The sequence below is a fragment of the Jatrophihabitans sp. genome (assembly GCA_036399055.1).
Taxonomy (GTDB): Bacteria; Actinomycetota; Actinomycetes; order Mycobacteriales; family Jatrophihabitantaceae; genus Jatrophihabitans_A.
In genome coordinates this window covers 57,672-113,334 of the sequence record DASWNX010000002.1, presented here as the reverse complement: position 1 = coordinate 113,334, position 55,663 = coordinate 57,672, and the positions used below count along the sequence as shown (strand labels likewise).

General features: G+C 70.6%; 56 protein-coding genes (1 of these 56 running past the window's edge). 27 read left to right on the top strand and 29 right to left on the bottom strand.

Annotated elements, in window-relative coordinates; all coding sequences use genetic code 11:
• Positions 1-239: 239 nt before the first annotated feature.
• Genes VGB75_00575 through VGB75_00530 form a run of 10 tightly spaced genes read left to right on the top strand, consistent with a single transcriptional unit; the run spans position 240 to position 11,208 of the window.
• Positions 240-1,175 carry an alpha/beta hydrolase gene (locus tag VGB75_00575; protein HEY0165509.1) on the top strand — a complete coding sequence of 312 codons (936 nt, stop codon included), beginning with the start codon at positions 240-242 and terminating at the stop codon, positions 1,173-1,175.
• Positions 1,172-2,431, top strand: a complete 1,260-nt coding sequence (locus tag VGB75_00570; GenBank protein ID HEY0165508.1) for an enolase C-terminal domain-like protein — start codon at positions 1,172-1,174, stop codon at positions 2,429-2,431. Before VGB75_00575 ends, VGB75_00570 begins: the two co-directional genes overlap by 4 nt.
• A complete protein-coding gene (locus VGB75_00565) occupies positions 2,428-3,174 on the top strand; it encodes an SDR family oxidoreductase (protein ID HEY0165507.1) in 747 nt (248 codons plus the stop codon). The genes VGB75_00570 and VGB75_00565 overlap by 4 nt, the downstream gene beginning before the upstream one ends.
• Before the next feature lie 40 nt (positions 3,175-3,214).
• Positions 3,215-3,520, top strand: coding sequence for a YciI family protein (locus tag VGB75_00560; protein ID HEY0165506.1), 306 nt, complete (start codon positions 3,215-3,217; stop codon positions 3,518-3,520).
• Positions 3,463-4,896 (top strand): PLP-dependent aminotransferase family protein, encoded by a 1,434-nt coding sequence (locus VGB75_00555; protein ID HEY0165505.1) that lies wholly within the window; start codon positions 3,463-3,465, stop codon positions 4,894-4,896. The genes VGB75_00560 and VGB75_00555 overlap by 58 nt, the downstream gene beginning before the upstream one ends.
• A gap of 43 nt (positions 4,897-4,939) precedes the next feature.
• Positions 4,940-6,199: an ATP-grasp domain-containing protein gene (locus VGB75_00550; protein ID HEY0165504.1), complete on the top strand. Its 1,260-nt coding sequence runs from the start codon at positions 4,940-4,942 to the stop codon at positions 6,197-6,199.
• 47 nt (positions 6,200-6,246) lie between these two features.
• Entirely contained in the window at positions 6,247-7,362 is a 1,116-nt protein-coding gene (locus VGB75_00545; GenBank protein HEY0165503.1) for an LLM class flavin-dependent oxidoreductase, read from the top strand.
• Between the two features lie 57 nt (positions 7,363-7,419).
• On the top strand, positions 7,420-8,280 hold the full coding sequence (locus tag VGB75_00540; GenBank protein HEY0165502.1) for a fumarylacetoacetate hydrolase family protein: 861 nt from the start codon (positions 7,420-7,422) through the stop codon (positions 8,278-8,280).
• Positions 8,280-9,482 (top strand): MFS transporter, encoded by a 1,203-nt coding sequence (locus VGB75_00535; protein ID HEY0165501.1) that lies wholly within the window; start codon positions 8,280-8,282, stop codon positions 9,480-9,482. The genes VGB75_00540 and VGB75_00535 overlap by 1 nt, the downstream gene beginning before the upstream one ends.
• Before the next feature lies 1 nt (position 9,483).
• Complete coding sequence (locus tag VGB75_00530) at positions 9,484-11,208, top strand: GH3 auxin-responsive promoter family protein (protein HEY0165500.1); 1,725 nt, start codon at positions 9,484-9,486, stop codon at positions 11,206-11,208.
• On the opposite strand, the gene VGB75_00525 is transcribed toward VGB75_00530, so the two are convergent.
• The 3 genes from VGB75_00525 to VGB75_00515 all read right to left on the bottom strand — a co-directional run bounded on the left by VGB75_00525 (position 11,205) and on the right by VGB75_00515 (position 12,761).
• The gene (locus VGB75_00525) at positions 11,205-11,429 is read right to left on the bottom strand and encodes a hypothetical protein (GenBank protein ID HEY0165499.1); all 225 of its coding nucleotides are present in this window, start codon (positions 11,427-11,429) and stop codon (positions 11,205-11,207) included. The genes VGB75_00530 and VGB75_00525 overlap by 4 nt on opposite strands.
• A gap of 67 nt (positions 11,430-11,496) precedes the next feature.
• The gene (locus VGB75_00520) at positions 11,497-12,063 is read right to left on the bottom strand and encodes a VOC family protein (GenBank protein HEY0165498.1); all 567 of its coding nucleotides are present in this window, start codon (positions 12,061-12,063) and stop codon (positions 11,497-11,499) included.
• Entirely contained in the window at positions 12,060-12,761 is a 702-nt protein-coding gene (locus tag VGB75_00515; GenBank protein ID HEY0165497.1) for a dienelactone hydrolase family protein, read from the bottom strand. The genes VGB75_00520 and VGB75_00515 overlap by 4 nt, the downstream gene beginning before the upstream one ends.
• A 170-nt stretch (positions 12,762-12,931) precedes the next feature.
• Here VGB75_00515 and VGB75_00510 point away from each other — a divergent pair, with 170 nt between their 5' ends.
• The 3 genes from VGB75_00510 (at position 12,932) to VGB75_00500 (ending at position 14,742) form a co-directional block, all read left to right on the top strand.
• Positions 12,932-13,222: a DUF427 domain-containing protein gene (locus VGB75_00510; protein HEY0165496.1), complete on the top strand. Its 291-nt coding sequence runs from the start codon at positions 12,932-12,934 to the stop codon at positions 13,220-13,222.
• 187 nt (positions 13,223-13,409) lie between these two features.
• Positions 13,410-14,192, top strand: a complete 783-nt coding sequence (locus VGB75_00505; protein ID HEY0165495.1) for a VOC family protein — start codon at positions 13,410-13,412, stop codon at positions 14,190-14,192.
• The gene (locus VGB75_00500) at positions 14,182-14,742 is read left to right on the top strand and encodes a YbaK/EbsC family protein (GenBank protein ID HEY0165494.1); all 561 of its coding nucleotides are present in this window, start codon (positions 14,182-14,184) and stop codon (positions 14,740-14,742) included. Before VGB75_00505 ends, VGB75_00500 begins: the two co-directional genes overlap by 11 nt.
• A gap of 62 nt (positions 14,743-14,804) precedes the next feature.
• Here the strand turns inward: VGB75_00500 and hisN are convergent, their stop codons facing one another.
• The 3 genes from hisN to VGB75_00485 are packed head-to-tail and all read right to left on the bottom strand — an operon-like array spanning position 14,805 to position 20,737.
• Positions 14,805-15,629 carry a histidinol-phosphatase gene (gene hisN, locus VGB75_00495; GenBank protein ID HEY0165493.1) on the bottom strand — a complete coding sequence of 275 codons (825 nt, stop codon included), beginning with the start codon at positions 15,627-15,629 and terminating at the stop codon, positions 14,805-14,807.
• 57 nt (positions 15,630-15,686) lie between these two features.
• Positions 15,687-19,334, bottom strand: a complete 3,648-nt coding sequence (locus VGB75_00490) for an amino acid adenylation domain-containing protein (GenBank protein HEY0165492.1) — start codon at positions 19,332-19,334, stop codon at positions 15,687-15,689.
• Positions 19,331-20,737, bottom strand: a complete 1,407-nt coding sequence (locus VGB75_00485; protein HEY0165491.1) for a serine hydroxymethyltransferase — start codon at positions 20,735-20,737, stop codon at positions 19,331-19,333. Before VGB75_00485 ends, VGB75_00490 begins: the two co-directional genes overlap by 4 nt.
• A gap of 316 nt (positions 20,738-21,053) precedes the next feature.
• Here VGB75_00485 and VGB75_00480 point away from each other — a divergent pair, with 316 nt between their 5' ends.
• Both VGB75_00480 and VGB75_00475 read left to right on the top strand, forming a co-directional pair.
• Positions 21,054-21,389, top strand: a complete 336-nt coding sequence (locus VGB75_00480; GenBank protein HEY0165490.1) for a DUF2087 domain-containing protein — start codon at positions 21,054-21,056, stop codon at positions 21,387-21,389.
• Positions 21,386-22,549: an aminotransferase class I/II-fold pyridoxal phosphate-dependent enzyme gene (locus VGB75_00475; protein HEY0165489.1), complete on the top strand. Its 1,164-nt coding sequence runs from the start codon at positions 21,386-21,388 to the stop codon at positions 22,547-22,549. The genes VGB75_00480 and VGB75_00475 overlap by 4 nt, the downstream gene beginning before the upstream one ends.
• A 958-nt stretch (positions 22,550-23,507) precedes the next feature.
• Here VGB75_00475 and rsgA read toward each other — a convergent pair.
• The 4 genes from rsgA to VGB75_00455 all read right to left on the bottom strand — a co-directional run bounded on the left by rsgA (position 23,508) and on the right by VGB75_00455 (position 27,061).
• Positions 23,508-24,539: a ribosome small subunit-dependent GTPase A gene (gene rsgA / locus VGB75_00470; protein HEY0165488.1), complete on the bottom strand. Its 1,032-nt coding sequence runs from the start codon at positions 24,537-24,539 to the stop codon at positions 23,508-23,510.
• A 9-nt stretch (positions 24,540-24,548) separates the two neighbouring features.
• A complete protein-coding gene (gene aroA / locus VGB75_00465; protein ID HEY0165487.1) occupies positions 24,549-25,871 on the bottom strand; it encodes a 3-phosphoshikimate 1-carboxyvinyltransferase in 1,323 nt (440 codons plus the stop codon).
• 40 nt (positions 25,872-25,911) lie between these two features.
• Positions 25,912-26,157, bottom strand: coding sequence for a DUF6158 family protein (locus tag VGB75_00460; GenBank protein HEY0165486.1), 246 nt, complete (start codon positions 26,155-26,157; stop codon positions 25,912-25,914).
• Between the two features lie 151 nt (positions 26,158-26,308).
• Positions 26,309-27,061, bottom strand: coding sequence for an SOS response-associated peptidase (locus VGB75_00455; protein ID HEY0165485.1), 753 nt, complete (start codon positions 27,059-27,061; stop codon positions 26,309-26,311).
• Between the two features lie 241 nt (positions 27,062-27,302).
• On the opposite strand from VGB75_00455, the gene VGB75_00450 reads away from it, so the two are divergent.
• A complete protein-coding gene (locus VGB75_00450; GenBank protein HEY0165484.1) occupies positions 27,303-27,917 on the top strand; it encodes an alpha/beta family hydrolase in 615 nt (204 codons plus the stop codon).
• A gap of 65 nt (positions 27,918-27,982) precedes the next feature.
• Positions 27,983-29,749 (top strand): AMP-binding protein, encoded by a 1,767-nt coding sequence (locus tag VGB75_00445; GenBank protein ID HEY0165483.1) that lies wholly within the window; start codon positions 27,983-27,985, stop codon positions 29,747-29,749.
• Here the strand turns inward: VGB75_00445 and ybaK are convergent.
• Complete coding sequence (gene ybaK, locus VGB75_00440) at positions 29,739-30,215, bottom strand: Cys-tRNA(Pro) deacylase (GenBank protein ID HEY0165482.1); 477 nt, start codon at positions 30,213-30,215, stop codon at positions 29,739-29,741. The genes VGB75_00445 and ybaK overlap by 11 nt on opposite strands.
• Positions 30,216-30,297: 82 nt before the next feature.
• Here ybaK and VGB75_00435 point away from each other — a divergent pair, with 82 nt between their 5' ends.
• From VGB75_00435 to rsrA, 4 genes are all read left to right on the top strand, one after another.
• Complete coding sequence (locus VGB75_00435; GenBank protein ID HEY0165481.1) at positions 30,298-30,513, top strand: RNA-binding S4 domain-containing protein; 216 nt, start codon at positions 30,298-30,300, stop codon at positions 30,511-30,513.
• Between the two features lie 115 nt (positions 30,514-30,628).
• On the top strand, positions 30,629-31,168 hold the full coding sequence (locus VGB75_00430) for a hypothetical protein (GenBank protein HEY0165480.1): 540 nt from the start codon (positions 30,629-30,631) through the stop codon (positions 31,166-31,168).
• A gap of 227 nt (positions 31,169-31,395) precedes the next feature.
• Positions 31,396-32,010 (top strand): sigma-70 family RNA polymerase sigma factor, encoded by a 615-nt coding sequence (locus VGB75_00425; GenBank protein ID HEY0165479.1) that lies wholly within the window; start codon positions 31,396-31,398, stop codon positions 32,008-32,010.
• Positions 32,007-32,291, top strand: a complete 285-nt coding sequence (gene rsrA / locus VGB75_00420; GenBank protein ID HEY0165478.1) for a mycothiol system anti-sigma-R factor — start codon at positions 32,007-32,009, stop codon at positions 32,289-32,291. The genes VGB75_00425 and rsrA overlap by 4 nt, the downstream gene beginning before the upstream one ends.
• Before the next feature lie 306 nt (positions 32,292-32,597).
• Here the strand turns inward: rsrA and VGB75_00415 are convergent, their stop codons facing one another.
• Positions 32,598-34,295 carry a sodium:solute symporter gene (locus VGB75_00415; GenBank protein ID HEY0165477.1) on the bottom strand — a complete coding sequence of 566 codons (1,698 nt, stop codon included), beginning with the start codon at positions 34,293-34,295 and terminating at the stop codon, positions 32,598-32,600.
• Positions 34,296-34,684: 389 nt separating this feature from the next.
• On the opposite strand from VGB75_00415, the gene VGB75_00410 reads away from it, so the two are divergent.
• A complete protein-coding gene (locus VGB75_00410; protein HEY0165476.1) occupies positions 34,685-36,184 on the top strand; it encodes a PAS domain-containing sensor histidine kinase in 1,500 nt (499 codons plus the stop codon).
• A gap of 14 nt (positions 36,185-36,198) precedes the next feature.
• Here the strand turns inward: VGB75_00410 and VGB75_00405 are convergent, their stop codons facing one another.
• Positions 36,199-36,450, bottom strand: coding sequence for a WhiB family transcriptional regulator (locus VGB75_00405; protein ID HEY0165475.1), 252 nt, complete (start codon positions 36,448-36,450; stop codon positions 36,199-36,201).
• A 653-nt stretch (positions 36,451-37,103) separates the two neighbouring features.
• Positions 37,104-38,024, bottom strand: coding sequence for a diacylglycerol kinase family protein (locus VGB75_00400; protein HEY0165474.1), 921 nt, complete (start codon positions 38,022-38,024; stop codon positions 37,104-37,106).
• Positions 38,025-38,137: 113 nt separating this feature from the next.
• Here VGB75_00400 and VGB75_00395 point away from each other — a divergent pair, with 113 nt between their 5' ends.
• Positions 38,138-38,569 carry a hypothetical protein gene (locus tag VGB75_00395; protein ID HEY0165473.1) on the top strand — a complete coding sequence of 144 codons (432 nt, stop codon included), beginning with the start codon at positions 38,138-38,140 and terminating at the stop codon, positions 38,567-38,569.
• Here the strand turns inward: VGB75_00395 and VGB75_00390 are convergent, their stop codons facing one another.
• The 4 genes from VGB75_00390 to sodN are packed head-to-tail and all read right to left on the bottom strand — an operon-like array spanning position 38,570 to position 40,849.
• Entirely contained in the window at positions 38,570-39,343 is a 774-nt protein-coding gene (locus VGB75_00390; GenBank protein ID HEY0165472.1) for a SigB/SigF/SigG family RNA polymerase sigma factor, read from the bottom strand.
• On the bottom strand, positions 39,340-39,747 hold the full coding sequence (locus tag VGB75_00385; GenBank protein ID HEY0165471.1) for an ATP-binding protein: 408 nt from the start codon (positions 39,745-39,747) through the stop codon (positions 39,340-39,342). Before VGB75_00385 ends, VGB75_00390 begins: the two co-directional genes overlap by 4 nt.
• Entirely contained in the window at positions 39,744-40,463 is a 720-nt protein-coding gene (locus tag VGB75_00380; protein ID HEY0165470.1) for a histidine phosphatase family protein, read from the bottom strand. Before VGB75_00380 ends, VGB75_00385 begins: the two co-directional genes overlap by 4 nt.
• On the bottom strand, positions 40,460-40,849 hold the full coding sequence (sodN, locus tag VGB75_00375; protein HEY0165469.1) for a superoxide dismutase, Ni: 390 nt from the start codon (positions 40,847-40,849) through the stop codon (positions 40,460-40,462). Before sodN ends, VGB75_00380 begins: the two co-directional genes overlap by 4 nt.
• Positions 40,850-40,958: 109 nt before the next feature.
• Here sodN and VGB75_00370 point away from each other — a divergent pair, with 109 nt between their 5' ends.
• Both VGB75_00370 and VGB75_00365 read left to right on the top strand, forming a co-directional pair.
• Entirely contained in the window at positions 40,959-41,339 is a 381-nt protein-coding gene (locus VGB75_00370) for a S24 family peptidase (GenBank protein HEY0165468.1), read from the top strand.
• A 192-nt stretch (positions 41,340-41,531) separates the two neighbouring features.
• The gene (locus VGB75_00365) at positions 41,532-42,239 is read left to right on the top strand and encodes a hypothetical protein (protein HEY0165467.1); all 708 of its coding nucleotides are present in this window, start codon (positions 41,532-41,534) and stop codon (positions 42,237-42,239) included.
• A gap of 9 nt (positions 42,240-42,248) precedes the next feature.
• Here VGB75_00365 and VGB75_00360 read toward each other — a convergent pair whose 3' ends face one another.
• The 7 genes from VGB75_00360 to VGB75_00330 form a co-directional block, all read right to left on the bottom strand.
• On the bottom strand, positions 42,249-42,425 hold the full coding sequence (locus VGB75_00360; protein ID HEY0165466.1) for a DUF6104 family protein: 177 nt from the start codon (positions 42,423-42,425) through the stop codon (positions 42,249-42,251).
• Between the two features lie 69 nt (positions 42,426-42,494).
• Positions 42,495-43,499, bottom strand: a complete 1,005-nt coding sequence (locus VGB75_00355) for a Gfo/Idh/MocA family oxidoreductase (GenBank protein HEY0165465.1) — start codon at positions 43,497-43,499, stop codon at positions 42,495-42,497.
• Positions 43,500-43,609: 110 nt separating this feature from the next.
• Positions 43,610-47,548, bottom strand: a complete 3,939-nt coding sequence (locus VGB75_00350) for a multifunctional oxoglutarate decarboxylase/oxoglutarate dehydrogenase thiamine pyrophosphate-binding subunit/dihydrolipoyllysine-residue succinyltransferase subunit (protein ID HEY0165464.1) — start codon at positions 47,546-47,548, stop codon at positions 43,610-43,612.
• Positions 47,549-47,733: 185 nt separating this feature from the next.
• Positions 47,734-48,495, bottom strand: a complete 762-nt coding sequence (locus VGB75_00345) for a hypothetical protein (protein HEY0165463.1) — start codon at positions 48,493-48,495, stop codon at positions 47,734-47,736.
• Positions 48,492-49,493 carry an ABC transporter ATP-binding protein gene (locus tag VGB75_00340; GenBank protein HEY0165462.1) on the bottom strand — a complete coding sequence of 334 codons (1,002 nt, stop codon included), beginning with the start codon at positions 49,491-49,493 and terminating at the stop codon, positions 48,492-48,494. Before VGB75_00340 ends, VGB75_00345 begins: the two co-directional genes overlap by 4 nt.
• Before the next feature lie 35 nt (positions 49,494-49,528).
• A complete protein-coding gene (gene otsB, locus VGB75_00335) occupies positions 49,529-50,329 on the bottom strand; it encodes a trehalose-phosphatase (GenBank protein ID HEY0165461.1) in 801 nt (266 codons plus the stop codon).
• A gap of 126 nt (positions 50,330-50,455) precedes the next feature.
• Complete coding sequence (locus VGB75_00330) at positions 50,456-50,650, bottom strand: hypothetical protein (GenBank protein ID HEY0165460.1); 195 nt, start codon at positions 50,648-50,650, stop codon at positions 50,456-50,458.
• Between the two features lie 93 nt (positions 50,651-50,743).
• Here VGB75_00330 and VGB75_00325 point away from each other — a divergent pair, with 93 nt between their 5' ends.
• Positions 50,744-51,169: a TIGR03618 family F420-dependent PPOX class oxidoreductase gene (locus tag VGB75_00325; protein ID HEY0165459.1), complete on the top strand. Its 426-nt coding sequence runs from the start codon at positions 50,744-50,746 to the stop codon at positions 51,167-51,169.
• Positions 51,170-51,304: 135 nt separating this feature from the next.
• Here the strand turns inward: VGB75_00325 and VGB75_00320 are convergent, their stop codons facing one another.
• From VGB75_00320 to VGB75_00310, 3 genes are read right to left on the bottom strand one after another with little or no spacing between them, the layout of a single operon-like run.
• The gene (locus tag VGB75_00320; protein ID HEY0165458.1) at positions 51,305-52,498 is read right to left on the bottom strand and encodes a winged helix DNA-binding domain-containing protein; all 1,194 of its coding nucleotides are present in this window, start codon (positions 52,496-52,498) and stop codon (positions 51,305-51,307) included.
• 30 nt (positions 52,499-52,528) lie between these two features.
• Entirely contained in the window at positions 52,529-52,873 is a 345-nt protein-coding gene (locus VGB75_00315) for a rhodanese-like domain-containing protein (GenBank protein ID HEY0165457.1), read from the bottom strand.
• A gap of 27 nt (positions 52,874-52,900) precedes the next feature.
• On the bottom strand, positions 52,901-53,971 hold the full coding sequence (locus tag VGB75_00310; GenBank protein ID HEY0165456.1) for a cobalt-precorrin-5B (C(1))-methyltransferase: 1,071 nt from the start codon (positions 53,969-53,971) through the stop codon (positions 52,901-52,903).
• A gap of 137 nt (positions 53,972-54,108) precedes the next feature.
• Here VGB75_00310 and VGB75_00305 point away from each other — a divergent pair, with 137 nt between their 5' ends.
• Positions 54,109-54,966, top strand: coding sequence for a cobalt-precorrin-6A reductase (locus VGB75_00305; protein HEY0165455.1), 858 nt, complete (start codon positions 54,109-54,111; stop codon positions 54,964-54,966).
• A 48-nt stretch (positions 54,967-55,014) separates the two neighbouring features.
• Here VGB75_00305 and VGB75_00300 read toward each other — a convergent pair whose 3' ends face one another.
• Positions 55,015-55,663 carry the 3' portion of a precorrin-2 C(20)-methyltransferase gene (locus VGB75_00300; GenBank protein HEY0165454.1) on the bottom strand. Its footprint extends 923 nt past the window's final position, so only the last 649 of its 1,572 coding nucleotides appear in the window; the start codon falls outside the window, past its right edge; the stop codon is at positions 55,015-55,017.

Genomic DNA, 55,663 nt, shown 5'->3' with positions numbered 1-55,663 from the left:
CGAGGTCAGCCGGCCGTGCATGCCGAACCTGCGGGAGCGCCTAACGCAGACAGAGGCGCGCCGACGGTTAGCGCTGCCCGAAGGGCCACCGGTAACCACGTTGACACTGCACAAACTGACGCCTAGTGTCGTACAAGGCACGATCACTAAGGAACGGTTCGTAAAGGATCTTCCGGACAAGCGTCCAGAGTCGTCGCCTGCCGGACACCGCGCCGCCGATGCCGTGAGGACTCACCGGGTTGACCAGAGACACGCGCACGCCGGACCGGCCCGCCGCGCCGGGGGCCTCCTCGGCGCCCCGGATCCGGCTCCCACTCCCGCTCCCGCTCCCCGCGGCCGAGCACCGCGTCGCCGCGGTCGCCGGCGCCGACGGCACCCCGCTGGCCCTGCACAGCTGGCGGCCGGCCGAGCCGACCGAGGCGGCCGAGGTGACGACGCTGCTCTTCTACGTGCACGGCATCCAGAGCCACGCCGGCTGGCTGTTCGAGACCGGGCCGGAGCTGACCCAGCACGGGACGGTGACGTACGCGGCCGACCGGCGCGGATCCGGCCGCAGCGGCGGCATGCGCGGCGACCTGCCCGCGGCGGGCGTGGTGCTGGAGGACTACCGGACCGCCCTGGCCCAGGCCCGGCGGGACTGGCCGGGGCTGCCGGTGGTGGCGCTGGGCCAGAGCTTCGGCGGCAGCATCCTGGCCGCCCTGGTCGCCCAGGGCCTGGAGGTCGACCGGCTCGTCTACTGCGCCCCCGCGCTGGGCCAGCAACGGGCCCGGCACGGGACCGAGCGGCTGGCCGAGCTGGCCGCGCTGACCGGCACCGAGCACTCGGCCATCGCGCTGGCCGACGAGGACTACACCGACCTCGCCCGCTACCTGGAGTTCATGGCCAACGACCGGCTCATGCTGCGCCAGGTGACCGCCCGGAGCCGGGCCACGATGGTCGAGCTGGAGCGGATCTACCTGGAGCGCCGGGCCGACACCGCGGCCCCGGTGCACCTGGTCCGGGCCGAGCACGACCCGATCATCGCGCTCGCCGAGAGCGAACGAGTCCTCACCACCCTGCACGGGAAGGTTGACGTGGCCACCTTCCGGGGCCGCCACCACTACGTCGAGTTCTCCCGGGCCCGCCGCGAGTACTGGCACTGGCTGGCGGCGACCGTGGCCGGGCGGGACTGGTGACGGCCCGGCTGGAGGTGCGGCCGGTCCGCATCCCGATGGAGCGGCCGTTCGTGCACGCCGGCCACGCCCGGTCCCAGGCCGCGTCGGTGCTGGTGGCGGTGGACCTCGACGGGGTCCGCGGCTGGGGCGAGGCCGCACCCCGGTCGTACGTGACCGGCGAGACGGTCGACACCGCGGTCGACGCGCTGAACCGGGTCCGGCCCGAGGAGCTGCTCGACCTGGCCGACCCGGCCGGCGCCCTGGACCGGCTGGCCCGGTTCGACCTGGCCGGACTGCTCGGCCGGCTGGCCGGCGCGCTGGCCCCGATGCCGGCGGCCGCGGCCGGGCTGGAGATCGCCCTGTTCGACGCCATCTGCAGGCGGCACGGCCAGACCGGCCTGGACGGGCTGCGCGGCGTCCCGGCCGCGGCGGCGCTGCTGCGCCCGCGGGCCGCCCCGGCCGCTGTCTCGGTGGTGCTGGACCTGGCCGACGACCCGGCCCGGCGGCTGGGCGGGCTGGACCCGTCCGCGGTCTGGCACGTCAAGGTCAAGGCGGGCACGGACGTCGAGGGCTGCGTCCGGCGGGTCGCCGCCGTCCGGGACGTGCTGGGCGCCGGCCCGACGCTGTCGGTGGACGTCAACGGCGCCTGGGACCGGGACCTGGCCGTCGCCGGGGCCGCCCGGCTGCGCCCGCTCGGCGTGGACTGGCTGGAGGAGCCGGTCGGCCCGCGGGACTGGGCGGCGATGCGGGCGGTCCGCGAGGCCACCGGGATGGCCGTGATGCTGGACGAGTCCTGCACCGGCCCGGCCGACCTGGACGCCGCGGCGGCCGGCGCGGCCGACTCGGTCAACGCCCGGGTCGGCAAGTGCGGCGGCCTGTTCCCGACCCTGGCCCTGGTCGCCGCGGCCCGGGAGCGCGGCCTCGGCGTCCAGCTCGGGGTGCACGTCGGCGAGGTCGGGCCGCTGTGGGCGGCCGGCCGGCTGCTGGCCTGCTCGCTGACCGACCTGCTGGCGGTGGAGGGCGGCCGGCAGGACGAGTGGTTCCCCGAGCCGCTGACCGACCCGCCGTACGCGGTGGACCGGGTCCGCTGGCAGGTCGCCCCGCTGACCGGCCCCGGCATCGGGCTGGTGCCGACCCGCGCCCTGCTCGACCGCTGCCCGCCCACCTCGGCCCCGTCCCTCTCGGCCCCGTCCCTCTCGGCCCCGTCCCCCTCAGCCCCGCCCGCATCGCCGGCCGCCCCGCCGCCCGTCTCGACGACCGCGAGGAGTTCCTCATGACCGCACGCACCGCCCTGCTCGTCGGCGCCGCCGGCGGCATCCTCCGGGAGGTGGCCGCCGGGCTCGCCGAGCAGGGCGCCCCGCTGGTGCTGCTGGACCGCGACGAGGCCGCGGTGTCCGCGCTCGCCGACCGGCTGGCCGACCTGACCAAGGTCGACGTGGTCGTCGGAGACGTCACCGACGTGGCCGCCGCGGAGCGGCAGCTGGCCGAGGTCGCGGACCGGTACCAGCCCGCGGTCCTGGTGAACGGGGTCGGCGGCGACACCCGGGTGATCGGCTACGCCGACCTGGAGGTCGCCCACTTCGAGCAGACCTACCTGGAGAACGTGATCGGCACCTTCCTGGCCATCAAGGCCTGCGCGCCGGGGATGGCCCGGGCCGGCTACGGCCGGATCGTCAACTTCGCCTCGGCCGGCGGCCGGACATACAGCCACTTCAACAACGCCGCCTACGTCGGGGCCAAGGCCGCGGTGATCGGCATGACCAAGCAGATGGCCTACGAGCTGGCGCCGTCCGGCGTGGTGGTGAACGTGGTGGCGCACGGGCCGATCGCCACCGAGCGGGTCGCCGGTGCGTGGGAGCGCCGGGACCCGGCGCAGAAGGAGCAGGTGCTGTCCCGGCTGCCGATGGGCCGGATGGGCACCGTGGCCGAGGCGGTGGGCAGCGTGCTGCACCTGTGCTCGGAGGGCGCCGGCTACACCACCGGCGCGGTGATTGACATCAACGGCGGGCTCTACATGTGAGCCCGCCCCGTCCGACCCCCCGCTTCCAGAAAGGACGATCGTGACGACCTACGTCGTTGAGTTCCGCTACCGCGTGGACCGGGCCGGCCGGGAGCCGTTCCACCCCGCGCACGCGGCCTACCTGCACGCGCTGACCGAGCGCGGGGTGCTGCTGCTCGGCGGGCCGCTGACCGGGGACAACGCCGGTCTACTGGTCTACCGGACCGCCGACCGGGCCGAGCTGGACCGGGTGCTGGCCGAGGAGCCGTACGTGACCGGGGGCGTGGTCGCCGACACGGTGGTCCGGGAGTGGCAGCCGGGCAAGGGGAGCCTGGCCGCGACGCCGGTGGCCGGGGGCCGGTCGTGACCGGCGGGCGGCTGCTGGACGGCCCGGCCCCGGCGCCCGACCCGGACGCGGCGCTGTCCTTCGAGCTGGGCGCGCTGCACGCGGCCATCGGCGACCCGCAGATGGACTCCATGCGCATGCTCAGCGAGACCGCGATGCGCTTCCCGGCCGCGCTGTCCTTCTCCTCCGGCGCCCCGTACGACGGCACCCACGACCCGGCCACCCTCCCGGTCTACCTCGACCGCTACCTGCGGCACCTGCGCGAGGGCGGGGTGCCCGAGCAGCGGATCCGCAAGCTGCTGTTCCAGTACGGCCCGGTCAACGGGTTCATCCGGGAGGAGGTCGCGCGCAACCTGCGCCAGGACGAGGGCATCGACGTGCCGGCCGACGCCGTGATGATCACCTCCGGCTGCCAGGAGGCGATGCTGGTCGCCCTGCGCGGCCTGATCACCGGACCGCAGGACGTGCTGCTCACCGTCTCCCCCGCGTACGTGGGGATCCTGGGCGCGGCCCGGATGCTGGACGTCCCGCTGGTCGGGGTGCCCGAGGGCCCGGACGGGCTGGACCCGGACACGCTGGCCGCCGCGGTCGCCGACGTGCGGGCCTCGGGGCGGCGGCCGGTCGCGGTCTACCTGATCCCGGACTTCTCCAACCCGTCCGGGACGGTGGTGCCGCTGGCCGCGCGGCACCGGCTGCTGGAGCTGGCCCGGCGGGAGCGGCTGGTCGTGCTGGAGGACAACCCGTACGGGCTGTTCGCCCGGGACGGCGAGCAGCTGCCGACGATGAAGTCGCTGGACCGGCACGGCTCGGTGCTCTACCTCGGCTCGTTCGCCAAGACCGCGTTCCCGGGCGCCCGGCTCGGGTACCTGGTGGCCGACCAGCCGGTGTCCGGTCCGGGCGGGTCGGTGCGGACGCTGGCCGAGGAGTTGTCCCGGGCCAAGAGCATGTTCACCGTCGGCACCTCGTCGCTGTCCCAGGCGGTGGTGGGCGGGATGCTGGTCGAGCACGACTACGACCTGCGCACCGCCACCCGTGCGACGGCCGCGGTGTACGCGGAGCGGCTGGACACCACGCTGGCCGCGCTGGCCGCGCACTTCCCGCCCGAGCGGCACGCCGAGCACGGGGTCAGCTGGAACACCCCGCGCGGCGGCTTCTTCCTCACCGTCGAGGTGCCCTTCGTCGCCGATCTGGCGGCGATGGAGCGCTGCGCCAGCGATTTCGGCGTGAGCTGGGCGCCGATGTCGATGTTCCACGTCGGCGGGGGCGGCGACCGGGCGATGCGGCTGGGGTTCAGCAACCTGGCCCCGGACGACATCCGGGAGGGGGTGGCCCGGCTGGCCCGCTTCATCTCCGACACCACCCCCGGCCGCTACGGTCACGATGTACCACGCGAGTGACCATTCCGGCCCGGTCCCGGACCGCAGCTCCCAAGAGGTGACGATGACCAGAAGCGACGCTAGGCAGGTCGCGGTGGTGGTGGACAGCTACTCCGCCGGCAACTTCTTCCCGGCCGCGTTCGCCCCGTACGACGTCCGGCTGGTGCACGTGCAGAGCACCCCGGAGCTGATCCCGACGATGAGCCCGCCGAACCTGAGCGCCTACGACGAGAACATCGTCATGGACGGGGAGGCGGCGCTGGTCGAGCGGCTGCGCGGCTACGACCCGGTCTGCCTGGTCCCCGGGCAGGAGTCCGCGGTCGAGCTGGCCGACCGGCTCAGCACGGCGCTGGGGCTGCCGTCCAACGGCACCGCGCTGTCCCGGGCCCGCCGGGACAAGTTCGAGATGATCGAGGCGCTGCGCCGGGCCGGCGTGCGCTGCGCGCGCCAGCTGCGGACGGCCGAACCGGCCGCCGCGGTGGCGTGGGCCGCGGGTGAGGACGGCCGGCCGGTGGTGGTGAAGCCGATCAGCTCCGCCGCCACCGACGGGGTGTTCATCTGCACCACCCCGGAGCAGGTGCGCGCGGCGGCCGAGCACGTGCTGGGCACCAGCGACATCTTCGGGTTCCGCAACACCGAGGTGCTGGTCCAGTCCTACCTGCGCGGCGCCGAGTACATCGTGGACACGGTCAGCTCCGACGGCCGGCGCTACGTCTGCGGCGTCTGGCGCTACGAGAAGACCCTGCTGCCCGACGGCCGCAACATCTACGACCGGGACATCCTCCTCGACCCCGGGTCCCCGGTGGTCGCCGAGCTGGTCCCGTACGTCGACGAGGTGCTGGACGCGCTCGGCCTGCGCTGGGGCGCGGCCCACCACGAGGTCATCGTCACCGAGGACGGCCCGGTGCTGGTGGAGGTGGGGGCCCGGGTCAACGGCAACCTCGACCCCGGCTTCCACGACGTCTGCACCGGCGGCAACCAGGCCGCGCTGGACGTGCGGGCGTACGTGCGGCCGGCCGAGTTCCAGAAGGAGTACGGCGACCGGACGTACCCGAAGCTGCGCTCGGGCGTCGTCTACAACGCCCCGACCGAGCTGGAGGGCGTCGTCACCGCGGTGGACGAGGACGTGGTGGCCCGGATCACCGCGATGCCGACGGTCCACAAGGTGCTGGTGAAGATCAAGCCGGGCGGCCGGGTCCGGCGCACCGTCGACCTGCTGACCAGCCCGCTGCGGGTCTTCTTCGTCGCCGACGACGACGCGGCGCTGGCCGCGGACTACGCCGAGGTGCGCGCCCTGAAGGACCGCGTCTACCGATTCGACTGACCGCCGCACCCGGCGTCGGCAGCCCATCCGTCCCAGGAGGATTTGCTATGCACAGTCGCATCGGCGTGTTCCTGTCGCCCGTCCATGAGACCGGCCAGGACCCGCATCTCGCCATCCGGCGGAACCTCGATCTCGTCGAGCAGTTGGACGACCTCAACTTCGACGAGGCGTGGTTCGGGGAGCACCACTCCCTGGGCTGGGGGCTGGTCGGTGCTCCGGAGACGATGATCGCCGCCGCGTCCCAGCGCACCCGGCAGATCAAGCTGGCCAACGGGGTGGTGCCGCTGTCTGGCCACCACCCCTTCCACGTCGCCAGCCGGGCCGTCCACCTGGACCACCTCAGCCGCGGCCGCTACATCCTCGGGGTCGGGCCGGGCGTGCCGTTCGACGCGGGCATGTTCGGCCTGGAGCCGCCGGTGCAGCGCACCCGGCTGGCCGAGGCGCTGCCGACGGTGCTGGAGCTGGTCAACGGCACCGAGCGGGTCACCGACAAGACCGACTGGTACGAGCTGCACGACGCCAAGCTCCAGCTGCCCCGGTTCAGCCCGGCCGGCATCGAGGTGGCCATGGCCACCAGCGGCACCTCGACCGCCAGCCCCCGGCTGGCCGGGCAGTACGGGCTGAGCATGTGCTCCTTCGCGCTGCCGTTCGCGCTGATGACCCCGGGCGCCCCGCAGCACATCGACCTGGGCCGGCAGTGGGAGCACGCCGTGGCCGCGGCGCAGGAGCACGGCAACACGATGGACCGCTCGGCCTGGCGGATCGCGCTGCCGGTGCACGTGGCCGAGACCCGCGAGCAGGCGTACGCCGACGTGCGGGAGGGCTACGACCGCTGGCTGTTCGACTACTTCGGCCGGGCCGCCGGCCGGGAGGTGCTCAGCCCGGGGGTGCCCCGGGAGAGCATGCTGGAGGCGCGGGTCGAGGCGGGCGGCGCCCTGGTCGGATCGCCCGACGACGTGGTGGCCGGGCTGCAGGCCATGCAGGAGCGCACCGGCGGCTTCGGCACCCTGCTGGTCTACGTGGCCGACTGGACCAGCTGGGAGAAGACCGACCGCAGCATGCAGCTGCTGGCCCGCTACGTGGCCCCGCGCTTCACCGGGACCACGGCGCGGCCGGTGGAGGCGGTCGACTGGGCCATCACGGCCCGCGGCGGCCGTCCGTGACCGACACCGAGCCGCTGGTGTTCCACGCCGGCCCGCACACCGGGCTGGCGGGCTGACATGCGGATGGCCAACCTGGCCGGCCGGGCCCACCTGGTGGCGGGCGACCGGTCGGTGGACGTCGCCCGGGCCAGCGGGGGCCGGTTCCCGGCCGACCCGATGGCGGTGCTCGACCGGTGGGCGGAGGTCGTGGCCTGGTCCCGGGACGTGGACGTGGCGGCGGGCGCGCCCTGGGACCCGGCCGAGCTCGGCGCGCCGTCGCCGCGGCCGCGCCAGGTCTTCGCGGTGGCCAGCAACTACCGCGACCGCCCGCTGGTGCTGCCCACACCGGCGGACCTGCCGGTCACCTTCACCAAGTTCCCGGCCTGCGTGGTCGGTCCGTACGCGGACGTCCCGCTGCCGACGGACACGGTGGACTGGGAGGTCGAGCTGGTCGTGGTGATCGGCCGGGCCGCCCACCGGGTGCCGGCTGCGGCGGCCTGGGACGTCGTGGCCGGGGTCACCGCCGGCCAGGACTTCTCCGAGCGGACCCTGCAGCTGGGCGGACCGGCCAAGCAGTTCTCGCTGGGGAAGTCGTTCCCGGCCTTCGGCCCGACCGGGCCGGTGCTGGTCACCCCGGACGAGCTGGCCGACCGCGACGACCTGGGGCTGTCGTGCCGGGTCAACGGCGAGACCGTGCAGGACGCCCGGACCCGGCAGCTGATCTTCCCGGTGGCCGAGCTGGTGGCCCGGCTGTCCGGGGTGTGCGCGCTGCTGCCCGGCGACCTCATCTTCACCGGCACCCCGGGCGGGATGGGGATGACCATGACGCCCCCGCGCTACCTGCGGGTCGGGGACGAGGTGGTCAGCCACATCGAGGGGATCGGCGGGCTCCGCAACCGCTGCACGGCGCCGGACGGGGTCACCGGGAAGCTCTCGTGATGACCCTGCCACGTCCGTTCTGGTTGCTCTGGCTCGGGCAGACCCTCTACCGGGTCGGCCTGCTGGCGCCCGCCTTCCTGGTGCTCTACCTCCAGGAGGACGGCCTGGCCGACGACCGGACGATCGCGGTCATCGTGGGCCTGTTCGGGGCCGGGGTGCTGGTCGGCGGCCTGCTGGGCGGTGTGGTCGCGGACCTGGTCGGGGCGCGGCGGACCATCCTGTGGTCGCAGCCGGTCGCGCTGGTCACGGCGATGCTGTTCCTGATCTCCACCGACATCCGGGTGATCGGTGTGCTGTCGCTGCTGGCCGGGGTGCTGTCCTCGGTCGACCGCCCGGCCGCGGCCGGGCTCATCGCCACGCTGGTCCCGCACGAGCAGTTCGCCAAGGCGTACAGCATCCTGCTGATCGGCTTCAACGTCGGCATGTCGCTCGGGCCGGTGCTGGCCGGCGTCCTGCTCACGGTGGCCCCGGCCGGGTTGTTCGTGCTGTGGGCGGCGTCGAGCCTGGCGTACGCGTCCCTGGTCTGGTGGCTGCCGGTGGACGAGCGGGCGGCGGCTGCCGAGCAGGAGGGCTCGACCCTGCTGCGCCGCACGGTGCTGGGCCTGGTCGAGCCGTTCCGGTCCCGGGTGCTGCTGGTGTTCCTCGGCCTGACCGCCCTGCTGGCCGCGATCTACCTGCAACTGAACTCCACCCTGCCGCTGCACATGCGGTCCGAGGGCCTGACCGCGGCCGAGATCGGGCTGATCATCGCGGTCAACGCCGTGCTGTCGGTGCTGCTGCTGCCGCTGGTGCCGCGGCTGGTCCGGGGCATGCGCGACGAGGTCCCGCTGGCCCTGGCCGCCCTGCTGGTGGCGATCGGCTTCGGGATGAACGCGTTCGCCAGCGGCATCCCGACGTTCGTCGCCGCCGTCGTGGTCTGGACGGCCGGCGAGGTGCTGTGGGCGCCGATGTCGGCGACCTTCCTGGCCAAGCGGGCCCCGGCCGGGCGTACGAGCAGCTACCAGGGGGCGTTCTTCTTCGCTTGGAACGCGGCCTTCGTGGTCGGCGGACCGGTCGGGATCACCGTCGCGAACGCCTGGGGTTACGAGCTGCTCTGGTTCTGCACGTTCGTGGTCGGGGCCGTCGCGGCCCTGGGCCTGCTGCTGATGGCCAGGATTCCGGGCTTCGCCCCGGTGGCCGCGGAGTCGAAGGTCGAGAGATGACATGACGACTGTCCGAACGTCCCCCGCCGACCCGGGTCCGGGCGCCCCCGCCCTGTCCCCCTGGACGCACGTCAACCAGTCCTCGGTGCCCCCGGCGTTCCTCACCGGGACCCGCCGGGCGCTGGCCCGGCAGCGCGCCGCCTGCCACGACGCCCACGCCCCGAGCGCCGCGGTGTTCCGGGACATCCTCGACCAGGCCGAGGGGACCTACTTCGGCAAGCGGCACGGGCTGGCGGCCGTGCGCACCCTGCGGGACTGGAAGCGCGCGGTCCCGGTGCACAGCTACTCCGACCTCCGGCCGTACGTGGACAAGCTGCTGGACGGCGACGCCAACGTGCTGACCCGCAGCGAGCCGTACGCGCTGCTGCGCACCTCCGGCTCCAGCGGGCAGCCGAAGCTGATCCCGACCACCCGGCACTGGCGCAACGCCTACCGGGGCCGGGCGCTCTACGCCCAGTGGGGGCTCTACTTCGAGTCCGTCGGCATGGTGCCGGGCGCGACCGTCCTGGACCTGTCCTGGGAGCGGTCCAGCACCTCCACCAGCGTCGGCGACTACCCCAGCTACGGCATCTCCCAGCGGCCGGCCGCGGTGAGCAGCGTCGACTGGCTGCCGCCCTGGTACGACGAGAGCTGGTTCCAGGGCGTCGAGGGCGAGAGCTACCGCAACGGCCTCTACCGCAAGCTGCGGTTGCTGGCCGGGGCGGACGTGCGGCTGGTCGTCGCGCTGAACGCCTCCAAGATCGTCGGGGTGGCCGAGGTGCTGGCCGAGCGGGCCGACGACCTGGTCTCTGACCTGCGCAACGGCACGCTAGAGGGGCGGCCGTGCCACGGCGGGGCCGACCCCGACCTGGCCTCCCGGCTGGCCGGCATCCGCCGGGCCAACCGGGGCATGCTGCGGCTGACCGACCTGTGGCCCGGGCTCGCGCTGGTGGTCGCCTGGAACTCGGCCTCGGCCGCGCTCTACCGGCCCTGGCTGGACGAGGTCACCCCAGGGGTGCCCAAGCTGCCCTTCAGCGCGACCGGCACCGAGGGGATCATCACGATCCCGGTGGACGGGCACCGGTCGGCCGGGCCGCTCGCCGTCGACCTCGGCCTGTACGAGTTCGTCCCGGCCGAGGACCGCGACGAGGAGGTCCCGCTGGAGCCGGACGTGGAGACGCTCGACTTCCACGAGGTCGAGGTCGGCCGGACGTACGAGGTGGTGATGACCCAGGCCAACGGTCTCTACCGGTACGCCCTGGGCGACCTCTACACCGTGGTCGGCCGGATCGGGCAGGTCCCGCGGCTGGACTTCGTCGGCCGGTCCGGCTTCGGCAGCTCCTTCACCGGCGAGAAGCTGACCGAGAAGGACGTCTACCTGGCCGTGCGGGCCGCGCTGGGCGACCAGTGGCGCAGCCTGCCGCTGTTCAGCTGCGTGCCGGTCTGGGCCGCGCCCCCCGGCTACACCCTGATGATCGAGTGGGCCGACGACCTGCCGCTGTCCCCCGACCGGTTCGCCGAGGACGTTGAGACCGCCCTGCAGCAGCTCAACATCGAGTACGCGGACAAGCGGGCCGCCGACCGGCTCACCCCGCTCGCGCTGCTGCGGGTGCCGCCGGGCACGTTCGCCCGGGTGGAGGACCGGCGCCGGCGCGAGGGCGCCTCACCCGCGCAGCTCAAGCACCACTGGATCCAGCGGGACGGCTCGCTGCTCACCCACGCCGCGGCGGCCCTGGCCGAGGTCTAGAAGGAGACCTTCCCGGCCGGGCACACCTCGGCGCTCATGTTCAGGCCCATCATCGGCCGGGCCGCGTCGGCGAGGTCGCGGTGGATGTGCGCGAGGGTGTGACGGTCGGTCTTGCCCGGAGCGGACAGGTACGAGCCGCTGGCGCCGGTGAGCCGGTACAGGTCGTCGTACTGGAACACCTGGGTGGTCGGCCCGCCGTCCCGGGACGGCGGCGGAACCACCACGTCGTTGGTGCCCGTAGCGCCGGCCGCGCCGTAGGTGTAGGTGACGTTGTTGGCCGGGAAGTCCTCACCTGCCGTCCAGCCACTGGCCGCCGAAGTACATCAGCTCGTCGCTGAGCAGCTCGATTCCGATGCCGTCAGGATCGCGGAAGTACAGCGACTCCTCGATGCCCTTGTCCGGGCCGCCGTAGGCGATCCCCTCGGCGTCGAGCCGGGCCCGCAGCTCGGCATGGCGACCGGGCTCCACCGAGATCGCGATGTGCTGCACTCCTCCGAGGGCTTCCTTGCCGGGCTCGAGGCCGAGGCCGGGAAAGTCGAAGAAGCCCAGCAGCGTCGAGTTGCCGAGGTCGAAGAAGAAGTGCGACGAGCCGGGGTAGTCGCGGTTCTCGACCAGCTCGATCAGGGGGAAGCCCAGCAGGTCCTGATAGAACCGGATGGTGGCCTCAGGGTCGCTGCAGATCAGCGCCGCGTGATGGATCCCGCGGGCGTTGGAGGCCGGCCGGCGTTCGGGGGGGACCAGGTACCGCTGGCGCAACTCGGCCCGGCGCTCGGCCAGTCGAGCCTGTTCGGCTTGGTCGGGCTGTTTGGGCTCGCCGGGCTGATCCGGCCGGTCGGGCTGGTCGGCCGCGGTCATCCGTCCAGCCGTTCGTTGAGGAACCGCACGGTGCGCTCCCATGCGAGCTTGGCGCAGGCCGGGTCATAGGTGCCCAGCAGATCGCCCTCGTTGTGGAAGGCGTGCCCGGCGGGGTAGTAGAAGAACTCGACGTCGGCGCCGGACTCCTCGCGGATCTGACGCTCCAGCTCGCGCGCCTGGGACACCGGGTACATCTGGTCCTGCTCTCCGTAGTGGCCCTGCACCGCCGCTGTCAGACCGGCGTACTGCGACGGCACTGCCTCACCCACCCCGTAGAACGGAACGGCGGCGCCGATCTTGCCCCCTTGCTGAGCGGCCAGCATCAGCACGAAGCCGCCACCCATGCAGAAGCCGACAGCGCCGACCTTGGTGGAGCTGACCGCCTCGTTGGCGAGTAGGAAGTCCACGGCTCCGGCGAGGTCCTGCGCCGCCTTGTCCACCGGCAGCTCCGACATCAGCCGGCCTGCCTCGTCGGAGTCATGGGCGGTCCTGCCGCCGAACAGGTCAGGAGCCAGCGCGGTGAAACCCTCGGCCGCCAGCCGGTCAGCCACGTCGACGATGTGATCGGTCAGGCCCCACCACTCCTGGATCACGATCACGCCGGGACCGCTGCCGCTGGCCGGCAGCGCCAGATAGCCGTGCGCCTGGCCGCCGTTGCTGGCGAAGGTGGTGTTCTGGGCTGGGCTGTCCTCGCTCACGCGGGACCTCGCTCTCGTGATCGGCACTTGCAGGCGCGCAACGGTGTGAACCTGTCGAAACTAGGTCCTGGGCTGGTTTCCCGGCAACTTGCCGCCCGGCCATGCCGGTCGAGCGGTCTCGCGACCGGTGGAGGGTGACGATCACCGCGATCTCGTGGCATCGTGTCAGCATGAGCATGCAGGCGATCTGGAATGGCGAGGTCATCGCCGAGAGCGATGACACCGTCGTCGTGGAGAACAATCACTACTTTCCGCTGGACTCCGTCCGGCAGGACGTGCTGCGCCCCTCGCAGTACGAGACGGTCTGCCCGTGGAAGGGCACCGCGTCCTACTACTCCCTGGAAGTCGACGGAAAGCTGAACCAGGACGCTGCCTGGTACTACGCCGAGCCCAAGGAGGCCGCGGCCGAGATCCGGGACCGGGTCGCCTTCTGGCGCGGGGTCGAGGTCCGCGCCGGCTGACCTGCGCCGCCGCGAGCGCGGCCGACCCGCGCCGCCGCAGCGAGCGCGGCCGACCGCCGCCGCGAGCGCGGCCGACCTGCGCCGCCGCCGCGAGCGCGGCGTCGATTTCTGGCGGGTCGCTGGTTCCCACAATGTTTCGGTGGCAGGGTGAGGTTGTCCGACTCGCACTGCTCATGAAAGGCACGCCATGCCAATCCATGATGGTCCGTGGCTCGATGGCACGCCCTGCTGGGTCGACCTGTCCGTTGAGGACATCGGCGCCGCCCGGTTGTTCTACCAGAGCCTGTTGGGCTGGGACATCCAGGACAGCCCGCCGGAGTACGGCGGCTACCTCAACTGCGTGAAGAACGGCCGCCTGACTGCGGGCATCGGCCCGAAGATGATGCCGGAGGAGCCGGCCGGGTGGCTGACGCACTTCGCCACCTCCGACGTCGAGGCGTCGGCCGAGCGGGTCAGCGCGCACGGCGGCCAGGTGATGATGGGACCGTTGGATGTGATGGAACTGGGCCGGATGGCCATCTGCGCCGATCCCAGCGGCGCGAGGTTCGGCCTGTGGCAAGCGGGCAGCCATGCCGGTCTGGGTGTCGTGAACGAGCCGGGCGCGGTGATCTGGACCGAGCAGATGAGCCGCACCTTCGAGCCGGACCTCGCCTTCTACAGCGGGGTGTTCGGCTGGGAGTTCCACGAGATGGAAGCCGAGGGGTTTCGGTACGCCAGCTTCGTCAGCCAGGATCGCGACATCGGCGCGGTGGGCGAGTACGGCGCCGAGGATCTGGAGTTGCCGGCCCAGTGGTGGGTGTACCTCGCAGTCGATGACACCGACGCCGCTGTCGACCAGGTCGTCAAGCTCGGCGGTGGCGTGCTCCGCCCGCCCGCGGACTCGCCCTACGGCCGGCTGGCCACCGTGACCGACAACCAGGGCGCCAGCTTCCGGCTGCTGGCGGCGCCGCCTGAGGGTTATGGTGACTGACGCCGAGCCGGACGCCTCGTCTTCCAGCCTGAACTGGCTGAGCACGGCTGACGGCGGGCAGCTGCTCGCGCCGCCGGTCAGCGCGTTCCTGGCCGGCTGGCCCAGCAGCCGGCTGGTGTCGGTCGCCGAGATCGACCCTGAGCTGGCCGACACGGCCGCCTTCTGTGAGCACTACGGGGTTCGCCCGGCCGAATCGGCGAACTGCGTGGTGGTGAGCGGCAAGCGCGCTGGCGAAGTGAAGTTCGCGGCCTGCGTGGTGCTGGCGACCGACCGGGCCGACGTCAACGGCGCCGTGCGGCGGTTGCTGGACGTGCGCAAGGCCTCGTTCGCTCCGATGGCAGAGGCGGTGGAGCTGACCGGCATGGAGTACGGCGGCATCACGCCGATCGGGCTGCCCGCCGGGTGGCCGGTGCTGGTGGCGGCCGAGGTGGCCGCGGCCGGGCCGGTCGTGATCGGCAGCGGACTGCGGCGTTCGAAGCTGCGGCTGGACGGCGCCCTGCTGGGCGTCCTGCCTGGCGCTGAGGTGGTGCCCGAGCTGTCGCAGCGTTGAGGTCAGCCTGTCGCAGCGTGTGATGCCAGTCGCAGCGTGTGATGCCAGTCGCAGCGTTGAGGTCAGCGCCGGTCGCCCAGCGCGCTGAGCAGCGCGGCGTGCAGCAGGCCGTTGGACGCGGCGGCGTTGCCATGCTGCACGCCGTCGACCCCGTTCAGGCCGGTGAACCGGCCTCCGGCCTCGGTGACGATGGGCGCGAGGGCCGCCATGTCCCACAGCGACAGCTCGGGTTCGGCAGCCAGGTCCACCGCGCCCTCGGCCACCAGCATGTAGGACCAGAAGTCACCATAGGCCCGTGAGCGCCAGACCTGATCGGTCAGCTCCACGAGGGCCTGCTGACGGCCCAGCGCGGCCCATCCCGACAGCGAGGCGTAGGACAGGCTGGCGTCAGCGAGCCGGCTGACGTCGGAGACCCGCAGCCGACGAGGCGGCTGGCCGAAGGAGCTGCCGAACGCGCCGTGGCCGCGCGCGGCCCACCAGCGCTGTCCCAGCGCCGGGGCGCTGACCACGCCGAGCACTGGTTCACCGTGCGCCAGCAAGGCGATCAGCGTTGCCCAGACCGGCACTCCGCGGACGAAGTTCTTGGTGCCGTCGATCGGGTCGAGCACCCAGCGGCGGGGTCCGCTGCCGGTCGTTCCCGACTCCTCGCCGCAGAAGGCGTCGTGCGGCCGGTCGGTGGACAGTCGTTGCCGGATCAGCTGCTCGACGGCCTGGTCGGCGTCGCTCACCGGTGTCAGGTCGGGCTTGCTGCGCACCAGCAGGTCGGCGCTGCGAAAGCGCGCGGTGGTGACGGTGTCGGCCAGCTCGGCCAGTCCCAAGGCCAGCTCGAGATCGGCTGCCCATTCGGCGTCCTGGCCGGCGGGCGGGTGTCGCGGCGTGCTGGTCACGGCCAGCAGGTTATCGCCGTCCGGCGTCACCGGGCCAGACCGGCGCCTCCCAGCTGCCTAGGCGTGTCCTGGCCGCGCGGCGGGCGCCGCTAACGGCAGCGCGAGATCGGTTCGGTAGGCGCCCGCAGTCAACTGGGCGGCCACCTCCCGGAATCGCTCGGCGATGGCCACCACACCCTCAGCGTCATGGCACCGCGCGTCGTACTGGACGATGAGCCGTTCCATCTCGACGAGCAGCGTCAACGGGTAGTTCCCTATCCCGGACGTGTGGATCTTCCCGAGGCCGAGGGCGTCGTTGCCCGGGCCGGCCGCGGGGAAGGACTGGCACACCACCAGGGTGTCGAACAGGCGAGTGGCGTCGACGGCCTGGTGAATGTCGATCAGGCCCAGGTGCTCGTGCGCCAGCATGCTGACCTGGGCGCTCGCCAGCTGCGTGAACAGGTCGGCGATGGACTGCTCGGGGTTCAGGCGAACCCGCATGGGAATCGTGTTGATGAGCATGCCCACCATGGACTCGACCCCTGCCAGCTCGCCGGGGCGTCCGGAGACCGTGACCCCGAAGACGACGTCGGCCCTGCCGGTGAGTTCGCCCAGCACGATCGCCCAGGCGGCTTGAGCGATCGCGCTCCGCGTGGCCAGTAGTCGGTGATCGGGAACCAGCTCGTGGCGCCCGATCGCGATGATCTCCTCACGCATGTCTGTCGGCTCGGTCAGGTCCAGTCCGGGCGCGAGCAGCGTCGGCCCGTCAAGGCCGCTCAGCCGGTCCTGCCAGGCCTGGATGCTCGCGGTGGGATCCTGTTGTCCCAACCAGTGCAGGTAGTCGCGGAAGTCGCCGGGCGGCGGGAGCTCGACCCCGGCGTACAGCTCCGCCAGCTCCCTGGCCATCACTCCCTCAGACCAACCGTCGTAGAGCAGGTGGTACGCGGTGAGCACCAGCAGCGCTCGGTCGGCCTCCAGCGAGATCAGCGCGAAGCGGAGCAGGGGCGGGGAATCCGGGTCGGGCAGCAGGCCACGTTCCTCATCCAGCAGCTGGCCGAGCGCGCGGTCGCGGTCAGCGACGTCGAGGTGCGTGAGGTCCACATGCCGCCATGGCGGCTCAAGAGCGCTCAACACGACCTGGGCCGGTTCATCGGCCACGTCGGAGACGAAGGCCGTCCGCAGGCTGGCGTGTCTGGCGACGAGCCGGGCGCAGGCGTCGCGGACCCGGTCGGGAGCCGGCGCGCCGGTCAGCTCGATCTTCGTCTGCAGCCGGTAGGAGCCACCGTTGTCGTCGTCTTCAAGCAGCAACTCGAACAGGATGCCCGTCTGCAGGGGTGTCAGCGGCCAGATCTCCACCAGGTCCGGATAGCGGTCAGACAGCTCGTCGCGGTCGGCTTCTTCCACCTGGTCGAAGACGGCCGCCGCACGCTCGGGCGATGGGCTGGGCTGCGTGGTCACGGCTGCCGCCGCCAGGGCCGCGACCGTGCGCAGCTCGAGCACCTGCGCGGCGGTGATGACGACACCGCGCGCCTTGGCCCGGCTGACGAGCTGGATGGCTCGGACGCTGTCGCCGCCGAGGAACAGGAAGTCGTCGTCGACGCCGATGGGCTGCCCGTCCAGAAGCTCGCTCACGATGTCTGCCAAAACCCGCTCGACCGGGGTGCGCGCGGCCTGCCAGGGCGACCGGTCGAGGTCGGGAGCGGGCAGCGCGGCCCGGTCCACCTTGCCGTTGGGGCTCAGCGGCAGGCGGTCCATCACGACCACGTGCGCCGGGACCATGTAGCCCGGCAGGCGTTCGGCGGCCAGGTCGATCAACTGCTCGGGCGCGACCGCGCAGGAGAGGACCACGTACGCGACCAGCTGGTTGTTCCTGGTCGCCAGCGCGACTTGCTGCACCTCGGGGTGGCTGGAGAGCACCGACTCGATCTCGCCCAGCTCGATCCGATGGCCGTTGATCTTGACCTGGAGGTCGATACGCCCGAGCAGCTCGATCAACCCGTCCCGGCCGTAGCGAGCCAGGTCCCCGGTCCGGTAGAGCCGCTCGCCGCGAATCTCGCCGAATGACCAGTCGAGGAATCGCTCCGCGGTGAGCTCTGGTTGATCGAGGTAGCCCCGGGCCAGCCCCGTCCCGGCAAGGTAGAGCTCTCCGGCCACACCTGGCGGCACGGGCTGGGCGGCCTCGTCGAGGATGTAGGTGCGCTGATTGGCCATCGGGCGGCCGTAGGGGATGGATGTCCAGGCGGGGTCGATGTCCTCGACCTCGAAGATGGTGGAGTGGATCGACGCCTCTGTCGCACCCCCCATCACGGTGACTCTCATGCCCGGGCTGGCGTGGCGGGCCCGGTCGGGAAGCGTGAGCGGCACCCAGTCACCGCCGAGCAGGGCCAGCCGCAGCGACGGCAACGAGGCCGGAGAGCTCACCTGTTCGGCGTGATCGGTCAGCAGGCCCAGCAGCGCCGGGGCGGAATTCCATATCGTGACCCGCTCGTCAGCGATGAGCTGCGCCCAGTGCGCCGGATCCCGGGTCCGATCCGGGTCCGGGATCACGACGGTCCCGCCGGCGGCGGTCAACCCGAGGAACTCGAAGATCGACATGTCGAAGCTGGGTGAGGACAGCGCGAGCACCGAGTCTGCCGCTCCGATGCCGTAGCGCGTGATGAGGTCCTCGAGGTTATTGGTCACCCCCCGGTGCCGCAGCGCGATCGCCTTGGGGGCCCCGGTCGATCCGGAGGTGTGGATGATGTAGCACAGGTTCTCGGGCCCAGCGACGGGCTCTGGGTCCGTCGGCGGCTGGGCGGCCAGCAGCTCGGCGTCGCGATCGAGCAACAGCTGTGGCGTCGTCTGGGCGTCGAGGTCGCCTGCCAACCGACTGTCGGTGATGATGAGCGCGCAACTGGAGCCGGAGACCATGGTGGCTACGCGCGCCTGCGGGTGATGCGGGTCGATCGGGACGAACGCGCCCCCAGCCTTGAGCACTGCCAGCATGCCGATGAGAAGGCCCGGTGAGCGCCCCAGGTAGATGCCGACGCGGACGTCTGGCCCGACCCCGCGCGTGCGAAGGTAGTGCGCCAGGCGGTTGGCGGCGCTGTTGACCTCGGCGTAGGTCCACCGCCGGCCTTGATGAACCACGGCGATGGCCGCCGGTTGGCGCCCCGCAGCCGCCACGAACGCCGTGTGCAGGCAGGCGTCGTCCTCGCGTGGGCGCTCGGTGTCATTCCACTGCCTCAGCATGGTGTGGAGCTCGGCGTCGGACATGAGCCTCAGCAGCTCGATCGGCCGCCGCGGCGCGCTGGCCGCGTCGGCGGTGAGCGTGCGTAGGTGAGCCAGCAGCTGATCGGCTGTCACCGCGTCGAACAGCGCGGGGTCGTAGTGCAGCTCGACCGCCTGCTGACCGACGTCCAGCAGCAGCTCGCACCCCTCGTCCCTGACCGGGGGAGGCCCCTCGACTCGCGGGAGCTCGGCCACGACCGCTGAGCCCGTGACCGTGTACCGCGTGATCTGCGCGCCGTGGGTGAGGCTGATCCTGCTCTGCCTGGTGTAGCGAAACAGCAGGGCGGCGAAGCAGTCGAGCAGGAACTGGTCCGGAACTTCCACGACCGAGTCCCGCGGCATGCGGGCCACCGCCGTGCACCGCGGCACGTGACCGGCCGAGCGCGGCCTGTCGGTGGGGACCAGGACGGGAGGCCACTCCTCGTGCTGGGCGTCCGCTGCGGTAGACACGCTCACCGATCTGACTCCTCGTACAACGGGTACCGAGCGCACAGGTGCTTGACTTCCGTGCTCACCGCGCTTGCCGTCCTCGCGTCCACGAGATAGCCGTTGTCCGAATCTGCCACCGTGGTGCTGAGGACCGCGTCGATGAGTTGGGCGCACTTGGCCATGGCCTCTGGTCCCATCCCGCGCTGGGCTGCGATGTTGGTCCCGAGCCGCAAGCCGCTGGTAACCAGGGGCGGCTTGGTGTCTGCCGGGATGCGGTTGCGATTCACCAGGATTCCGCAGCTCTCCAGCGCGCGCTCTGCGGCCACTCCGGTCAGCTGATGCTCGGACAGGTCGATCAGGACCATATGGGTGTCGGTGCCTCCGGTCACCAGCGGGTACCCCAGCTGCGCCAGTGCCGTGGCCAGGGCGTGGGCGTCCTGTCGGATGAGCTTGACGGTGCGCGCGAAGTCGGGCTGGGCGGCCAGGTCGAACGCGCGTGCCTTCGCCGCGATCGAGGAGGGATTCGGCGTCCCCTGCACGCGCGGAAACACCGCGCGTTGCATCGCGCCGGCCAGCGTCCCGCGACCGCTCGGGCCAGGTGCGGACGCTTCTTTTCCGATGAGGATCAACCCGCCTCGGGGGCCGCCGAGCTGCTTGTAGGTGCTGGTGGTGGTGACGTGCGCCAGGTCGATCGGGCTCGGGTGCTCTCCGGCGACCACCAGGCCCGCGATGTGTGAGATGTCGGCGAGCAGGTAGGCGCCCACCGAGTCTGCGATGGCGCGAAACCGCTCGAAATCCAGCGTCCGCGGGTAAGCGCTGCCGCCGGCGATCAGCACCTGAGGGCGATGAGCCTGCGCCAGTTCGGCCACCTGCCCGAAGTCGATGCGCCCGGCGCGATCGAGTCCGTAGTGGACGGCGCGGTAGTGCTCTCCGGTGACCGAAGCCGAGGAGCCGTGGGTCAGGTGACCGCCGGAGTCGAGGTCGAGCCCGAGCAGCGTGCCCTGCGAGGGCACGAGGGCGGCGAGCACCGCGAGGTTCGCTGACGAGCAGGAGTGCGGTTGCACATTGGCGTACTGCGACCCGAACAGCAGCTTGGCACGCGCCACCGCGAGGGTCTCGACGGCGTCGAATTGCTGCGTTCCGGAGTGGTAGCGAGCGCCCGGGTAGCCCTCGGCCGTGACGTTGGCGAGCGCGGCGGCGCCGGCGGCCAGGACCGAGGGGTGTGCGACGCTGGCGGAGGCGATCAGGGCAAGAGTGTCGCGTTGGTAGTCCACGTCGTCGTCGAGCATGGCTGCGAGCGCGGCGTCCTCGCGCCACAGGCTGCGCAGCCCGGCGCGCACCAGGCGCGCTTGGCTGCTGGAGGTGTGCTCGTCGTCAGTGACGCGCACGTCCTCCGGGCTGCTGTGGATCGGGTCGCGAAGCTCCGTCATCGGCCCAGCCCACCCATGGGGCTGCCGACTGGAGACGCCTGCTCGGCAACGGCCGGCGCCCTCCTGACCTGCGGCGCTGTCATAACCTGCGGCACTGTCATGACCTCCGGCAGGAAATGGTGTCACGGGGAGTGAGGGGCAACTATCCGGTTACTGTACAACGCGGTACAAGACCCCCGAATGACTTCGAAACCCTTCTAGGGGTTCGGTAATCGTTCGCCGTCGTCGCCACCCGCTTGTCCGGGGATCTGCCCCCCTGCGCCTAGGTCCGGCTTGCTAGGCCCATCAGCTCACGGCCAGCAGCTATCGTCGCCGGGTGACACAGGGCCAAGCCGGCGTGGACCGGGCACGGGCGCTGGCCGATCCGGCGTCTTTCGACGAGATCGCCGACCCCGGCCTTCGCCGGGTGTTGCGTGCCTACCTGGTGCGCGGGCGGTTGCCGGTGGTGCCGCGGGGCGGCGCCAAGCGCAGCCTGCTGCTGGCCTACCTGGCGACGGCCTTCGAGCCCGGCGTGCGCTATCCGGAGTCGGAGGTCAACTCGATCGTGGGGACCTGGAACCCGGACGTGGCCGCGCTGCGCCGTTACCTTGTGGACGAGGGGCTGCTGGCCCGGCAGGACAGCGTGTACTGGCGATGCGGGGGGTGGGTGTGAGCGGTCTGACGGGTCCCTCAGCGCGTTCGGCGGTGGCGCCGTTCTACGTGATGCAGCTCTTCCAGGAAGCGGAGTCCCGGCGGGCGCTGGGGCTGCCGGTGTACAACCTGGCGATCGGCCAGCCGGGCACCCCGGCCCCGGCGGTGGTGCGCGAGGCGGCCCGGCAGGCGCTGTCAGAGCACCGGCTCGGTTACACCGGCGCGCTCGGGCTGCCGCAGCTGCGCGAGGCTATCGCCGAGCACACCCGGGCCTGGTACGGCGTCGACGTGCCGCCGGCCAACGTGGTGGTCACCACCGGCTCCTCCGGCGGCTTCCTGGCGGCGTTCCTGGCTGCCTTCAACGCCGGTGACGTGGTCGCGATGCCCCGGCCCGGATATCCCGCCTACCGCAACATCCTGGCCAGCCTGGGATGCGTGGTCCAGGAGTTCGAGTGCGGCCCCGACCAGGGCTACACGCCGACGCTGGCGATGCTGCAGGCGCTGGACCCGACGCCAGCAGGGCTGATCCTGGGCTCGCCGGCCAATCCGACCGGCGCGATGGTGGCGCCGGACCGGATCGCCGAGATCGCGGCCTGGTGCCGGGCCTCGGGCGTCCGGCTGGTCTCCGATGAGATCTACCACGGCATCAGCTACGCCGGCCCGGGCGCCAACGCCTGGCAGTTCGACCGGTCCTCGATCGTGGTGAACTCGTTCTCCAAGTACTTCTCGATGACCGGCTGGCGGGTGGGCTGGCTGCTGGCGCCGGACGAGCTGCTGGACGCGGTGGACCGGCTGGTCGCCAACTTCACCATCTGCCCGCCGACGCTGTCGCAGCTCGCGGCGCTGGCGGCCTTCGACGCGCACGCCGAGCTGGAAGCCAACGTGGCCCGCTACGCCGAGAACCGGGCGTTGCTGCTGCAGGCGCTGCCGGCGATCGGCCTGGACCGGCTGGCGCCGGCCGACGGGGCGTTCTACGTCTACGCCGACGTCTCCGACTACACCGACAACTCGCTGGTCTGGGTGCGCCACGTGCTGGCCGAGACCGGGGTGGCGCTGGCCCCGGGGTTGGACTTCGACGCGGTCGAGGGCCGCCGGTTCGCCCGGCTGTCCTTCGCCGGCGACCTCGTCGAGATCGAGCAGGCCGTCACGGTGCTGGGCAAGTACCTGCAGGCCGGCGGCTGACTGATAGTCCAGCCAGGAAGCGGAGCAACAACTTAAAGTAAGCAGACCTGTGACCGCAAGCGGGAGCTTGATGAATGGCGATCAAAATTCCAACTCGCGCGCCACCATCTTCGTCGCTGATGAACAAGTGTCGTATTCGGCGGACTAGTGTCATGATGCTGTGACACAAATGGCGTAACATGCAGATGGACGACGGTTACGGTGGTCGTCGGCTCGATGCAACCGTATCGCGCGCTTAGGAAGCCGCATCTAATTTCGAGTTTTGCAGTGTAGAGGGTATGCGAAGGTCATAAGCTCTCGCCGACATTCTCTTGTTAAACTTAACCCCGTGCAGAGAGTACCCGAACGCTGCGGCCATGCGGTTATTTGTGACGTTATGCGTATTCCAATCTGGCTTCTTTGCTTGCCGTACGCAGTCGCCAAGGTAAGCGAGGACGTGAAAGGAAAGATTCACCAGCTCAGTTTCCTTAGCGCATAGGAGGAACACCCGATCCTGCAAGTCTGAAACTTTCTTGAGGCTAGACTTCATTGTTGCGTCATTAGTAGAATCGCCTGCGTCGAGTACTTGGTACAGAGCTTCAACTTCACTCAGGTACGCCGAGAACAGCTGTAATTTTTCACCTCGGAGCCATTTTTGGTACTCACTTAGTCTGCTATACCATGCCAGGGCAATACCGGAGATTGTGGCAAGGCAAGCGCCTAGAAGACCTGCTAGTAGTGCGCTCAACGTTCCTCCTTTGGCGGGATGTCACGTTAGCATGTTTAAGTAAAGGGTCGTCGCTCTTAGTTTTGTATTGGAGCGGCGTTCCTTTTACGTACCGTAGTCATGTAGTGGCAGGGAGTGCCAACGTTCCGTTTTTACGCCAGGTACGCTTCGGCTTTCCAGGCGAATTGACGTTGATGCCTTACAACGCATTCAGCTGCTTGCCAGCGGCGAGTGGACAGAACTCGGCGGTATTCAGGGCAGCGGGATCGCGCCGCCGAGGTCCTTGCGGCTGACCAGCAGCCGCCGGTAGGCCTCCAGCCTCGCCGGAGTGGAATGCCCGGCCGCCACCCAGGCGTCGAGCCTGCAGCCGTCGGCAGCCGTCAGGTGCTCGCAGCTTCCCGGGCACTGCGCCGCGCCGTCCTCCAGGTCGGGAAAGGCCCACAGGACGTCGTCGGCGCTGACGTGCGCCAGCCCGAACGAGCGCACCCCGGGAGTGTCGATGACCCAGCCGTGGGCCGGCTCGGGCAGTGCCAGTGCGAACACCGAGGTAGAGGTGTGCCGACCCTTGCCCGCCTCGCTGACCACGCCGGTGCTGCGGGCAGCGCCCGGCACCAGGGCGTTCACCAACGTCGACTTGCCGACCCCGGAATGCCCGACGAAGACCGTGACGTGGGAGTCCAGGACCGCCCGGATCGGCGCCAGGTCAGCCCCGCGAGAGGTCACGATGGCGGGGATGTCGAGCTCGGCGTAGTTGTCCAGCACCTGCTCCGGCGAGGCCAGATCCGCTTTGGTCAGCAGCAGGATCGGCTCCAGGCCGGCGGTCAGGGCGGCGACCACGCACCGGTCGATCAGGCCGTAGACCGGCGGCGGGTCGGCCAGCGCCGTCACGATCAACAGTTGGTCGGCGTTGGCCACGATCACCCGCTCGTACGGGTCGTTGTCATCGGCGGTGCGCCGCAGCACGGTCTGGCGCGGTTCTACCCGGACGATCCTGGACAGCGTGTCCGGCGCTCCGGTCAGGTCGCCGACCACCGCCACCCGGTCCCCGACGACGATCGCGGTGCGGCCCAACTCGCGGGCCCGCATCGCGGTCAGCAGCACGTTAGCGCCGTCGGGGCCGCCGTCGAGCAGCACGGTGAACCGGCCGCGGTCGACGGTGACCACCATCCCGGTCGAGGCGTTCTCGTGCGCCGGCCGCTGCTTGGTGCGGGCCCGGCTGCCGTGCCGGGTCGGCCGGTTGCGGACGTCGTCCTCATCCAGCCGCCTGGTGTCGCGCTGCGCCATCGTCTCGCGCTAGCCCGCGGCTCGGGCCGGCGAACCGGGGGAGAGCAAGCGCTGCCACATGCCCGGAAAGTCTGCCAGCGTCTTGCTGGTGCAGCCGATGTCCTGCACCTCGACGCCGGGAACCACCAGTCCGAGCACCGCGCCGGCCTGTGCCATCCGGTGGTCGGCGTAGCTGCGCCACAGCCCGCCGTGCAGCCTCGCCGGGCGCAGCCTCAAGCCGTCCTCGGTCTCGGTGACGTCTCCGCCCAGCCGGTTCAGCTCGGTCGCCAGCGCCGCCAACCGGTCGGTCTCATGGCCGCGGATGTGGGCCACTCCGCTGATCACCGACTCGCCGTCGGCCAGCGCGCACAGCGCCGCCAGCACCGGTGTCAGCTCGCTGGCCTCGTGCAGGTCGGCCACCAGCGGCCCGATCCTGCCGTCGCCGGTCACCGTCAGGCCGGCCTCGCCGAGCGTCACCGTGGCGCCCATCGAGCCGAGCAGGTCGGCCAGCAGGACCCCCGGCTGGCTGGTGCTGGCCGGCCACCGCGGCACCGTCACCGAGCCGCCGGCCACCAGCGCCGCCGCCAGGAACGGCGCGGCGTTGGACAGGTCCGGCTCGATGACCTGGTCGGCCAGGTCCAGCGTGCCGGGCGCCACCAGCCAGCGGTTCGCGACGTCGGTGTCGATGCTCGCGCCGGCGCCGCGCAGCGCCGTCACGGTCATCTCGATGTGCGGCAGCGAGGGCAGGCCGGACCCGACGTGCACCAGCTCCAGGCCCTTGTCGAACCGGGCGCCGGCCAGCAGCAGCGCCGAGACGAACTGCGAGGACGCGGCGGCGTCGATTCGCACCCGGCCGCCGGGCAGCGACCCCGCGCCGCGCACCGTGAACGGCAGCGCCGCGCGGGCGCCGTCGCTGATCACCGCGCCGGCCTGGCGCAACCCCTCGATCAGGGCGCCCATCGGCCGGACCCGGGCAGCCGGGTCACCGTCGAAGTGGCTGTCGCCGGCCGCCAGCGCGGCCAGCGGCGGGACGAACCGCATCACGGTGCCGGCCAGCCCGCAGTCCACCGGGCCGCCGCGCAGCGTGCCGGGCACGATCAGCCAGTCCGCGCCGTCGTCGTCAACCCCGACTCCCAGGCTGCGCAGCGCTGTCGCCATGAGCACCGTGTCGCGGGCCCGCAGCGGGGCGGTGATCCGGGTCGGGGTGGCCGACAGCGCGGCCAGCACCAGGGCCCGGTTGGTCAGCGACTTCGAGCCGGGCAGCTCGATGACAGCCGCCACCGGCTCACGGGCGGTCGGAGCGATCCAGGGGTCGCCGGGCGGGCCGGCCGCGCCTTCGGTGGGAGAGCTCATGCGGTCCGGCACGGCCGGTGACACCGCCGCACGGCGGTGATCAGTCCTGCCCGGCCTCTCGGCGGCTGCCCGCTCGGGTCCGGCGCGGGTCCGGGGCGCTCTCCTGCGGAAAGCGGGTCAGGAACTCACCCTCCAGCTCGAGCATCCGCCTGGTGTGGTGCTCCAACGCGTCCTCGCTGCCGCCCAGCAAGGTGTCGTGCCGGGTGTCGTGCAGATGCTTGAGCTCGCGGCGAAGATCATCGTCGGCGAGCGCTGCCGGCTCGATACCGTGCGGGTGCGCTGACATCAAAGCTCCTTTGGCCTCAGGTGCGATCTGGCAGCCGACTGCCCGGCGCCAGTACTCCGCTGCAGATTATGCCTGCGGGCCCAGTCGCGGGCGCGTCGCGGTCACAGCCGCAGGCGCGTCGCGGTCACAGCCGCAGGCGCGCGTCCCGGTGTCACAGCTGCAGACGCTCCTGCTCGGGCAGCTCGACGGGCTGGATGAGCTCAGGTCCGTCGTTGCGGACATTGCCCACCGCCGGTGACACCACGTAGGGCTCCAGTCGGGCCTCCGGGATCTGATCCAGGATCCGGCGCGCCGTCGCCGGGTCATCGCTGGAGCAGTCGAGCCAGGCCGCCTGCAGCTCCGGCGGCACCAGCACGGGGTTGCGATCGTGGATCTCACCGAGCAGGTCGGTGGCCTGCTGAGTGATGATCGTGCAGGACCACAGCCAGCGGTTCGGGTCGTCCTCTGCCAGCGTCGGGTCGCACCACAGCTCGTAGAGCCCGGCCATCGCGAGCAGCCGGCCGTCGGGATCATGCAGGAAGTACGGGACCTTGCCGTGGTCGGTCTTCTGCCACTCGTAGTAGCCCGCGGCCGGCAGCAGGCACCGACGGCGGGCCGCGGCCTTCTTGAAAGCCGGCTTCTCGGTCACCGTCTCGATCCGGGCGTTGATCATCCTGGCGCCGCCCTTGGGGTCGGGGGACCAGCTGGGCACCAGGCCCCAGCGCAGCGTCCGGAGTTGGCGAACCGGCTTGGACGGCGCCGCCTGCTCGGCGGGCTCCTTGGGGGGCCGCTGCAGGACCGCCCGCACCGGATCGGTGGGCGCGACATTCCACGAGGGCCGCAGCTCGGCGCCGACCACCTCCTCGACGTCGAACTCCGCGAGAAGATCGGCCGTCGAGGCCGAGCTGACGTAGCGACCGCACATGCACCGATTGTGCCTCACAACCGCTGGCCGCAGCCGCTGCGTGCGCCGCGGGCCGCAGCTACGTGCGCCGCCGGCCGCAGCCGCGTGCGCCGCAGGCCGCAGCTACGTGCGCCGCCGGCCGCAGCCGCGTGCGCCGCCGGCCGCAGCTACGTGCGCCGCCGGCCGCAGCCGCCGGCCGCACCCGGCCACGGTTCTAAGCTGCACCCATGAGCCGCACCGCCCAGACGCCTCGCGGTGAGAAATGCCCCGTCTGAAGATCGCGACCCCGGTCGGGGAGGCGGTGGTCGACCTCGATCCCGCCGCTGGCGCCAGGACGGTGCTGGTGATCGGCCACGGCGCCGGCGGCTCGGTGGAGGCGCCCGACATCCTGGCCGTTCGCAAGGCCTGCCTGGCCGCCGGGATCAGCGTCGCCCGGGTCACCCAGCCGTATCGGGTGGCGGGCAAGAAAGGGGTGCCGCCGATCGGCACGCTGGATCAGGCCTGGCGGGCGGTGATCGCCTCGCTCGGCCGGCGCAAGGCGCTGGCCGGCCTGGACTTCGTCTACGCCGGCCGCTCGTCCGGCGCCCGGGTCGCCTGCCGGTGCGCCGCCGACGAACTGACCAGGCCGCGGCCGATCGGCGTCGTGACACTGGCGTTCCCGCTGCACCCGCCGGGACGTCCGGACAAGTCCCGGCTGCCGGAGCTGGCGGCGCCGGCGGTTCCGGTGCTGGTCGTGCAGGGCGGCAACGACCCCTACGGAATGCCCGAGCCGGCGCCGGGGCGCAGGGTCGAGCAGATGCCCGGAGATCACGGGCTCAAGCGTGACACCGCGCGGATCGGCCAGCTGGTCGCAGACTGGGTCCAGACGCTGAGATGACAACGACCCCACGCCGTGCCAGAGTCGGTCGAGCCTGAAGCTCGTACTCGGAGACCGGAGAGAGCATGAGCGACACCACCGGCGTCGATGAGTTCCTAGCCGCCCGTGACCTGCTGCTGAACGCTCGCGGGGACTACGCCACCGCCTACCGGCAGTTCAGCTGGCCGCGGCCGGAGTGGTTCAACTGGGCCTTGGACTACTTCGACGGGGTGCTGGCCCGGCAACAGCCAGGCCAGGACGCGCTGCGGCTGATCGAGGACGACGGCAGCCAGGGCCGCTACACCTTCGCGCAGCTGTCCGACAGCTCATCCCGGCTGGCCGGCTGGCTGGCCGCGCACGGGATCGGCCGCGGCATGCGGGTGCTGCTGGTGCTGGGCAACCAGGTCGAGCTGTGGGAGTCGATGCTGGCCTGCATGAAGCTGGGGGCGGTGATCATCCCGGCCACCACGCTGCTCTCACCGGCCGACCTGGCCGACCGGTTGGAGCGCGGCGCTGTCGGAGCGGTCATCAGCCGCTCGGACCTGACGGCCGGCTTCGGCTCGGCGCCCGGCGGCCGCGTCGCGGTGGCGGTGGGCGAGCCGGTGCCCGGATGGCTGGACTACGCCGAGGCCGCCGGCTTCGACCGGCCCTACCTGCCCGACGCGCCGACCGCCGGGACGGACCCGCTGCTGCTCTACTTCACCTCGGGCACCACCGCCCAGCCCAAGCTGGTGGAGCACACCCATCTCAGCTATCCGGTCGGGCACCTGTCGACGATGTACTGGATCGGGCTGCGGCCCGGCGACGTGCACCTCAACGTCTCCTCGCCCGGGTGGGCCAAACACGCCTGGTCGTGCTTCTTCGCGCCCTGGAACGCCGGGGCCACGGTGGCGCTGTTCAACTACGCCCGCTTCGACGCCGCCCGGATGCTCGATGTGCTGGGCGAGGCCGGCGTCAGCACCTTCTGCGCGCCGCCGACGGTCTGGCGGATGCTGGTGCAGCAGGACCTGGGCAGGTGGCAGCTGTCGCTGCGCGAGGCGGTCAGCGCCGGTGAGCCCTTGAACCCCGAGGTGATCGAACGGGTTCAGCGAGCCTGGTCGCTGACCATCAGGGACGGCTTCGGCCAGACCGAGACCACCGCTCAGATCGGCAACCCGCCCGGCGAGCCGGTCAAGCCCGGGTCGATGGGCCGGCCGCTGCCTGGCTACCGGGTGGTGCTGGCCGATCCGGTCACCGGCCAGCGGCTGGCAGCTCCAGCTGAGGGAGCATCGCAGCGAGGAACGAGCGAGGAGCGGACTGAAGTGGCAGCTCCAGCCGGCGCCGAGGGCGAGATCTGCCTGGAGCTGTCCGAGCGCCCGGTGGGCTTGATGGTGGGCTACCGCGGCAACGCCGAGCGCAACGACGCCGCGATGGCGCACGGGCTCTACCACACCGGTGACGTCGCGACGATGGACGAGGACGGCTACATCACCTACGTCGGCCGGACCGATGACGTGTTCAAGTCCAGTGACTACCGGATCAGCCCGTTCGAGTTGGAGAGCGTGCTGGTGACCCACCCGGCGGTGGCCGAGGCCGCCGTGGTGGGCGCCCCTGACCCGATCCGGCTGTCGGTGCCCAAGGCCTTCGTCACACTGGCTCCGGGCCACTCGCCCTCGGCCGAGCTGGCCGGGCAGATCCTGGCGTTCTGCCGGCAGGAGCTGGCGCCGTACAAGCGGATCCGCCGGTTGGAGTTCGCCGAGCTGCCCAAGACGATCAGCGGCAAGATCCGCCGGGTAGACCTGCGCGAGGCCGAAACCGGACGCGGCGAGCGGCGAACGGCCGGGGAGCACCGCGAGGAGGACTTCAGGCCGTAGCGATCGGCGTGGTGCTCGCGCCGCTGAGCCGGAGCAGGTCGGCCGGGGCCAGCTCCACCTGCAGCCCGCGCTTGCCGGCCGAGACGAAGACGGTGTCGAAGCCGGTGACCGAGGAGTCCACCAGCACCGGCATCGGGCTCCTGTGCCCCAGCGGGCTGATCCCGCCGAGGACGTAGCCGGTGGCTCGCTGGGCCTTGGCCGGATCGGCCAGCTCGGCCCGTCGGCCGCCGGCGGCGCCGGCCAGCGCCTTGAGGTCGAGCCGGCTGGCCACCGGGACGAGAGCGCACACCAGCCGGCTGTCGACTGCCGCGACCAGGGTCTTGAACATCCGCCGCGGGTCGACGCCGAGTTGGGCCGCCGCCTCCTCGCCGTAGGAGCCGGCCCGGCTGTCATGGGCGTAGGAGTGCAGGGTGTAGTCGACCCGGGCTCGGTCCAGCGCGACGGTCGCCGGTGTCCCACCGCTCATAGCTAGAAGATCCTGCCAGTCATAGCTAGAAGATCCTGCCAGGCTGGAGCGGGCGGAGCTGGAATAGGAGGAGGATGGCCTCATGCGCGAGGTGCACACATCCAAAGGCTCCGGCGAACCGATCCGGCTGGGGCAGTTTCTGAAGTTGGCCGACGCGGTCGAGCTGGGCTCGGACGTCAAGCTGCTGCTCGGTGCGGGCAGCGTCGAGGTCAACGGCGAAGTCGAGACCCGGCGAGGCCGGCAATTGATTCCCGGCGACGTGGTGAGTGTGCGCGGTGAGCGACTGGTCGTGCACTGACAGTTGGCTGTTGCCCCAAGTTGCCGGATAGCGGATGATCCCCATGTAAAGAAAGGCGGTTTGCCTTTCGGAATGGGTGGCTGAAGTCGGCCGCCACGGGGGAACGGACACGCACTTGACCCACAGCATCGGCCTGTCCTATTCGGGCGGCCTGGCCCGCGGTTGGGGACATCGAGCGCCTCAACTGCTCAGCGTCGCCATCATGGGCGCCATCGCGCTGGGGGTGCAGCCGATCACGCCGACGCCGCTGACGATGCTCACCTCGCTGGCGCTGCTTGCCTTCGTGGTCATCACCTGGCTGTTCATGCGGCAGCACGACCGGCGACTGTGCGAGCGCTGCGCGGCCTCGATGCCGCTCAATGCCGCCGAGATCGCCGCCCGGTTCGGCCGCCGCTTCCGCTTGGCGCACGCCGGCGGCAACCCGTGGGTGATGGTTCCCTACCTGATCGTCCTGGTGGGGTCGAACTTCTTGACCGGGGCCGCCGGGCGGATCGGGTGGGCGCTGGTCCAGGCCACGATGATCTACCTGATCATGGCTCACACCACCCACCGCAGGCTGCAGCCGTGGTGCCCGCAATGCTCGGGCGGCGGTGGCGGTGAACGCGATCATGTGGATGAGCCCGACCTGCCGCGCGGGGACCGACTCCTGATCTGAGCGAGCCGTGGGAATGGATACGGCACGGGTGCGCGTTGCAGATCATCGAACCCCGCGTTATGGGGAGTCTGGAAACGCCCGTCAAGGAGCAAGCCGTGCTCGTAGTGGATCGCCTACCCCCGCGAGGCCCCCTACCTCTGACCGGGCACCCCGTCAGCCTGACTGCACCCGTAAGCTCACAGATGCCGGACCCCTTCGGTCCGGCGCTTCGGGCGAGGGGAACTGTGGTGGCTGAGGAGACTGTCGAGGAGCGTCGAGCCCGGTTTGAGCGTGACGCCTTGCCGTTTCTCGACCAGTTGTACGCCGCCGCGATGCGGATGACCCGCAACCCCGCCGACGCCGAAGACCTGGTCCAGGAGACGTTCGTCAAGGCATTCGCCGCCTTCCACCAGTTCCACGAGGGCACCAACCTCAAGGCCTGGCTGTACCGGATCCTCACGAATTCGTTCATCAACACCTATCGCAAGAAGCAGCGGCAACCGCAGCAGTCCAACTCTGACACGATCGAGGACTGGCAGTTGCATGCGGCTGAATCGCACACCTCCAGTGGGTTGCGCTCGGCCGAGATGGAAGCCCTGGACCACCTGCCCGACTCCGACGTCAAGGACGCACTGCAGTCCCTGCCGGAGGAGTTCCGCCTCGCGGTCTACCTCGCCGATGTCGAGGGCTTCGCCTACAAAGAGATCGCAGAGATCATGGACACGCCGATCGGCACCGTGATGTCCCGCCTACACCGTGGTCGTAAGCAACTTCAGGTGCTGCTGGCTGACTACGCGCGTGAGCGTGGGCTGGTCAAGACAGCCACCTCGACGTCCCAGAGCGCCGAAGGAGAACACTCATGACGGGCTTTGGTCCCGGCGGCATGGACTGTGAAGAAGTCCTCGCCGACGTCTATCTGTACCTCGATGACGAGACCGACGGTGACGTGCGGCAGCGGATCCGCCTCCACCTTGACGGTTGCGCGCCGTGCCTGCGCCAGTTCGGCCTCGAGCAGGACGTGAAGGTGCTGGTGGCACGCAGCTGCGGCGGGGACGTCGCCCCCAGCAGCCTCAAAGCCCGGATTCGGATTCGCCTGCAGCAGGCGGCTAACGACGCCAGCCACCGGGAGTACCGAGCCGAGTGAGCGCGGACTAGCCCGCCGCCGTGTGAGCGCCGACTAGCCCGGCCAAGTGAGCGGCGACTAGCGCGGCCGCTGACTAGCCCGCACTGAGTGAGCGGCGACTAGCGCGGTCGCTGACTAGTTCGCACTGAGTGAGCGGCGACTAGCGCGGCCGCCTACTAGTCCCGCCGCCGTGTGAGCGCCTACCAGCGGCCGCTGACTGGCTCGGCCGCCCGAGTCAGCCGACTAGCACGGCCAAGGTGATGGAAAACGCCTGGCCCCCGGGTCGCAACCCGGGGGCCAGGCGTTTGTTTGTGCTGTGTGCCTTGGCTAACCGCGTACCCCGCCGGGCACCGGCAGGCCACCCTCGGTCCCCGGCAGCACGGCCACCTTGGCGTCGCTCTCGGAGTAGTAGTCCTCATAGGTGGTGTCATCGACACCCTCTGGCGCCTTCATCGCCCGCAGCACCAGGGTCAGCAGCACGGTCACCAGGATGTTGAGCACCAGCGCGGTCAGGGCGATGTAGACCCTGGTGTCGGTAAACGGGAAGTTCGCCAGCGAGCCGCCGAAGTGCTGGGTGACAGCCGACTTCTGGTTGTAAGCCGTGATCGTTCCGTAGGTCATGCCGACGGCCCAGCCGGCCAACAGCGCCCACCTGTGCAGCCACCGGGTGTAGAGGCCGACCACGATCGCCAGCAGGGTCTGCAGAATCCAGACCCCACCAAGCAGCTGCATGTTGATGGCGTTCTGCTTGTCCAGCAACAGCACGAAGATCAGCGCGCCGAACTTGACCGCCAGAGAGGTGTACTTGGCGGCCTGCGCCTCCTGCTTGTGGGTCGCGTGAGGGGCCAGGAACTCTTTGTAGATATTGCGGCTGAACATGTTGGCAGCAGCGATCGACATGATCGCGGCCGGCACCAGCGCGCCGATGGCGATGGCCGAGTAGGCGATGCCGGCGAACCAGCTCGGGAATTCCTCGCGGAAGAAGTGCGGCACCGCCAACTGCGGATTCGGCTTTCCGTCGCTGCCGATGACCGAAGTCTTGGACGCGATCGCGGCGTAACCGAGCAGCGCCAGCAGCGCCAGCAGCAGCGAGTAGGCCGGAAGGATCGTGGCGTTGCGCCGGATCACGTTACGCGATTTACCCGACAGCACCGCTGTGATCGAGTGCGGGTACATGAACAGCGCCAGCGCTGAACCCAACGCGAGTGAGGCGTAGGCCCAGTAGCTGTTGCTGGCAGGCACGAACACCCCGGTGTTGGCGCCGGTCTTGGGGTTCTTGGTGGCCATCTTGGCCTCGGCCGCGTCGAAGAGGTTGCCGAAGCCGATGTGCACGCCGACGTAGACCACGGCCACCGCGATCACCAGGTAGATCAAGGTGTCTTTGACGAAGGCGATGATGGCGGGCGCCCGCAAGCCGGAGGAGTAGGTGTAAGCGGCCAGCACGGCGAAGGCGATCAGCAGCGGCAGGTCGCGGACGAAGGCGTTGCCGCTGCCGCCCAGCCCGATGGTGTCGATGACTGCCTGGATGCCCACCAGTTGCAGCGCGATGTAGGGCATCGTGGCGAGGATGCCGGTGACCGCCACGGCCAGTGCCAGGTATCGGGAGTCGAACCGGCCTCGGACGAAGTCCGCGGCCGTGACGTAACCCTTGCTGTGCGAGACCGACCACATGCGTGGCATGAAGATGAACACGATCGGGTAGATGAGGATGGTGTATGCCACCGCGAAGAAGCCGGTGACGGCCCCGGTGGCGAACATCGCGGCAGGCACCGCGATGAAGGTGTAGGCGGTGTAGAGGTCACCACCCAGCAAGAACCAGGTGATCACCGTTCCGAAGCTGCGCCCGCCCAGGCCCCACTCGTCCAAGCTGTGCGGGGTGTCGGCCTTTCTCCAGTTGGCAGCCCAGAATCCGCCCACGGTCACAAGGATGAAGAAGAACAACAGGACCCCGAGGGCCACGCCGTCCACCTTCTCGGCGGCCAGGGTCACGCTCTGGCTGGTGGCCGAAGTCGCCAGGGTGCTCATCGATCTCCTCGCTTGCGGTCACGCTGGACGACCTGGAAGGCGCCTGCGGTGCAGAACCCGCACACGATCACCCAAAGCATCTGGTACCAATAGAAGAAGGGAAAACCCCACAACTCAGGACCCTTACGGGCATAGAGTGGCACCCATAGCAGGGCGATGATTGGGAGGGCCAGCAAGACGCCGGCTGCTATCGCAGCGCCGCGTGATAAGCGATGCCTATAGGGATGGGACAAGACGCCTCCTAGGTCGACCGTCGGAATGTAGTACACGATCGGTTTGCCGAGCGGTCGACACGCTATCGCCAAAGACCCTCGCGCGCGACCAAATCCCAGCATTTATAGGGCCCAGTTGACTGATCCGGACGAGGGCTGTGGCACGCTCAGCTCACCATGTCAGCACTGTCGGACCTGCTCGCGAGCCAGACGCAGCTTGATGAGCCGCAGACTGCCCATCTGCAACAGCTGGTAGCGGAGTGGCAGCTGCTGTCGGACCTGTCCTTCGCGGATCTGCTGCTGTGGGTTCCCACCGCGAACGAGGGCGAGTTCCTGTGCGCCGCCCAGTGCCGGCCCACCACCGGCGCCACCGCCTATCTGCTCGACCGGGTCGGCGAGCGGCTGAACGGAAACCGCGCCGCGGCGCTGCAGATCGCGCTGACCGAGTCGCGGATCCTTCGCGAGTCCGATCCGGACTGGGAAGGCGACACTCCCATCCGGCGGGAGGCTATTCCTATCCTGTTCGGGGACCGGCCGGTGGCGGTGCTCGGCCGCGACGGAAATCTGACGAGTTTGCGCAGCCCCAGCCAACTGGAGCTGGCCTACCTGCAAAGTGCCGCCGACCTGGCGTCGATGGTGGCCACCGGCAAGTTCCCGGGCCCGGCGAAGGAACGCGAGGAGGGCGCCGGGCCGCGGGTCGGCGACGGCATGGTGCGCCTGGACGCAGAGGGCCGGGTGCTTTACGCCAGTCCCAACGGCTCGTCGGCGTTTCGCCGGCTCGGCCTCACCGGCAACTTGCTGGGCGCCCGGTTCGGCGACGTGGTCACCGAACTGGCCCGTGACCCGTTCGAGGCCGCCGACCTCAACCAGATGACCGCCGAGGCGTTGAGTGGCGTGCATCCGCTCAGCCGCGAGCTCGACGGCGGTGGCGCGATTGTGCAGTTCCGGGCGATTCCCCTGCACCCGCGCGGTGAATCGCTGGGAGCGTTGGTGCTGTTGCAGGACGTCACCGAGCTACGCCGCCGGGACCGGCAGATCCTCAGCAGGGACGCCACGATTCGGGAGATCCACCACCGGGTGAAGAACAACTTGCAGACCGTGGCGGCGCTGCTCCGGCTGCAGTCCCGGCGGGTGGCCAATCCTGAGGCCCGCACGGCGCTGGAGGAGTCGATGCGTCGGGTCTCGTCGATAGCGCTGGTGCACGAGACGCTGTCCTCGGCCATCGATGAGGAGGTCGCCTTTGACGAGGTGGTCGACCGGCTGCTGGCGATGCTGAGCGATGTGGCCGGCTCTGACGCCCGGGTGCTGGTGCGGCGCGGCGGTAGCTTCGGTCAGCTGCCGGCCGAGTTGGCGACACCGCTTGTGATGGTTCTCACTGAGCTGGTCGGCAATGCCGTGGAACACGGGTTCGCCGGAAACCGATGCGGATCGGTGCAAGTCCTCGGTGAGCGCGCCAGGGGTGTGCTGACCGTTCGCATCCTCGATGACGGCGCCGGCCTGCCCGAGAAGTTCTCTCTGGACAGCAGCGACCGGCTAGGACTGCAGATCGTCCGGACGTTGGTGGAAGCGGAGTTGAACGCCACCCTGGAGCTCAGCGGTCGCGGCTCGACTCAGCCTGGCACTGCTGTGACACTGCGCGTGCCGATCAGCCGGCGAGAGCGAGGCTCTCTCAGCTGACATGCGCAGGTCTTTCAGGACATTCGGGCCCGCGCACGGGCGTTGCGACGCTTGAGGGCGCGTCGTTCATCTTCGCTCAGGCCGCCCCACACTCCGGCGTCCTGACCACTCTCTAATGCCCACGAAAGGCACTCTGACATGACGGGACAGCGACGGCATACCGCCTTCGCTTCTTCGATCTGCATCAATGCCGGACCGGTGTTACCGATCGGAAAGAACAGTTCCGGGTCCTCGTCGCGGCATACCGCGCGGTGACGCCAGTCCATGGAGTCGTTCTCCTCACTTGGCTTGGAAACTGCCGACAGACAAACCTGAACCTGGCAGCAGGTGCTTGTGAATTCTTTCACGAGCTACCGGCTAGTTCAAGGACCAAGCGGCACGTCGGACGTGTGTCACATGGCTCGGTTCTACGATCTGTGGTTCAGCGGACGACAAGAATCCTGTTTCGGTGACGTCCGGTCTCACTTACAAGCCTTGCCCAGGTTCAGCAACAGGGCAAGTCCAAAACGCTCAGTTCCCACAACTGCCTGGCATTCGCACAGCTAAAACACAGCCAGGGGAGTTGATTTCTCGTGATGATCATCAACTGCTGGGCCATTGGCGTCAAGAGCGAGGTTGTAGACACTTGTCCCACAGTGATCGACAGCGTTGTCAGGCGCGGGCCGTAGACACTGATGGTTTATCTAGACGCTGTCTAGCCGTGGCTGGAGCATCGACGCGTCATCAAACTCCACGCGCCGTGAGTCTCACGCGCCGTCAGACCCCACGCGCCGCCGGACTTCACGCGCTGTCAGACCCCACGCGCCGTCGGACTTCACGCCCCGTGAGACCCGCGCGCTGTCGGACTCCGCGCGCCGTCAGACTCCGCGCCGTCAGACTCCGCGCCGTCAGACTCCGCGCGCCGTCAGATCGCGCGCGATCAGACGTAGACCTCTAGCGCCCGCGGCGTGCCTCGGAACCGGACCTGCTGACGTTCGTCGAGGGCGTCGCCGTCCACCTGGAAGGGCAGCGGCCGCTCGGCGCGCAGTGTGAATTCGGTTAGGTCGTGCTCCATCCGGGAGCCGAAGCGTTTGCGACGGTTCGGCGCGGCGATCATCCGCGCGGCTGATAACACGATGCCGGCCACACCCATCCGGGTGCGGGTGTAGACGTCAAGGCCGGTGTCGAAGGATGCGCGCGGAGTGGGCGACACCGGCCGCTCGCCCAGGAACGTCCACGGGTCGCAGTTGGTCACGAGCGCGAGGTAGATGCCTGACACGACACTGCCGTCGGGAAACTCCAAGGTGATGGCGGGGCGACGCCGGTCCTGCTCGAAGTACGTCCGCACGGCGGTGCGGACGTAGAGCGCGTGGGTCGAGGTGCGCCCGCGCCGACGGTGGGCCTCCACTGCGGCGACCACCGCGGCGTCATAGCCGAGGCCGGCGGCGAACACGAACCAGCGGTCATCTGCCTGGCCCAGGCCGATGTGCCGACGCCGGTCGGCGCTCATCGCGTCGATCAGCACGGAGGTGGCCTCGAACGGGTCGTTGGGCAGGCCCAAGGCGCGGGCTACGACGTTGGTCGAACCGCCGGGCACGATGCCGAGCCGGGGGACGCCGGGATGCACGCCGTCGGTCAGCAAGCCGTTGACGACCTCGTTCACCGTGCCGTCCCCGCCGAGGGCCACCACGACGTCGACTCCGTCGCGCATCGCCCGGCACGCCAGGGCCGCGGCGTGCCCCCGGTTAGCCGTCTCCTCGACCTCGAGCTTGGCGTCGGCGGCCAGCGCGTGCACGAGGACGTCCCGCTGGCGCACCGTGGTGGCGGTGGCGCGCGGGTTGGAGATGACCAGGACTCGCACCGCCTGACTGTACCGCTGCGCCGATGCCGATCAGCCGCTGCCGCGACCTCGCGACCGGCTCGCCCGACTACGGGGTGTCGATCCTGCCGCGGTCGCTCGCATACGCTGCTGCAATGTCTGACACCGCAGCCGAACCGGCCGCCGGCCCGCCCCCAGGCGGCATCCGGGCGGCCGCTGCCCTGGTGCTGCTGGAGGCCGGCGCATTGGCGATCATCGCGCTGGCGTTGCTGGTGTTGGCCTTCGTCGGCACCACCACCCGGCTCTGGGGCGCGGTGGCCATCGTCGGCTTCGCGCTGCTGGGCGCGGTGGTGCTGGCCCTGTGCGCGCGGGGGCTGCTGCGGCTGCGTCCGAGCGCCCGCTCGCCGGTGATCCTGGTCCAGTTGCTGGCAGTGCCGGTCGGCTACTCGCTCAGTGCCCAGGCCGGTCGGCCACTGGTCGGGACGCCGATCCTGATCGTGGCGATCGCGGTGCTGACGCTGTTGATGCTGCCCTCCTCGCGGCAGGCCCTGGACCGTTTCGGTCAGCCGCCGGCCGAACCGAGCTGATCAGCCGTGGCCCACATCGGGCAGCTGGTCGCGCAGCTCGGCAAGGGTCTTGCTCAGCAGCCGTGAGACGTGCACCTGCGAGACGCCGAGCACCTGAGCGATCTGGGTCTGGGTCTTGTTCTCCACGAAGCGCATCAGCAGCGCCTGTCGCTCACGCTCGTTCAGCCCCGCCAGCACCGGGCGCAGCGCGTGCCGCAATTCCACATGCTCCAAAGCGTTGTCTGACTCCACCAGGCCGTCTGCGATCGTCCGGCCGGTCATGGCGTGAGGCACGTCGATCGGCACTGCCGAATAGGCGCGGGCGGAGTCGGTGGCCTCGATGATCTCCTCGGCGCTCACCCGTAGATGCGCAGAGAGCTCGGCCACCGTCGGCGCCCTGCCCAGGCGCTGGGTCAGCTCGTTGACGCCGATGCCGACCTCGGCCTGCAGCTCTTGCAAGCGGCGTGGCACCCGCACCATCCAGCCGCGATCGCGGAAATGACGCTTGATCTCACCGACGATGTTCGGGGTGGCGAAGGTGGAGAACTCCAGCCCCCGCTGCTGCTCGAATCGGTCGATCGACTGCAGCAGCCCAATGGTGCCGATCTGCAGCAGGTCATCGATCGGCTCACCGCGACCGGTGAACCGGTGTGCCAGATAGCGAACCAGCGGCAGATGAATCTTCACCAGCGCGTCACGGACTTGCTGATGCCGTGGGCTGCCCGGCTGCAGCGTGCTCAGTTCGGCGAAGAGCTTATGGGTGTGATCGCGATCGGGCCGGCTTCGCTCCGTCATCGGTCCCGAGCGCCGCGTGCCTTGCTCAGGGTGAGCGACAGTCGCTGACCGGACTCGGCCAGCGCGACTGAATCGGTCAGAGCGGCCAGCACCAGCCAGGCGAAACTCGATTGGTCGGGCTGGCCGGACTGCCCTGCCGGCATGGTCACGGCCACTTCGACGCGCAGGGTGGCAGCCTCGCCGCCGAAGACCGCCGACAGCTGTGAGCCGGGGTCGGCATGCGGCAGCAGCAGCGCGCCGGCCTCATCGACCGCGATCCGGAGGTCATCGATCTCGTCCAGGGTGAAGTCCCGCCTCGCCGCCAGCGAGGCGATCACCGTGCGCAGCACCGACAGGTAGGCCGGATCGGCCGGCACCGTCAGCTCGACGGTGTCGGTGGCGTTCAGCCGGCCGCCGGTGGTCACCGGTCGGTGCCGCCGATCGAGCTCAGCGCGCCGTCGATGTTCCAGTGCAGCACCACGGGGAGCCCGTGCTCGTAGCCCAGGCTGCAGACAGCCCCGGTGCCGAGCCAGAACTGCCGGCCCAAAGTCACCGGGTCACCGAGCCAGCGAGCGGCCAGGCACCTGATCGCGTGCCCGTGCGAGAAGACCAGCACCGGCCCGGACCGGCCACTGGACTCCAGCCGGTCGGTGATCGTGGCGAGCAGCCGGTCGAACCGCGCGCTGACCGCCGCGGCGTCCTCACCGCCGGGGATGGGCCCCGACCACACCGACCAGTCCGGCCATTGCCGCCGGATCTCGGCCGAGGTAAGCCCCTCCAGGTCGCCGTAGTCCCACTCGGCGGCGTCGGAGACCCGATCCTCGACCTCGAAGCCGGCCAGCTCCGCGGTCCGCCAGGCACGTTGGCGGGGCGAGCTGAGCACCAGCGCCGGAGCGGCCGAGCCCAGCGCGGCCCGGATCAACGGACCGGCAGCCCGGGCCTGCCGCTCACCGAACTCGGTCAGCGCGATGTCTGAGTTGCCGGTGTGCTGGCCGCTGCGGCTCCACTCGGTCTCGCCGTGGCGGACCAGCACCAGAGCTGGTTCGGTGTTGGGCGCCGGCCAGCGCCGTACGACCGAGGCCGACCCGGGAATCGGGCCGGCCTCGGTCGACTGCTCAGGTGCGGACACCGGTTCGCTCACGCAGCCTTCTTGGTCTCCCAGAAGATCGCGTCGATCTCGGCGATCATGTCCAGCAGCTTCTGGCCCTCGGCCGGGTCGACCGAGCTCTTGCCACCGGCCGCGCCTGCCTGCTTGGTGGCCTTGTTGAACAGATCGTGCAGCTGCGGGTACTTCTCGAAGTGCGGGGGCTTGAAGTAGTCGGTCCACAGCACCCACAGGTGATGCTTGACCAGATCAGCCCGCTGCTCCTTGATGAGCAGGGCCCGGGTCCGGAACACCGGGTCCTCGTTGGCCTGGTACTTCTCCTGGATTGCCTTCACCGACTCGGCCTCGATGCGAGCCTGTGCCGGGTCGTACACACCGCACGGCAGGTCGCAGTGAGCGGAAGCGGTAATCGAACGGCGCATCAAGCGCATGACTCTCCTCCAGTCGCGACAAAAACGCATTCCGGTGGCGGAACGCTCGATGGCGACCCTACTCCGACAACGCCATGCCAGGTCAGGCAGCATCAGCGGTATGCGAGCTTTGCTTCCCTGGCAACGGGTGCGGGTCGAGGGCTCGTCCATGACTCCGACGCTGCTGCCGGGGGACTGGCTGCTGGTGCGGCACGGGGCCCGGGTCCGACCCGGCGCGCTGGTGCTGGCCACGTTCCGCAGCCGGGCCGACCTGGTGGTCCTCAAGCGGGCGGTGGCCGAGCAGGACGGAGGCTGGCTGCTCACCAGCGACAACGCCCGCCAGGGCAGCGACTCGCGCCAGTACGGCGTGGCTGACGTGCAGGCGGTCGGAGTGCGGGTCTGGCGCCTGACCGGGCCGCTGACGCCCGGGGGCAGCCGATGGCGGTCGGCGGTGCGACGCTGGTGGGGGATCGCTCCGCAGCGGTTCAGCCCGCCCGGCTAGCGAAGCCGGGGAAGGGGACAGGCCGGTCCGGCTGAGCCGCCGAGGCCAGCTGAGCCGCCGAGTCCGGCTGAGCCGCGTCGAGCCCGGCTGAGCCGCGCCCAGCCCGGCTGAGCGCGCCGAGTCCGGCGAGGCCATGCCAGCCAGCACGGTCCCCCTGGGCTTGCCCGGTCGCGACCGAGGCATGCTCAGCGGATGGTTCCGCATCGACCGGCCGGCTCGACAGCCCGGGCCCGACGGCCCGTGGCGCTGCGCTGGGCCCGGCGGCTCGGGCAGCTCTACCTCGGGCTGGTCCTGTACGGGGTGTCGGCGGCGATGCAGGTGCAGGCAGGCCTCGGCCTGGATCCCTGGGATGTGCTGCACCAAGGCCTCGCCTTCAGGCTGAGCCGTCAGATCGGCACCATCAGCATCGCGGTGGGGGCGCTGGTCCTGCTGTTGTGGATTCCGCTGCGACAGCGTCCAGGACTCGGAACGGTGAGCAATGTGCTGGTGGTCGGCCTGGCGATGAACGCGAGCTTGGCGGTGCTACCGGTTCAGCACGGCGACGCAGCGCGGGTAGCGGTCCTTGCCGGGGCGGTGCTGCTGTGCGGCGTGGCCACCGGCATGTACATCTCTGCCGGCTTCGGCCCTGGCCCGCGCGACGGCCTGATGACCGGAATCGCGCGCCGGACCGGCATCTCCATCCGCCTCAGCAGAACCATCGTCGAGCTGACGGTGCTGCTCACCGGCTGGTTGCTCGGCGGCACGGTGGGAGTGGGGACGGTGCTGTTCGCCGTCGCGATCGGACCGCTGGCGCAGCTGTTCCTCCGGCTCTTCGCCCGCCTCGGACTGGACAGCTCGAACGTCACCCGGACTGCCCCGGCAGCGGAGCCGACCGTGGCGCAGCGAGCTGATCCGACCTGACCCCTCGAGTCAGTCGTCCTCGTCGTCGGCCCGGGCCAGCCAGGTCGCCAACCGGTCCACCGCGACCTCGAAGTCCGGGTTGAGATCGACGAAGCTGCGCAGTCGCTCAGCCAGCCAGGCCAGGCTGACCTCCTCATCGCCCCGGCGCGACTGCAGTTCCTCGATCCCACGATCAGTGAAGTACATCCTCATCCCCGTCCGTGTCATCGGCGTCCGTGTCATCGGCGATCGTGTCATCCGCGATCGTGCGCGGCCTCACTCTCCGGTATAGCGAACCCCCAGATGGGCCCGCGCGTCGTCGAGCAGTTCCATGATGGCGATCGTGTCGGCGGCCGGGACCAGCGGGCTCTCGGTCTCACCGGCCCGCAGGCAACGGCTGACCTCGGCGATCTCGGGTCCGTAGCCGTTGGTCTCAGCGCCCAGCGGGTCATCGATTCGGGACTCGAGCCCACCCGTCATCACCGTCAGGGCGGACGGGCGGTAGAACCGACCCTCGGTCCGGATCCAGCCCTCGGTGCCCACCACCAGCGCCCGGAACGGCGCCTTGACCGGTGCCGAGCACCAGAGCTGGGCGTCGCGACCGTCCGGGTAGCTCCACTGCATCGCCACCGTGGCGTCGCTGCCGGTCGGGGCCAGCGCTCCGGTGAGGGCCACCGACTGCGGCCTGCCGAGAAAGATCCAGCCAAAGGTGACCGGATAGATGCCCAGGTCCAGCAGCGCGCCACCACCGTTGGCCAGGTCATACAGCCGATGGGCCGCATCGAACGGCCGACCCAGGCCCAGCTCTGCCCGGACCGACACCAGCTCGCCGATGGCTGAGCCGGCCACCAGCTCCTGAGCTTTGCGGATCAGCGGGTTCGTGCGCATCCACATGGCCTCCATGGCGAACACCCCGGCCGCGGCCGCGGCTCCGAACACCTCGCGGGTGTCGGCGGCGTTGAGGCAGACCGGTTTCTCGATCAGCACCGCCTTGCCGGCCGCGATGGCCATCAGCGCCTGCTCGTGGTGACCAGGATGGGTGGTGGCGATGTAGACGACGTCTAAGTCGGGGTCCTCGACCAGTTCCCGGTAGCTGCCGTACGCCCGGGGCGCGCCGTGCCTGGCAGCGAAGTCGGCGGCCCGGCTCTGCTGGCGCGCGCCGACCGCGGCCAGCGCGTTGCCCGGGGTGCGGATCAGGTCGGCGGCGAACTTGCCGGCGATGCCTCCGGCACCGAGGATGCCCCAGCGGATCACGGCGTCGTCGGTCACGGGTTCAGCCATGCAGCCCAATCTAGGGCGCCGGTACGCCGTGGCGCCGGTCCGGCCGCGGTGACGGCAGTCCGGCCGCGGTGACGGCAGTCCGGCGGCTGTGACGGCGGTCCGGCGGCGGGTCAGCCCAGTGCGGTGGCGACGACCTCGCGCTGCTGCTTGTCATGAACGCTGGCCGAGCCGACCGCCGGGGACGCCGAGGCCTTGCGTGAGGCGCGGTAGAGCTGCCGGGTGTCACCCTGGCCAGCCAACCGCTCCGGCAGGTTCAGCGCGATGAAGGGGTAAGCGCCCTGGTTGGCCGGCTCCTCCTGCGCCCAGATCAGCTGCGCCTGCGGGTACTTGGCCAGCTCGGCGGCGATCTCATCGCCGGGCAGCGGGTAGAGCTGCTCCAGGCGCACGATCGCCACGTCGGACCGGCCGGCCTCGGTGCGCGCCGACAGCAGGTCGTAGTAGATCTTGCCGCTGCACAGCACCACCCGGCTGACCTGGTCCGGCGTCACCGAGGAGTCTGCGATCACCGGCTGGAAGGCGCCGTCGGTGAACTCACTCAACTGGCTGACCGCGGCCTTGAGCCGCAACAGCGACTTGGGGGTGAACGCGATCAGCGGCCGGTGGATGTCAGACAGCGCCTGCCGGCGCAGCAGGTGGAAGTAGTTGGCCGGAGAGGAGCACATCGCGACCGTGATGTTGTTCTCGGCCGCCAGTTGCAAGAAGCGCTCCGGCCGGCCGGTGGAGTGGTCTGGGCCCTGGCCCTCGTAGCCGTGCGGCAGCAGCAGCGTCACCGAGGAGCGCTGGCCCCACTTGGCCTCACCCGAGGCGATGAACTCGTCGATGATGGTCTGAGCGCCGTTGGCGAAGTCGCCGAACTGCGCCTCCCACACCACCAGGGCTTCGGGGTTGGCCACCGAGTAGCCGTACTCGAAACCCATGGCGGCGTATTCCGACAGCAGCGAGTCATAGGCCCGGAACTGCGCCTTGGCGCCGGGGATGTGCCGTAGCGGGGTGTACTCCTCACCGTTGGCCCGGTCGATCAGCACCGCGTGCCGTTGGGTGAAGGTGCCGCGCCGGGAATCCTGGCCCGCCAGGCGGACCGGGTGGCCGTCGACGGTCAGCGATCCCAGGGCCAGCAGCTCGGCGGTGGCCCAGTCCACGTCGCCCCCGGTGGTCTGGGCGACCCGCCGATCGATCTGCGGCTTGAGCCTGGGATGGATGCTGAACCCCGCCGGGTGGTTGGCGTAGAGGTCGCCGATGGTCTTGATCAGCTCGGCGGAGATGGCCGTCGAGCTGCGCGGCTGAGTCACCGACTCCTCCATCACCGGCTCGGGCCGCGGCTTGCCGGTGGCGTCCCGGGTCTCGAGGAACACCTTCTCCAGCTGCGACTGGAAGTCCTTGAGCGCCTCTTCGGCGTCGGTGATGGTGATGTCACCGCGACCGATCAGGTCCTCGGTGTAGAGCTTGCGGACGCTGCGCTTGCTGTCGATGATGTCGTACATCAGCGGCTGGGTGAACGAGGGGTTGTCGGCCTCGTTGTGCCCCCGGCGCCGGTAGCACACCATGTCGATGACGACGTCTTTCTTAAACCGCACCCGGTAGGCCACCGCCAGCTTGGCGACCCGCACGCAGGCCTCGGGGTCATCGCCGTTGACGTGGAAGATCGGCGCCGAGATCATCCGCGCGATGTCGGTGCAGTAGAGGCTGGAACGCGACTGCGCCGGCGAGGTGGTGAAGCCGACCTGGTTGTTCACCACCACGTGCACGGTGCCGCCGGTGCGGTAGCCGCGCAGCTGTGACAGGTTCAGGGTCTCGGCCACCACGCCCTGCCCGGCGAAGGCGGCGTCGCCGTGCATCAGCAACGGCAGCACCGTGAAGCCGTCCTCGCCCTTGTCGAGGATGTCCTGCTTGGCGCGGACGATTCCCTCGAGCACCGGGTTGACGGCCTCCAGGTGCGAGGGGTTGGCAGTCAGCTCGACGGCCACCTTGAGCCCGTTCGGGCTGACGTAGGTGCCGTGCGCGCCGAGGTGGTATTTGACGTCGCCGGAGCCCTGCGCGGTGCCCGGGTCGATGTTGCCCTCGAACTCGTTGAAGATCTTGGCGTAGGGCTTGCCGACGATGTTGGCCAGCACGTTGAGCCGGCCGCGGTGCGGCATTCCGATGACGACCTCGTCCAGGGAGTTCTCGGCAGCCGCGGACAGCACCGCGTCCAGCAGCGCGATGACGGTCTCACCGCCTTCGAGGCTGAAGCGCTTCTGGCCGACGTACTTGGTCTGCAGGAAGGTCTCGAACGCCTCGGCGACGTTGAGCCGGGACAGTATGTGCTTCTGCTCCTCCCGGGTCGGGGCGTCATTCTTGACTTCGATGTTCTTCTGGATCCAGGCGCGCTCTTCGGGGTCGATGATGTGCATGTACTCGACGCCGACCCGGCGGCAGTAGGCGTCGCGCAGCACTCCGAGGATGTCGCGCAGCTTCATCAGCTTGTTGCCGGCGAAGCCGCCGACCGCGAACTCCCGGTCCAGGTCCCACAGGGTCAGGCCGTGCTTGGTGATGTCGAGGTCCGGGTGGGTCCGGATCTTGAACTCCAGCGGGTCGGTGTCTGCCATCAGGTGACCCGAGGTCCGATAGGCGTTGATCAACTCGATGACGCGGGCGCCCTTGTCGATCTGGCCCTCGTGGCTGAACTCGCGGTCGGTCAACCAGACCGCCGGCTCGTAGGGGATGCGCAGGGCGGCGAAGATGTCGTAGTAGAAGCCGTCCTCGCCGAGCAGCAACTGGTGCACCCGGCGCAGGAACTCACCCGACTGGGCGCCCTGGATGATCCGGTGGTCATAGGTCGAGGTCAGCGTCATGGTGCGTGAGATGCCCATGTCGTTCAGCGCGTCGGGGTTCATGCCGCTGAACTCGGCGGGGTACTCCATCGCGCCGACGCCGATGATGGCGCCCTGGCCCTGCATCAGCCGGGGAACCGAGTGGTTGGTGCCGATCGTGCCGGGATTGGTCAGGCTGACGGTGGCGCCGGCGAAGTCGTCGGCGGTCAGCTTTCCGGCCCGGGCGCGCCGGATGATGTCTTCGTAGGCGCCCCAGAACGCGGCGAAGTCCATCTTCTCGGCGGCCTTGATCGAGGCCACCACCAGCGAGCGGCCGCCGTCCTTGCCGGGCAGGTCGATCGCCAGGCCGAGGTTGACATGCTCGGGCTGCACGACGACCGGCTTGCCCTCGGCGTTGACGGCGAAGAAGTTGTTCATCTCCGGGTAGTCCTGCAGCGCCCGCACGATGGCGTAGCCGATCAGGTGGGTGAAGCTCACCTTGCCGCCGCGAGCCCGGCGCAGGTGGTTGTTGATGATGATCCGGTTGTCGGCGAGCAGCTTGGCCGGCACTGCCCGGACGCTGGTCGCGGTGGGGATCTCCAGCGAGGCCTGCATGTTGGTGACGACCTTGGCCGGCGCGCCGCGCAGCACGGTGGCGTGCGCGTCAGCCGGCGCGGTCGGCGCGATCGACGGGCTGGTCCAGGATGCCTTGGCGGCGGGCTTGGCGGCCGGCGCCTGCTCGGCTGCGGGCTTGGCGGCCGGCGCCTGCTCGGCTGCGGGCGGCTGCTTGCTGGCGGGCTTGGCGGCCGGCGCCTGCTCAGCGGCGGGCGGCTGCGCGGTGTCTGACCCCTCGATGGACGGCGGCGTCGGCGCCGGGTTCTGCGCGACGCTCACCGCGGCCGAGGTCTCGGTCTTGCCCGCGGCGGCCTGGTCGTCGCGGCGGTTCTCGGCGCTCGTGTGAGCGCCGTCGTGCCCGTTGCTGGCGGACTTCGCCGAGTCGGCGGCCTCGTCCGAGCCGGCCATGAACTCCTCGGTCTCGTCGTCGCCGTAGGTGCTGCCCGCAGGCGCCTGCCGGACGGAGCCGGCGGGGCCGGCCGCGGGCCGGTAGTCGGCGAAGAAATCGTGCCAGGCCGCGTCCACTGCCGACGGATCGGTCAGGTAACGCTCGTACATCTCCTCGACCAGCCACTCGTTCGCGCCGAAGTCGGGGCGGGTTGATTCACTGCCAGTCGAGGACTGCGCGGTCACGTCGTAGGCCACCTTCTCGGGAGTCTGCGTAAGGCTGCTGCGGGAGGCGCCCCCGGGGGTGGCAGCTACCACCCCTTGTCAGGGCACGACCCGATGATCCAGCCTACGCGTGGACCTCAGCAAGACGCAGCGCCGCATGCCGAACCGGCCGGCGGAGAATCGGTGCGGTTGCTCACAACCGGCTCATATCGAGCCGCTCAGCTGATATCGCGGCTGAGGCTGAGCCGGCCGCCGATGATCAGCAGCCCCAGCGCCCAGATCAGGAACAGCGCCCCGCCGGCCATCGGGGCCAGCAGGTGCACGTCATCAGGCATGTTGGAGGCATCGCCGTTGGAGATGAAGGCCTTGACCGCGCCGCCGGGTGTGTAGGCGTAGCCCTTGCGCACCCAGGGCGTGTAGTTGAGCAAGGGGTCGAGAATGAAGAAGTACACGATGCCGAAGACCATGGCGGCCGCCTGGTTGCGCAGAACCGCGCCCAGCCCGAGGCCGAACATGCCGGTCAGCACCAGCGTCACGAACGCCTTCGCCACGCCACCGGGCACCCCCTGGGAGAACTCGACCGGCACTCCGACGCTGGAGAGCCAGATGATCGCGATGGCGAAGTTCAGCAGCACGCAGACCAGGGCGTAGACGATCGCGAAGACCGCGTAGGAGGCCGCCTTGCCGGCCAGCAACAGCCACCGGTTGGGGGTCGCCAGCAACGTCGGGGTGATCGTCTTGTGCCGGAACTCGGTGGTCAGGCCCAGCAACCCGAGCACCAGCAACGCGACCCCGGCGCCCTCGGACTGGGTGAACACGGCGTAGTAGTCGACCGGGTCCCCGGCGTCATAGGCGTTGATCGCCGTCACCACCATGCCGATGGTGCCCAGCGCGGTGAAGGCGGCGGCCAGCAGCACCATCCAGAACCAGACCTGGGTGCTGCGGATCTTGAGGATCTCCGAACGGACCAGATTGATCATCGGGCGCCTCCTCGTTCGGGTGCGTACCGGTGCTGGGACGCGCCGGGCGGCTCGAGCTCTGCGCCGCGGTGCTCGCCCTCGGTCAGGCTGAAGAACAGCCGCTCGAGGTCGAACTCCTCGAGCCGGAGCTCGTGCAGCTCGACGTTGTGGGTGAAGGCCAGGTGACCGACCAGGGCGAGTTGGTCGGTGCGCACCCGCAGCGCTCCGTCGGCCTCGGTGCTGCCGCCGAAGCCGGCGCCGGCCAGCGCCTGCTGCAAGGGGCCCAGGGCCGGTCCGCGCACGACTGTCACAGCGGTGCCGGCCGACAACTCGCCGATGGTGCCGGCGCGGACCAGCTTGCCGCGATTGAGGATCACCGCCCGGTCAGCCACCTCCTGCACTTCGGCCAGCTGGTGGCTGGACACCAGGACGGTGCGGCCCTCGCCGGCCAGGTGCCGGAAGAACCCGCGCAGCCAACGGATGCCTTCGGGGTCCAGGCCGTTGGCCGGCTCGTCCAGGATCAACACCTGCGGATCGCCCAGCAGCGTGCCGGCCAGGCCGAGTCGCTGCCGCATGCCCATCGAGTAGCCCTTGGTCTTCTTCTTGCCCACCTGGCCCAGCCCCACCAGGTCCAGCACCTCGTCGGCCCGGCTGGCAGGCAGGCCCGCGGCCGCGCAGTAGATCCGCAGGTGCTGCAGGCCGGTGTGAGCCGGATGGAAGCTGGCTGCCTCCAGGGCCGCGCCCACGGCCTGCAACGGCCGCGGCAGCGACCCGTAGGTCACGCCGTTGATGGTCGCCGTGCCTGACGTCGGGCGCACCAGCCCCAGCAGCATGCGCAAGGTGGTGGTCTTTCCGGCGCCGTTGGGGCCGAGGAAGCCGGTCACCGAGCCGGGTTCGACGGTGAAGCTGAGCGAGTCCACTGCCCGCTGGTCACCGAAGACCTTGGTCAGGTTGTCCACCACGATCCGGCCGTCGGGACGTGCGTCGGCGTGGGTGGTGGGCTGCTGGGACGCCGTCATCGGCCCATCAGACCATCAATGAGGCTCACCGTGCGTCAGCCACCGCCGCCGCGTGTCTCAGCTGTGGCCAGCAACTGCGCCAACAGGACGGCGAGCTCGGCCGGCGAGCCCACCGCGCAGTCGGCGGCCTGGCGCAGCTCGGCCAGCTCGCCTACCGCGATGGTCAGTCCCGGCCGGCCGGTGAGCGCTGCCCAGGCCGACACCGCGGCCAGCGCCGGCAGGTCCCCGAGATCGTCACCGCCGAACAGCGCCGCCGAGGTGCTCGGAATCAGCAGCTGCTCAAGCGCGGTGGCCTTGGACAGGTTCGGGATCCTGATCTCGAGCACCAGCTTGCCCGGATGCAGTTCCAGGCCCTGCTCGGCTACCAGCGGCGGCAGCCGGTCGCCGAGTTCGGTGAGCACCCGCTGCGGATCTGCGGCCTGGCGGGCGTGCACCACCAGCGACAGTCGCTTGTCCTCCAACCACACCCCGTCGCCGCTCTGGCGAAGCAGCGGGGGCAGGCTGGTCCGCAGCGCCGCCAGCCCGGCCGGCTCGTCCCGGGTCTGCAGATCGCCGTGCCGCCAGGTCTCCGCGCCGTGCAGGCCGCTGACGACCACGTCCGGAATGGCGCGCAGGTCGCCGAGCTCGAGCACCGTGGCGGCGTCGCGGCCGGTGACGACGGCGATCTGCGCCCCGGCCCGCGCCAGCCCGGCCAGGGTGTCGATGACGCCGGGAACCGGCCGGGAGGCGCTGGGGTCGCTGATGATCGGCGCGAGGGTGCCGTCGAAGTCCAGCGCGATCAACGCGCCGGGCAGCCGGGCAGCGATGGCGGCGAGCCGGTCGGGGTCGGGGTGCATGTCTGGCAACGGTAATGCGGTGCTCAGCGCCGGTCGGCAAGCAGTAGGCAGGAGTCGCCGAACTCGTGCCAGTGGTAGCCCGCTCGCACGGCTGCGTCATAGGCCCGCTGGGCGAGCCTGGCGGGCCTATGACTCCACCAGCAGCAGGTGCGAGGCGTCGGGGGGCGGATCTCGCGCGACTGGCGACGGCGCCTCGATGAGCAGATCGAGGCTCTGCAGGCTCTGCAGGCTCTGCAGGCGCTGCAGGCGCTGCAGGCGCTGCGCGATGGCCTGCAGAGCCTGCATCGGGTGTGGCTGCCTGTCGATACGATCCTGTGCCATGTCCAATCCCGGCGACGCCGCCGCGGCCCGAGCCGACGGCGTGGGCGCGGCGTTCCTGCCGCGCCTGCTGCGCCAGGCGCCCGATGGAGAGCGATGAGCGATGTCGAGACTGAGCCGGCGATGCCGGAGCTGAGCGGTCGAGGTCCGGAGTTCCTGGAGTTCTGGCGGGAACGCCGGCTCGCCACCCTCAGCACGGTGCGTTCCGACGGCACCCCGCACGTGGTGCCGGTCGGGGTGACGCTGGACGCCGAGGCGGGCCTGGCGCGGGTGATCACCTCAGGGGACTCACACAAGGCGCGCCAGGTGCTGGCCGCCGGGCCGGCCGGCGCGGCGGTGGCGGTGTGCCAGGTCGACGGCCGACGCTGGTCGACGTTGGAGGGACGGGCGATCGTCAGGGCCGACGCCGACTCGGTGGCCGACGCCGAGCGGCGTTACGCCGAGCGCTACCGGACGCCGCGGGTCAACCCGCGGCGGGTCGTCCTGGAGATCACCGTCAGTCGCGTGCTGGGCAATCTCTGAACGGCGACCACCGTCAGTCGCGTGCTGGGCAACCTCTGAATGGCGATCACCGAACTGGCCCGGGCGGCAGCCCTCCGGGCAGCGCCGGCAGCCCTCCGGGCAACGCCGGCAGCTATCTGCCATCCCGCCCGGCGCTCAGCCGCTGAGCTCCTGCTCCAGCCAGGTCTTGCCCCGGGTCCGAGCCGTCAGCCGCACGCCCCCGAGCCGACCGGCCAGCAGCTCGGCCTGGGCCTGTGCGGCGGTCACCGCCTCCGAGCCGACGTCGCGCAGGAAGCGCACCACGATCTCGCCGTCGCGGTCGTGCGCCCAGCCGCCCACGATCTCGCCGTTCCACCACAGCGACGGGCCGATGTTGCCGAAACCGTCGAACAGGTAGGGCCCGTGCTCGCCGAGGAACCAGTCCCGCTGGCGCCAGCCCATCGGGGTCGAGTCCAGCGCCGGCAACAGCGCCGCCCAGGGCTGGGGTTCAGGGGCCGGCTCGAGGTCCTCGGGCAGCAGGTAGCCGCTGCTGCCGTCGCCGAGGTCCACGGCCACCGCGCCCAGCGCGGCGAGCACCCGCCTCACCTGGGTCTTGGACCAGCCGGCCCACCAGGCCAAGTCCTGCTCGGCGCCTGGGCCGAAGGCGGTCAACCAGCGGCGGCCGAGCTCCACCTCTGCCTGCGCGGTGTCCCACTCGGCCAAGCCGCCCGGCGTCCAGCGCTCCAGTGGCGACCAGGTGTGCTGGTGAGATGTCCAGGACCCCCGCGGCCGGCCGCGAACCACCTTGCCTTCGGCGGCCAGCAGCAACAGCATCCGGCTGGCCACGTGCTGCCTGCCCTGGTTGCCTGCGCCCCCGATCACGACCTCGACGCCAAGGCGCGGGTCATCGGTGGCCAGTTCGGAGGCGGTGGCCTCACCGCGGTCCCGCAGCGCCCGCAGCGCGATCTGCTCGGTCTCGTCGAGCCAGCGCCGGACGCCCTCGACATCCTCGGCCACTCCGACCGCGGCCAGCATCGACTCAAGCTTGCGGCGCTCGCGGGCAGCCACCGCGCGCGAGCACGCGGCCTGCAGCACCGGGGCCACGTCCAGGCTGGTGACGAAGACCGTGCGGCGCATGGCCATCAGCCTGATCAGGCTGCGTTCCTCATAGAGCGCCCGGTGGACGGCAGCGGCGACGTCGCCGTCCCGCATGCGAGCCCACGCGGCCAGGTAGACCGATGACGGATCGGTGCCGTGCAGGGCGACCAGGTCTCTGGCCACCTCGACCGGGCTCGCGGCCAGCGCCTCGGCGGCCAACCGGTGCCGCCAGCCCAGCCGGGCCCGGCGCTGGGCCGGTGTCACCTCGATCATGACGCCCCGTGGACCCGGTGCAGGACCAGCTCAGATCACCATGCCGGAGCCGCCCACGGCGTCGACCACCGGCAACCCGGCAGCTGCCCAGGCGACCATCCCGCCGCTGAGGTTGACGGCGTTGAAGCCGGCCCCGATCAACGCCTGCGACACTGCGGCGGACCGGCTGCCAACATGGCAGACGCAGATCACTGTGGCGTCGGCCGGGACCTCGGAGATGCGGCCGGCCAGTTCGGACATGGCCAGATGGCGGGCTTGCGGGGCGTGCCCGGCGTCCCACTCGTGTTGCTCGCGCACATCGAGCAGCACGGCGTCGCCGTCCAGCAGCTTGACGGCTTCGGCGGTCGAGATCTCAGGCGTGGAGTTAGGTTGCACCACAGCAGGTTATCTGGTGCGCCCGGCTCAAGCCCGGCCGACGATGGTCCCCGCGCGGTCGATGACCACCACGTCGAGGGCGACCGGCGCGTCGCCGATCACCTGCTCGGCAGTCTGCCGGGCCCGGGCGGCGACCAGGTCCCCGATCGGCACGCCGTTGCGCTGGCAGATCTGGAGCACCTCCAAGGCGGTGTTGGCGGCGAGCATCTGTTGGACCGTCGAACTGTCGGCGCCGGCCGAGCTGGCCAGTTCGGCGAGAAACCGGTAATTGACCTGGGATCGGCCGGAGTGCAGATCGAGGTGGCCGTCGGCCAGCTTGGCCAGCTTGCCGATGCCGCCGGCGATAGTGAGCCTGGGCACCGGGTGCCGCTTGACGTACTTGAGCACCGCGCCGGCGAAGTCGCCCATGTCGAGGAGGGCGTCCTCGGGCAGGTCGTAGAGCTGCGCGGCCACCCGCTCGGATGTGCTGCCGGTGCAGCCTGCCAGGTGCTGATGGCCGACTGCCCGGGCCACGTCCACCCCGCGGCGAATGCTGTCGATCCAGGCGGCGCACGAGTACGGCACCACGATGCCGGTGGTCCCCAGAATCGAGATGCCGCCCAGGATGCCCAGCCGCGGGTTCCAGGTGTGCCGGGCGATCTCCTCGCCGTCGGCCACCGATATCTCGATGACCAGGTCGGGGACCTCGCCGCCGGCCAGCTCGGTGACGGCGGCGGTCATCAGCTGCCGGGGCACCGGGTTGATGGCAGGCTCGCCGACGGCCAGTGGCAGCCCGGGCTTGGTGACCGTCCCCACGCCGGGGCCGGCCACGAAGCCGACGCCGGAGCCGTCAGGGCCGGGCCGGACGGTGGCGGTGATCAGCGCGCCGTGCGTGACGTCGGGGTCATCACCGGCGTCCTTGACGATCGAGGCGCTGGCCCACCCCTCGCCAAGCTGCTCGCGGGCGAGCGCGAAGGCCGGTTGCTGGCCCTTAGGCAGCGTGATCTGCACCGGGTCTGGAAAGCTGCCGGTGAGCAGCGCGGTGTAGGCGGCGGCGGTCGCCGCGGTGGCGCAGGCGCCGGTGGTCCAGCCGTAGCGCAGGCCGGTGGGTGTCGTCATCGGGTCCTAGCATGCCCGAGGCGGCGTCTGATACGAAGCCGGTAGCCGAGCTGGTGCGGCGCGGGACAAGGTGATCCTGGGAGCACACGGAGATCAGCGGAGCACACGGAGATCAGCGGAGCAGGAGGAGGCCAAAGGTGACGCGGGTGCTGATCCTGGGCGGAACCGCCGAAGCAAGGGCGCTGGCCAGCGCCCTTGCAGGCCTGCCCGGGGTGCGACCGATCTCGTCGCTGGCCGGCCGGGTGGCCGATCCGGCGCTGCCAGCCGGTGAGGTGCGGATCGGCGGCTTCGGCGGGGCGGCCGGGCTGACCGGCTGGCTGGCGGCCGAGTCGATCGCGGCCGTGGTCGATGCCACCCATCCGTTCGCCGCGACCATCAGTTGGTCCGCGGCCCAGGCAGCGGCTGCGGTCGGGGTACCGATCCTGGCGCTACGCCGGCCTGGCTGGATCCAGCGTCCGGGTGATGACTGGCGCCGGCAACCTTCTCCGGAGGCCGCGGCCCGAGCGCTGGAGGGCTTAATTTCAGAGGGCTCGGCGTCGGAGGGCTCGGTGTCAGAGGGCTCGGTGTCAGAGGGCTCGGTGTCAAAGGGCTCGGTGTCAGAGGGGCTGGCGCGGGAAGGCCGAGCCGAGCGGGTGTTCCTGACCACCGGCCGGACCGGGTTGGCGCCGTTCGCCTGCCTTGAGCGGCACTGGTTCCTGATCCGCAGCATCGACGCTCCCCAGCCGCCGCTGCCGCCCAGGCGTCAGCTGTTGCTCGCGCGCGGGCCGTTCAGCGTGGCAGAGGAGATCGCGCTGATGCGGAAACACCGGATTCAGGTGTTGGTGACCAAGGACAGCGGTGGCCCGCTCACCGAGGCGAAGCTGGTGGCGGCGCGTGAACTCGGGTTGCCGGTGCTGCTGATCCAGCGACCGCCGTTGCCCGACGTCCCCACGGTGCAGACGGTCCAAGCCGCCTGCGACTGGATCGCCGGCCTTACGGCGGGACCGACTGGCTGAGGTGGTCGGCCCGCCAGCGTCAGCCCGGCGGGTGGTCACTTCGGCGGATCAGTCCAGCGGGGCAGCGCCTGCGCCGGGGTAGCGACGGGGCGTGTAGACGGTCGGCTGGCCATCCGGCCGGTAGCGCAGCCGGGTCTGGGAGGAGCCGATGATGAGCAGGCAGCGCATGTCGATCTGCTCCGGATCGAGCTCTGCCAGCCGCAGCACCCGGACCGTCTCCTCCGGTCCGCCCACGTCTCGTCCGATCACCACCGGGGTGTCGGGGGACCGGTGTTCCAGCAGCAGGTTGCGGGCCTTCTCGACCTGCCAGGTGCGCGACTTCGACGCCGGGTTGTAGATCGCCAGCACCAGGTCGGCCCGGGCCACTGCCGCCAGCCGCTCGGCGATCACTTCCCAGGGCTTGAGCCGGTCTGACAGCGAGAGCACGCAGAAGTCGTGCCCGAGCGGCGCTCCGACCCGGCTGGCCACAGCCTGCGCCGCGGTCAGGCCGGGGCAGACCCGGACCTCGACGTCGCGCCACTGCTCGTCGCCGGCCATCTCCAGCACGGCACTGGCCATCGCGAACACGCCGGGGTCACCGGAGGACACCACGACCACCCGGGCGCCGTGCTTGGCCAGGTCCAGGGCGAAGGCGGCCCGCTCGGATTCCACCTGATTGTCCGAGGCGTGCCGGCGTTGGCGCGGGTTGACCGGCACC

Bases quoted from the DNA above. Each gene is read 5' to 3' on its own strand.
- VGB75_00565 (HEY0165507.1), top strand. From the start codon at position 2,428: ATGACCGCACGCACCGCCCTGCTCGTCGGCGCCGCCGGCGGCATCCTC.
- VGB75_00550 (HEY0165504.1), top strand. From the start codon at position 4,940: ATGACCAGAAGCGACGCTAGGCAGGTCGCGGTGGTGGTGGACAGCTAC.
- VGB75_00545 (HEY0165503.1), top strand. From the start codon at position 6,247: ATGCACAGTCGCATCGGCGTGTTCCTGTCGCCCGTCCATGAGACCGGC.
- VGB75_00540 (HEY0165502.1), top strand. From the start codon at position 7,420: ATGCGGATGGCCAACCTGGCCGGCCGGGCCCACCTGGTGGCGGGCGAC.
- VGB75_00535 (HEY0165501.1), top strand. From the start codon at position 8,280: ATGACCCTGCCACGTCCGTTCTGGTTGCTCTGGCTCGGGCAGACCCTC.
- VGB75_00530 (HEY0165500.1), top strand. From the start codon at position 9,484: ATGACGACTGTCCGAACGTCCCCCGCCGACCCGGGTCCGGGCGCCCCC.
- VGB75_00520 (HEY0165498.1), bottom strand. From the start codon at position 12,063: ATGACCGCGGCCGACCAGCCCGACCGGCCGGATCAGCCCGGCGAGCCC.
- VGB75_00510 (HEY0165496.1), top strand. From the start codon at position 12,932: ATGAGCATGCAGGCGATCTGGAATGGCGAGGTCATCGCCGAGAGCGAT.
- VGB75_00505 (HEY0165495.1), top strand. From the start codon at position 13,410: ATGCCAATCCATGATGGTCCGTGGCTCGATGGCACGCCCTGCTGGGTC.
- VGB75_00500 (HEY0165494.1), top strand. From the start codon at position 14,182: ATGGTGACTGACGCCGAGCCGGACGCCTCGTCTTCCAGCCTGAACTGG.
- VGB75_00485 (HEY0165491.1), bottom strand. From the start codon at position 20,737: ATGACGGAGCTTCGCGACCCGATCCACAGCAGCCCGGAGGACGTGCGC.
- rsgA (HEY0165488.1), bottom strand. From the start codon at position 24,539: ATGGCGCAGCGCGACACCAGGCGGCTGGATGAGGACGACGTCCGCAAC.
- aroA (HEY0165487.1), bottom strand. From the start codon at position 25,871: ATGAGCTCTCCCACCGAAGGCGCGGCCGGCCCGCCCGGCGACCCCTGG.
- VGB75_00460 (HEY0165486.1), bottom strand. From the start codon at position 26,157: ATGTCAGCGCACCCGCACGGTATCGAGCCGGCAGCGCTCGCCGACGAT.
- VGB75_00455 (HEY0165485.1), bottom strand. From the start codon at position 27,061: ATGTGCGGTCGCTACGTCAGCTCGGCCTCGACGGCCGATCTTCTCGCG.
- VGB75_00450 (HEY0165484.1), top strand. From the start codon at position 27,303: ATGCCCCGTCTGAAGATCGCGACCCCGGTCGGGGAGGCGGTGGTCGAC.
- VGB75_00445 (HEY0165483.1), top strand. From the start codon at position 27,983: ATGAGCGACACCACCGGCGTCGATGAGTTCCTAGCCGCCCGTGACCTG.
- ybaK (HEY0165482.1), bottom strand. From the start codon at position 30,215: ATGAGCGGTGGGACACCGGCGACCGTCGCGCTGGACCGAGCCCGGGTC.
- VGB75_00435 (HEY0165481.1), top strand. From the start codon at position 30,298: ATGCGCGAGGTGCACACATCCAAAGGCTCCGGCGAACCGATCCGGCTG.
- rsrA (HEY0165478.1), top strand. From the start codon at position 32,007: ATGACGGGCTTTGGTCCCGGCGGCATGGACTGTGAAGAAGTCCTCGCC.
- VGB75_00415 (HEY0165477.1), bottom strand. From the start codon at position 34,295: ATGAGCACCCTGGCGACTTCGGCCACCAGCCAGAGCGTGACCCTGGCC.
- VGB75_00410 (HEY0165476.1), top strand. From the start codon at position 34,685: ATGTCAGCACTGTCGGACCTGCTCGCGAGCCAGACGCAGCTTGATGAG.
- VGB75_00405 (HEY0165475.1), bottom strand. From the start codon at position 36,450: ATGGACTGGCGTCACCGCGCGGTATGCCGCGACGAGGACCCGGAACTG.
- VGB75_00395 (HEY0165473.1), top strand. From the start codon at position 38,138: ATGTCTGACACCGCAGCCGAACCGGCCGCCGGCCCGCCCCCAGGCGGC.
- VGB75_00390 (HEY0165472.1), bottom strand. From the start codon at position 39,343: ATGACGGAGCGAAGCCGGCCCGATCGCGATCACACCCATAAGCTCTTC.
- sodN (HEY0165469.1), bottom strand. From the start codon at position 40,849: ATGCGCCGTTCGATTACCGCTTCCGCTCACTGCGACCTGCCGTGCGGT.
- VGB75_00370 (HEY0165468.1), top strand. From the start codon at position 40,959: ATGCGAGCTTTGCTTCCCTGGCAACGGGTGCGGGTCGAGGGCTCGTCC.
- VGB75_00365 (HEY0165467.1), top strand. From the start codon at position 41,532: ATGGTTCCGCATCGACCGGCCGGCTCGACAGCCCGGGCCCGACGGCCC.
- VGB75_00360 (HEY0165466.1), bottom strand. From the start codon at position 42,425: ATGTACTTCACTGATCGTGGGATCGAGGAACTGCAGTCGCGCCGGGGC.
- VGB75_00355 (HEY0165465.1), bottom strand. From the start codon at position 43,499: ATGGCTGAACCCGTGACCGACGACGCCGTGATCCGCTGGGGCATCCTC.
- VGB75_00345 (HEY0165463.1), bottom strand. From the start codon at position 48,495: ATGATCAATCTGGTCCGTTCGGAGATCCTCAAGATCCGCAGCACCCAG.
- VGB75_00340 (HEY0165462.1), bottom strand. From the start codon at position 49,493: ATGACGGCGTCCCAGCAGCCCACCACCCACGCCGACGCACGTCCCGAC.
- otsB (HEY0165461.1), bottom strand. From the start codon at position 50,329: ATGCACCCCGACCCCGACCGGCTCGCCGCCATCGCTGCCCGGCTGCCC.
- VGB75_00330 (HEY0165460.1), bottom strand. From the start codon at position 50,650: ATGGCACAGGATCGTATCGACAGGCAGCCACACCCGATGCAGGCTCTG.
- VGB75_00325 (HEY0165459.1), top strand. From the start codon at position 50,744: ATGAGCGATGTCGAGACTGAGCCGGCGATGCCGGAGCTGAGCGGTCGA.
- VGB75_00320 (HEY0165458.1), bottom strand. From the start codon at position 52,498: ATGATCGAGGTGACACCGGCCCAGCGCCGGGCCCGGCTGGGCTGGCGG.
- VGB75_00310 (HEY0165456.1), bottom strand. From the start codon at position 53,971: ATGACGACACCCACCGGCCTGCGCTACGGCTGGACCACCGGCGCCTGC.